The organism is Sphingomonas sp. NFX23 (assembly GCF_049887795.1).
In the GTDB taxonomy this organism is placed as follows: Bacteria; Pseudomonadota; Alphaproteobacteria; order Sphingomonadales; family Sphingomonadaceae; genus Sphingomonas.
The window spans coordinates 226,363-282,603 of the sequence record NZ_JAGEKH010000001.1 but is presented as its reverse complement, the minus strand read 5'-3'; the positions used below and the strand labels follow the sequence as shown (position 1 = coordinate 282,603).

Annotated in this window: 54 protein-coding genes and 1 tRNA gene (1 of these 55 only partly in view); 22 read left to right on the top strand and 33 right to left on the bottom strand. The window is 65.6% G+C overall.

The features are described from left to right. Positions 1-134: 134 nt before the first annotated feature. The 3 genes from J4O76_RS01315 to J4O76_RS01305 form a co-directional block, all read right to left on the bottom strand. Positions 135-1,331, bottom strand: a complete 1,197-nt coding sequence (locus tag J4O76_RS01315; protein WP_426279842.1) for a thiolase family protein — start codon at positions 1,329-1,331, stop codon at positions 135-137. 65 nt (positions 1,332-1,396) lie between these two features. Beyond that, complete coding sequence (locus J4O76_RS01310; protein ID WP_426279841.1) at positions 1,397-2,845, bottom strand: glucoamylase family protein; 1,449 nt, start codon at positions 2,843-2,845, stop codon at positions 1,397-1,399. Between the two features lie 75 nt (positions 2,846-2,920). After that, on the bottom strand, positions 2,921-5,917 hold the full coding sequence (locus J4O76_RS01305; protein WP_426279840.1) for a TonB-dependent receptor: 2,997 nt from the start codon (positions 5,915-5,917) through the stop codon (positions 2,921-2,923). A 324-nt stretch (positions 5,918-6,241) separates the two neighbouring features. On the opposite strand from J4O76_RS01305, the gene J4O76_RS01300 reads away from it, so the two are divergent. Then, the gene (locus J4O76_RS01300) at positions 6,242-7,033 is read left to right on the top strand and encodes an enoyl-CoA hydratase/isomerase family protein (RefSeq protein ID WP_426279839.1); all 792 of its coding nucleotides are present in this window, start codon (positions 6,242-6,244) and stop codon (positions 7,031-7,033) included. 77 nt (positions 7,034-7,110) lie between these two features. Here the strand turns inward: J4O76_RS01300 and gorA are convergent, their stop codons facing one another. From gorA to pgi, 3 genes are all read right to left on the bottom strand, one after another. Then, complete coding sequence (gene gorA, locus J4O76_RS01295; protein ID WP_426279838.1) at positions 7,111-8,466, bottom strand: glutathione-disulfide reductase; 1,356 nt, start codon at positions 8,464-8,466, stop codon at positions 7,111-7,113. Between the two features lie 124 nt (positions 8,467-8,590). Then, a complete protein-coding gene (locus tag J4O76_RS01290) occupies positions 8,591-8,968 on the bottom strand; it encodes a DUF4174 domain-containing protein (RefSeq protein WP_426279837.1) in 378 nt (125 codons plus the stop codon). A gap of 144 nt (positions 8,969-9,112) precedes the next feature. Next, complete coding sequence (gene pgi, locus J4O76_RS01285) at positions 9,113-10,603, bottom strand: glucose-6-phosphate isomerase (protein WP_426279836.1); 1,491 nt, start codon at positions 10,601-10,603, stop codon at positions 9,113-9,115. A 125-nt stretch (positions 10,604-10,728) separates the two neighbouring features. On the opposite strand from pgi, the gene lepB reads away from it, so the two are divergent. The 3 genes from lepB (at position 10,729) to era (ending at position 13,402) form a co-directional block, all read left to right on the top strand. Further along, positions 10,729-11,538: a signal peptidase I gene (gene lepB / locus J4O76_RS01280; RefSeq protein ID WP_426280388.1), complete on the top strand. Its 810-nt coding sequence runs from the start codon at positions 10,729-10,731 to the stop codon at positions 11,536-11,538. Continuing rightward, positions 11,535-12,197 carry a ribonuclease III gene (gene rnc, locus J4O76_RS01275; RefSeq protein ID WP_056065532.1) on the top strand — a complete coding sequence of 221 codons (663 nt, stop codon included), beginning with the start codon at positions 11,535-11,537 and terminating at the stop codon, positions 12,195-12,197. Before lepB ends, rnc begins: the two co-directional genes overlap by 4 nt. A 281-nt stretch (positions 12,198-12,478) precedes the next feature. Further along, positions 12,479-13,402 carry a GTPase Era gene (gene era / locus J4O76_RS01270; protein WP_426279835.1) on the top strand — a complete coding sequence of 308 codons (924 nt, stop codon included), beginning with the start codon at positions 12,479-12,481 and terminating at the stop codon, positions 13,400-13,402. Between the two features lie 179 nt (positions 13,403-13,581). Here the strand turns inward: era and J4O76_RS01265 are convergent, their stop codons facing one another. Beyond that, positions 13,582-14,340 (bottom strand): NAD-dependent deacylase, encoded by a 759-nt coding sequence (locus J4O76_RS01265; RefSeq protein WP_426279834.1) that lies wholly within the window; start codon positions 14,338-14,340, stop codon positions 13,582-13,584. A 355-nt stretch (positions 14,341-14,695) separates the two neighbouring features. On the opposite strand from J4O76_RS01265, the gene J4O76_RS01260 reads away from it, so the two are divergent. From J4O76_RS01260 to J4O76_RS01240, 5 genes are all read left to right on the top strand, one after another. Further along, a complete protein-coding gene (locus J4O76_RS01260) occupies positions 14,696-14,926 on the top strand; it encodes a hypothetical protein (RefSeq protein WP_426279833.1) in 231 nt (76 codons plus the stop codon). Between the two features lie 248 nt (positions 14,927-15,174). Continuing rightward, positions 15,175-15,963: a hypothetical protein gene (locus J4O76_RS01255; protein WP_107954642.1), complete on the top strand. Its 789-nt coding sequence runs from the start codon at positions 15,175-15,177 to the stop codon at positions 15,961-15,963. Between the two features lie 217 nt (positions 15,964-16,180). Next, on the top strand, positions 16,181-17,698 hold the full coding sequence (locus tag J4O76_RS01250; protein WP_426279832.1) for a fumarate hydratase: 1,518 nt from the start codon (positions 16,181-16,183) through the stop codon (positions 17,696-17,698). Between the two features lie 44 nt (positions 17,699-17,742). Beyond that, positions 17,743-18,369, top strand: coding sequence for a hypothetical protein (locus J4O76_RS01245; protein WP_426279831.1), 627 nt, complete (start codon positions 17,743-17,745; stop codon positions 18,367-18,369). Positions 18,370-18,438: 69 nt separating this feature from the next. After that, positions 18,439-18,933 (top strand): DUF2501 domain-containing protein, encoded by a 495-nt coding sequence (locus J4O76_RS01240; protein ID WP_426279830.1) that lies wholly within the window; start codon positions 18,439-18,441, stop codon positions 18,931-18,933. Positions 18,934-19,744: 811 nt separating this feature from the next. Here the strand turns inward: J4O76_RS01240 and J4O76_RS01235 are convergent. Further along, positions 19,745-20,329: a hypothetical protein gene (locus tag J4O76_RS01235; RefSeq protein ID WP_426279829.1), complete on the bottom strand. Its 585-nt coding sequence runs from the start codon at positions 20,327-20,329 to the stop codon at positions 19,745-19,747. Positions 20,330-20,441: 112 nt separating this feature from the next. On the opposite strand from J4O76_RS01235, the gene J4O76_RS01230 reads away from it, so the two are divergent. Next, the gene (locus J4O76_RS01230) at positions 20,442-20,819 is read left to right on the top strand and encodes a PRC-barrel domain-containing protein (RefSeq protein ID WP_056065550.1); all 378 of its coding nucleotides are present in this window, start codon (positions 20,442-20,444) and stop codon (positions 20,817-20,819) included. Between the two features lie 51 nt (positions 20,820-20,870). Here J4O76_RS01230 and uvrB read toward each other — a convergent pair whose 3' ends face one another. Then, positions 20,871-23,069: an excinuclease ABC subunit UvrB gene (gene uvrB, locus J4O76_RS01225; protein ID WP_426279828.1), complete on the bottom strand. Its 2,199-nt coding sequence runs from the start codon at positions 23,067-23,069 to the stop codon at positions 20,871-20,873. Between the two features lie 166 nt (positions 23,070-23,235). Between uvrB and J4O76_RS01220 the strand changes: the two genes are divergently transcribed. Then, positions 23,236-24,066: a ferredoxin--NADP reductase gene (locus J4O76_RS01220; RefSeq protein WP_426279827.1), complete on the top strand. Its 831-nt coding sequence runs from the start codon at positions 23,236-23,238 to the stop codon at positions 24,064-24,066. Between the two features lie 172 nt (positions 24,067-24,238). Continuing rightward, entirely contained in the window at positions 24,239-24,625 is a 387-nt protein-coding gene (locus J4O76_RS01215; protein ID WP_426279826.1) for a VOC family protein, read from the top strand. Between the two features lie 272 nt (positions 24,626-24,897). Here the strand turns inward: J4O76_RS01215 and J4O76_RS01210 are convergent, their stop codons facing one another. The 7 genes from J4O76_RS01210 to J4O76_RS01180 form a co-directional block, all read right to left on the bottom strand. Continuing rightward, positions 24,898-26,076 (bottom strand): MBL fold metallo-hydrolase, encoded by a 1,179-nt coding sequence (locus J4O76_RS01210; RefSeq protein ID WP_426279825.1) that lies wholly within the window; start codon positions 26,074-26,076, stop codon positions 24,898-24,900. A gap of 65 nt (positions 26,077-26,141) precedes the next feature. Then, on the bottom strand, positions 26,142-26,552 hold the full coding sequence (locus J4O76_RS01205) for a DUF4345 domain-containing protein (RefSeq protein ID WP_426279824.1): 411 nt from the start codon (positions 26,550-26,552) through the stop codon (positions 26,142-26,144). Then, positions 26,549-27,007: a DUF2721 domain-containing protein gene (locus J4O76_RS01200; protein WP_056065567.1), complete on the bottom strand. Its 459-nt coding sequence runs from the start codon at positions 27,005-27,007 to the stop codon at positions 26,549-26,551. The genes J4O76_RS01205 and J4O76_RS01200 overlap by 4 nt, the downstream gene beginning before the upstream one ends. Positions 27,008-27,141: 134 nt before the next feature. Beyond that, the gene (locus J4O76_RS01195) at positions 27,142-29,475 is read right to left on the bottom strand and encodes a TonB-dependent receptor domain-containing protein (protein WP_426279823.1); all 2,334 of its coding nucleotides are present in this window, start codon (positions 29,473-29,475) and stop codon (positions 27,142-27,144) included. A gap of 86 nt (positions 29,476-29,561) precedes the next feature. Continuing rightward, positions 29,562-30,809, bottom strand: coding sequence for an MFS transporter (locus J4O76_RS01190; RefSeq protein WP_426279822.1), 1,248 nt, complete (start codon positions 30,807-30,809; stop codon positions 29,562-29,564). A gap of 341 nt (positions 30,810-31,150) precedes the next feature. Further along, positions 31,151-32,218: an LLM class flavin-dependent oxidoreductase gene (locus tag J4O76_RS01185; protein ID WP_426279821.1), complete on the bottom strand. Its 1,068-nt coding sequence runs from the start codon at positions 32,216-32,218 to the stop codon at positions 31,151-31,153. After that, on the bottom strand, positions 32,215-33,108 hold the full coding sequence (locus J4O76_RS01180; protein WP_426279820.1) for an aldo/keto reductase: 894 nt from the start codon (positions 33,106-33,108) through the stop codon (positions 32,215-32,217). Before J4O76_RS01180 ends, J4O76_RS01185 begins: the two co-directional genes overlap by 4 nt. A 42-nt stretch (positions 33,109-33,150) precedes the next feature. Here J4O76_RS01180 and J4O76_RS01175 point away from each other — a divergent pair, with 42 nt between their 5' ends. Continuing rightward, the gene (locus J4O76_RS01175; RefSeq protein ID WP_426280387.1) at positions 33,151-34,239 is read left to right on the top strand and encodes a Gfo/Idh/MocA family protein; all 1,089 of its coding nucleotides are present in this window, start codon (positions 33,151-33,153) and stop codon (positions 34,237-34,239) included. Between the two features lie 87 nt (positions 34,240-34,326). Here J4O76_RS01175 and J4O76_RS01170 read toward each other — a convergent pair. Beyond that, positions 34,327-34,401: transfer RNA gene (locus J4O76_RS01170), tRNA-Thr, on the bottom strand. An 89-nt stretch (positions 34,402-34,490) separates the two neighbouring features. Here J4O76_RS01170 and J4O76_RS01165 point away from each other — a divergent pair. After that, entirely contained in the window at positions 34,491-34,628 is a 138-nt protein-coding gene (locus J4O76_RS01165) for a hypothetical protein (RefSeq protein ID WP_165895508.1), read from the top strand. Positions 34,629-34,634: 6 nt separating this feature from the next. Here the strand turns inward: J4O76_RS01165 and J4O76_RS01160 are convergent, their stop codons facing one another. After that, entirely contained in the window at positions 34,635-36,434 is a 1,800-nt protein-coding gene (locus tag J4O76_RS01160) for an aminopeptidase P family protein (protein ID WP_426279819.1), read from the bottom strand. Between the two features lie 466 nt (positions 36,435-36,900). Between J4O76_RS01160 and J4O76_RS01155 the strand changes: the two genes are divergently transcribed. Then, a complete protein-coding gene (locus tag J4O76_RS01155; RefSeq protein WP_426279818.1) occupies positions 36,901-38,955 on the top strand; it encodes a S9 family peptidase in 2,055 nt (684 codons plus the stop codon). Further along, positions 38,952-39,344 carry an acyl-CoA thioesterase gene (locus tag J4O76_RS01150; RefSeq protein ID WP_200924201.1) on the top strand — a complete coding sequence of 131 codons (393 nt, stop codon included), beginning with the start codon at positions 38,952-38,954 and terminating at the stop codon, positions 39,342-39,344. Before J4O76_RS01155 ends, J4O76_RS01150 begins: the two co-directional genes overlap by 4 nt. 114 nt (positions 39,345-39,458) lie before the next feature. Here J4O76_RS01150 and ppc read toward each other — a convergent pair whose 3' ends face one another. From ppc to J4O76_RS01135, 3 genes are all read right to left on the bottom strand, one after another. Continuing rightward, entirely contained in the window at positions 39,459-42,134 is a 2,676-nt protein-coding gene (gene ppc, locus J4O76_RS01145; protein ID WP_426279817.1) for a phosphoenolpyruvate carboxylase, read from the bottom strand. 105 nt (positions 42,135-42,239) lie between these two features. Continuing rightward, the gene (locus J4O76_RS01140) at positions 42,240-42,614 is read right to left on the bottom strand and encodes a hypothetical protein (RefSeq protein ID WP_426279816.1); all 375 of its coding nucleotides are present in this window, start codon (positions 42,612-42,614) and stop codon (positions 42,240-42,242) included. 25 nt (positions 42,615-42,639) lie between these two features. Further along, positions 42,640-43,206 (bottom strand): HNH endonuclease, encoded by a 567-nt coding sequence (locus tag J4O76_RS01135; RefSeq protein WP_056052248.1) that lies wholly within the window; start codon positions 43,204-43,206, stop codon positions 42,640-42,642. A 92-nt stretch (positions 43,207-43,298) separates the two neighbouring features. Between J4O76_RS01135 and gluQRS the strand changes: the two genes are divergently transcribed. Next, complete coding sequence (gene gluQRS, locus J4O76_RS01130) at positions 43,299-44,129, top strand: tRNA glutamyl-Q(34) synthetase GluQRS (protein WP_426279815.1); 831 nt, start codon at positions 43,299-43,301, stop codon at positions 44,127-44,129. 319 nt (positions 44,130-44,448) lie between these two features. On the opposite strand, the gene J4O76_RS01125 is transcribed toward gluQRS, so the two are convergent. Continuing rightward, positions 44,449-44,799, bottom strand: a complete 351-nt coding sequence (locus J4O76_RS01125) for a DUF3147 family protein (protein ID WP_426279814.1) — start codon at positions 44,797-44,799, stop codon at positions 44,449-44,451. Positions 44,800-44,882: 83 nt separating this feature from the next. On the opposite strand from J4O76_RS01125, the gene J4O76_RS01120 reads away from it, so the two are divergent. The 4 genes from J4O76_RS01120 (at position 44,883) to egtD (ending at position 48,140) form a co-directional block, all read left to right on the top strand. Next, positions 44,883-45,113, top strand: coding sequence for a twin transmembrane helix small protein (locus J4O76_RS01120; protein WP_056052241.1), 231 nt, complete (start codon positions 44,883-44,885; stop codon positions 45,111-45,113). Positions 45,114-45,261: 148 nt separating this feature from the next. Continuing rightward, on the top strand, positions 45,262-45,846 hold the full coding sequence (locus J4O76_RS01115) for a cob(I)yrinic acid a,c-diamide adenosyltransferase (protein ID WP_426279813.1): 585 nt from the start codon (positions 45,262-45,264) through the stop codon (positions 45,844-45,846). A 48-nt stretch (positions 45,847-45,894) separates the two neighbouring features. Then, positions 45,895-47,163, top strand: a complete 1,269-nt coding sequence (gene egtB, locus J4O76_RS01110) for an ergothioneine biosynthesis protein EgtB (protein ID WP_426279812.1) — start codon at positions 45,895-45,897, stop codon at positions 47,161-47,163. Beyond that, positions 47,163-48,140 carry an L-histidine N(alpha)-methyltransferase gene (gene egtD / locus J4O76_RS01105; RefSeq protein ID WP_426279811.1) on the top strand — a complete coding sequence of 326 codons (978 nt, stop codon included), beginning with the start codon at positions 47,163-47,165 and terminating at the stop codon, positions 48,138-48,140. The genes egtB and egtD overlap by 1 nt, the downstream gene beginning before the upstream one ends. Before the next feature lie 39 nt (positions 48,141-48,179). On the opposite strand, the gene J4O76_RS01100 is transcribed toward egtD, so the two are convergent. The 4 genes from J4O76_RS01100 to J4O76_RS01085 form a co-directional block, all read right to left on the bottom strand. Beyond that, positions 48,180-48,401, bottom strand: coding sequence for a hypothetical protein (locus J4O76_RS01100; protein WP_136188474.1), 222 nt, complete (start codon positions 48,399-48,401; stop codon positions 48,180-48,182). Positions 48,402-48,483: 82 nt separating this feature from the next. After that, positions 48,484-48,780, bottom strand: a complete 297-nt coding sequence (locus J4O76_RS01095) for a hypothetical protein (RefSeq protein ID WP_426279810.1) — start codon at positions 48,778-48,780, stop codon at positions 48,484-48,486. Between the two features lie 152 nt (positions 48,781-48,932). Beyond that, positions 48,933-49,304 (bottom strand): hypothetical protein, encoded by a 372-nt coding sequence (locus J4O76_RS01090; RefSeq protein WP_136188472.1) that lies wholly within the window; start codon positions 49,302-49,304, stop codon positions 48,933-48,935. After that, positions 49,301-49,990, bottom strand: a complete 690-nt coding sequence (locus J4O76_RS01085) for an EI24 domain-containing protein (RefSeq protein WP_426279809.1) — start codon at positions 49,988-49,990, stop codon at positions 49,301-49,303. Before J4O76_RS01085 ends, J4O76_RS01090 begins: the two co-directional genes overlap by 4 nt. A 503-nt stretch (positions 49,991-50,493) precedes the next feature. On the opposite strand from J4O76_RS01085, the gene J4O76_RS01080 reads away from it, so the two are divergent. Then, complete coding sequence (locus J4O76_RS01080) at positions 50,494-51,492, top strand: adenosine kinase (RefSeq protein WP_426279808.1); 999 nt, start codon at positions 50,494-50,496, stop codon at positions 51,490-51,492. A gap of 126 nt (positions 51,493-51,618) precedes the next feature. Here the strand turns inward: J4O76_RS01080 and J4O76_RS01075 are convergent, their stop codons facing one another. The 7 genes from J4O76_RS01075 to hisH all read right to left on the bottom strand — a co-directional run. Next, positions 51,619-53,229, bottom strand: a complete 1,611-nt coding sequence (locus J4O76_RS01075; protein ID WP_426279807.1) for an amino acid permease — start codon at positions 53,227-53,229, stop codon at positions 51,619-51,621. 111 nt (positions 53,230-53,340) lie between these two features. After that, positions 53,341-53,718 carry a histidine triad nucleotide-binding protein gene (locus tag J4O76_RS01070; RefSeq protein ID WP_426279806.1) on the bottom strand — a complete coding sequence of 126 codons (378 nt, stop codon included), beginning with the start codon at positions 53,716-53,718 and terminating at the stop codon, positions 53,341-53,343. A 115-nt stretch (positions 53,719-53,833) separates the two neighbouring features. Continuing rightward, positions 53,834-54,151, bottom strand: coding sequence for a phosphoribosyl-ATP diphosphatase (locus J4O76_RS01065; protein ID WP_426279804.1), 318 nt, complete (start codon positions 54,149-54,151; stop codon positions 53,834-53,836). A 32-nt stretch (positions 54,152-54,183) separates the two neighbouring features. Next, positions 54,184-54,360, bottom strand: coding sequence for a hypothetical protein (locus J4O76_RS01060; RefSeq protein ID WP_426279802.1), 177 nt, complete (start codon positions 54,358-54,360; stop codon positions 54,184-54,186). A 4-nt stretch (positions 54,361-54,364) separates the two neighbouring features. Continuing rightward, positions 54,365-55,138, bottom strand: coding sequence for an imidazole glycerol phosphate synthase subunit HisF (gene hisF, locus J4O76_RS01055; protein WP_426279801.1), 774 nt, complete (start codon positions 55,136-55,138; stop codon positions 54,365-54,367). Between the two features lie 220 nt (positions 55,139-55,358). Beyond that, complete coding sequence (gene hisA, locus J4O76_RS01050; protein WP_120301399.1) at positions 55,359-56,093, bottom strand: 1-(5-phosphoribosyl)-5-[(5-phosphoribosylamino)methylideneamino]imidazole-4-carboxamide isomerase; 735 nt, start codon at positions 56,091-56,093, stop codon at positions 55,359-55,361. After that, positions 56,090-56,241, bottom strand: partial view of an imidazole glycerol phosphate synthase subunit HisH gene (gene hisH, locus J4O76_RS01045; protein ID WP_426279798.1) — the end only. Its footprint extends 454 nt past the window's final position; the window shows 152 of its 606 coding nt (coding positions 455-606); its start codon lies off the right edge, out of view; the stop codon is at positions 56,090-56,092. The genes hisA and hisH overlap by 4 nt, the downstream gene beginning before the upstream one ends.

Sequence of the window (56,241 nt, the reverse complement as noted above, 5' to 3'; positions counted from 1 at the left end):
CCTATCTAAGGAGCCGCGAACCTGCGCCGCCGCCGATGTCTTGGCAACAGCACCCTCTCGCATCAGGGAGAGGGAAGGGGCCCGCGGCGCCTTCGCCGTGGGAAGGGTGAGGGCACGCATTCACCGGGCCTGCATCAAACGATCTCGAACAACCCCGCCGCGCCCATGCCCCCCGCGGTGCACATCGACACCACCACATAGCGCACCCCGCGCTTGCGCCCCTCGATCAGCGCATGCCCGACCAGCCGCGACCCCGTCATCCCGAACGGGTGCCCGACTGCGATCGCGCCGCCGTTGACGTTGTACTTCTCCGGATCGATCCCGAGGAAATCGCGACAGTACAGGCACTGCGACGCGAACGCCTCATTCAGCTCCCACAGCCCGATGTCTCCAACCGACAACCCCGCCCGCTCAAGCAGTTTCGGTATCGAGAAGATCGGCCCGATCCCCATTTCCGCCGGGCTGCACCCCGCCGCCTGGAACCCGCGATAGATGCCCAGGATATCCTTGCCCTCGGCCTCGGCCGTCTTGCGGTCCATCAGCAACTGCGCCGACGCGCCATCGGAAAGCTGGCTAGCATTGCCCGCAGTCACGCTCGATCCCGGCCCCGAGAACTCGCCGCCCGGCCACACCGTCTTCAGCCCGCGCAGCCCCTCCAGCGTGGTGCCCGCGCGAATGCCCTCGTCCTGCGACAGGGTGACGCTCTCGATCCCGGCATGCGCGCCCTGCTTGTCGTACAGCGCCTTTTCCACCGTGATCGGCACGATCTCCTCGGCAAACGCTCCGCTCGCCAATCCGGCGGCAGCACGCTGCTGGCTCATCGCGGCGTATTCGTCCTGGGCCTCGCGACTGATCCCGTATTTCTCCGCGACGATCTCCGCGGTCTCGATCATCGGGATATACGCCGCCGGCTCCTTCGCCACGACGCTCGCGTTGACGAAGCGCGGCGCGTCCTTCGTCACGGTATAGCTGATCGACTCCATCCCGCCCGCCAGCGCGACATCCGCCTCGTCGCACATGATCGTCCGCGCCGCGAGCGCCACCGCGGTCAGCCCCGACCCGCACTTCCGATCGAGCGTGAACGCCGGCACCGACTCCGGCAGCCCGCCCGCGAAGATCGCCATCCGCCCGGCATTGCCGCCCTGCGTACCCCATTGATTGCCGACGCCCCAGAACACCTCGTCGATCCGCGTCGGATCTACCCCTGCGCGCTCGACCACCGCGTTCATCACATGCCCCGCCAGCACCGGCGCCTCGGTCGCATTGAACGCACCCCGATACGCCTTGCCGATAGCGGTACGGGCGGTCGAGACGATGGCGGCTTCACGCATGCTGGAACCTTTCGAGGATCGGGTATGCACTCGACCTAGGCTTTCCGGCGCGGCGGCGAAACCCCTTAAGGAACGCGCGCGAGCCATCCCCCGGTAAATCCGGCACGGTCCAGCCCGCGTCGGATATGCGGGTTCCGGCGCATCGTGTTCCATACCATGCCGGTCCGCCAGTTCTCGATCATCGCGACGATCGGCCCCTGGTCGATACCGAGATAGTCGACGTCGACCCAGCCTACGCCGGGCACGATCCGGCCATGCTTCAGCGGCTCGCCCATCTCGGTCAACGTCGGGTTGAAGGCGTCGAAGAACCCGTATTTGCCGTAGATCCCCTTGCCGTATCGATCGTCCATCGCGGTGATCGTGGGGATGACGAGATCCGGCGCAAACACGATCGATCCGACCGCCGCAGTCGGCGCGAGCGTACCGTCGTCGCGCGCGCCGGGCCCGCGTTCGGAGTAACTGAAGAACTCCCGCGCCCGCCCGCCGATCGTCGCCTTGAAATCGCCGGGACCGTCGCACGCGGTCAGTCCCCAGATGTCGGGGCCATAGCCCGCAAACCCGCCCGCATTGGCGATCGCATAGTCGCGCTGTGCGATCGTTGCGCGCTTGCTGTTCTCGAAATAATCGATGCCCTTGGTCGCGATATACGCGTCGCGGATGCCGCGGAAATCGACCCAGACATGGCTGTACTGGTGCACGAACATCGGCGGATAATGGAGATGATCGCCGCGCCACGACGGTTCGAACTTTTCGGTCAGCGCCCCCCAGGTCGATGGCGGCAGCGGATGCGTCGGCGAGCCCAGCGCGAGCAGATACATCAGCATCCCCTCGTTGTAGATATTCCAGTCGCTCGGGATGAAGCCGCTCTCGGGATGCCAGCCCATCGACAGGAACGGCGCACGCGGCGTGATCCACGTCCAGTCGACCGCGCCGTAGATCTGATCGGCGAGCGCGCGGATCCGCTGTTCCTCGGGATGATCGCCGTCGAACCAGCTCTGCGCGAACAGCATCCCGCCAAGCAGCAGCGCGGTATCGATCGTCGACAGTTCCGCGCGCGCGAACCGCTGGCCCTTGGTGATGCCGAGAAAGTGGTAGAAGAATCCCTTGTACCCGCTGTTGCCGGTCGGCTCGGGGCCCATCGGTGCGATCGCGAAGAACTCCATCGTCGCCAGCGTCCGCTTGCGCGCCTGTTCGCGCGTGATCCAGCCGTTGACGACGCCGATCGGATAGGCGGTCAGCGCGAAGCCGACCGCGGCGATCGACGAGAAGGACGGCGTCGGCCAGCGATCGAGCGCGAGCCCGGTGACCGGATCGGTCGTGTCCCAGAAATACAGGAACGCACGCTCCTGCAGATTGTCGATCAGCGGGTTGGCGGACGGCGGCGGTGCAGGCGGCGCCGTGCCTGTAACGCTCTCGATCGCCTTGACCAGCGGCCGCCCAACCGATGTGCATCCCGCGGTAAGTCCACCGAGCGAGATCGCCCCGGTGCCGAGAAACTGCCGTCGATCGAGCATCCGAACTCCTGATCAGGGTACGCCACGACCATGAGGTCGGGCGGGCGACTGGAAGGGTCGCCCGTCCTTAACGCATCAGAATCTGTAACCAACCCTGAACTGGATCCGCCGCGGGAGGGTCAGCGTGCTCGTGCCGATCCGTGCAGGCTCGAGCGGATCGGTCGCCTGACCGGTCGCGGGATCGATCGTGTTGTTGAACGAGGCGTCGAACCCTTCGAAGTTCTTGTTGTTGAACGCGTTGAGCAGATCGACCGCCGCCTCGAACTGATCCTCCTTGCCGAGCACGCTGAAGCGCTTGGCAAGCGTCAGGTTGACCTCGCAATAGGCGAACACGCCCTTGATGCAGTTCTTCCGCGGATAGCGCGCGGTGAAGCGGTTGAAGCCCGAATCCGCGCCGTTGGTGGCGTCGGTGACCTGGAACGCCTGGCCGCTGCCCAGCGTGTTCAGCATCGAGAACTGGAAGCCGAGCGGCAGGTCGACCATGCCCGAGATCACCACCCGGTGACGTTCGTCGCCGGCACGCGGGCGCCAGCCATAGGCGTCCGGCGTGATCGCATCGAGGCTGAACAGGTCGCCGCCGTTCTGCTCGCCCTTCGAGAAGGTGTAGGCGACGTTCAGGCCCCAGCCCGACGACTTGGTGTAGTTCTTGTCGAGCGTGAAGTAGATCGCCTTGTACCGCGTATCGAGTCCGTCGAGGCCGACGATCGCGTTCGCATAGCCGAACGGTTGCAGCGGCGCGGTGTTGCAGCAGCCACCGAGCCCGTTCAGGGTCCGCGTCGCGAAGATGTTGGTATAGCCGTTGCGCCCGCGAATGTAGGAGGCGGTCAACGCGGCCTGGAAGATCCCGACCTTCTGGCGAATGCCGATGCTCGCCTGGTCGTTGACCGGCGGGCGCGCGTCGTTCTTTACGGCGAACAGTTCCGGCAGCCCTTGCGTCGAGGTGGCAGCGAGCTGCAACAGCCCGTCGCGCGTCAGATAGGCGGGATTCCACTGGACGGTCGGCAGGCCCTCGCGCGGCGCGCCGTTTGGCGAAAAGCGGAACACGCCGATCGGGTTGATCGTGCGGCTGAGCTCGTCGACCGTGTTGTTGAAGTTGTTGCGATCGTAATAGCGCCCGATCCCGCCGAAGATGACCGTGGTCTGGTCGTCCTTCAGATCGTACGAAAACCCGAAGCGGGGGGCGATCGCGCCAGCGAACGGACTGCGGTTGCTGCCGTCGGTGATGTAGTTTTCCGGATCGAAATACGACGTCGTGGGCAGCGCGCGCAGCGCGGCGGCGGCGTTGGCGGGCGTACGATATTCGTTGTTGAAGCCGTTCGTTTCGTAATCCCAGCGGACGCCGACGTTGAGCTGGAGCTTGCTCGTCACGTCCCAGTCGTCCTGTACGTACAGGCCGATCTGCGTGTTCGAAGCGAGGATCTTGCCGCTGCCGAGGCCCAGTCGTGCTTCGGCCGGCGACGCGAAGGTCAGCCCATTTTGCGGCTCGCGCCGATAGGTATAGCGCGGCTGGATGAACGACTGGTTGTCGAACTCGATATCGGTGATCTCGACGCGGGCGCCCGCCTTGAACGAGTGGTTCTGAAGGCCGGTATAGGTGACGTCGTCGCGCAGCGTGTAGCCCTGCTGGACCTCGCGACGGGTTGAATCCTTGCCGCCGAATATGATCACGCCGTCATAGTCGTAGGTCGGGAGATCGGGGTTGAGCGACGTCGGATTGAACGTGTAGCTCAGGTAATTGGCGTTGAACTCGTTGATGAAGTCGCTGCCGGTATAGGTCCATTTGTACAGATACGTGTCGACGACGTTGATCTTGTTCTCGGCGTTTTCATACGAGACGTTGCCGCCGAAATTCTGGATGTCGGTTTCCTGGCGACGGCTGAACGACAGGTCCATCACCTGGTTGCTGTCGGGGGTCAGCGTCAGCTTGCCGAAGTAGAAATCGCCACGGAACGGGCTGACGAACGCGCCTTCGAAGTCGCTAAGGCGACGCCCCGAATTGGCCTCGAAATCGGCGACCGCCGCAGTCGAACCGGTGCTGTCGACGTTGAACGCGCGATCTTGGTCGTTGCCTTCGTAAGTCGCGAAGAAGAACAGCTTGTCCTTGATGATCGGGCCGCCGAGCGACACGCCGTATTGCTTGCGCTTGAAGGCGGGTTCGGGGCGGTTGTTGGCCTTGTCGAGGTAGGATTTCTCGCTGAGGCTCTTGTCGGTATACTGGCCGAACGCCTCGCCGTGGAACTCGTTGGTGCCCGACTTGGTGACCGCAGTGATGATCGCGGCGCCGGCCTGCTCGTACTCGGCCTTGTAGTTCTGCGTCAGGACGCGGAATTCCTGCACCGCCAGCTGGCCGAACGGGTTGCCACGGCTGTTCTGCTGGCCGGCGACGCCGCCCTCGCGCAGCTTGTTCTTCAGGCTGACGCCATCGATGAAAACGTTGACCTGGCTGGCGGTCGACGCGCCCGACTGGAACCCCTTGTTGGTCTCGCTGTCGTTGTATTTCACGCCCGGCGCGAGTGCTGCGAACGACAGGAAATTGCGATCGGTCTGCGGCAGGTTGCGAATCTGCTGCTGGCTGACGTTGGTCGCGACTTCGCTGGTCCTGGTCTCGACCAGTCGCCCGCCGGTAACCACGATCTCCTGGCCATCGCCGGTGGCCGGAGCCGAGCCGCCGGTCGTGGCGCCTGTTGCGTCGGTGTTCGCAGCCGAAGCCGCCGCCGCCGGTGCGAGCACTGCGTCGAGCGTCGCGGACTGGCCGATCGAGACGATGATGCGCTGTACCGATACGTCGCCGTTCGTACCCGTGACGGTGATCGTGTACTGCGCCGGCCGCAGCCCGTTGAGGATGTAACTCCCGTTCGCTGCCGTCACCGTGCGGAAGCTCTGGTTGGTCCCCCCGTTTACCGCCACGACCGTCGCGCCCGCCACCGCCGCGCCCGCCGAATCACGCACCTGTCCGCGGATCGCGGCGGTCGTCGTCTGCGCGGTCGCGGTGGTCGGCAGGGCGACTGCCGAACCGAGGATCGTCGTCGTCACCAGCGCAGCGCGCAGCGCCGCGACCATCATGGTCTTCATGTCGAATAGTCCCCTGTGTTGGACGGGATCGGCAAATGGCTGGGCACAATCGGGGCTGTCCTGCCGATGGCAGTGCCGAATGCTGCTGCTCGCGACGGTCGCGACCCCATGCCCTGGACCTCTCCGGTTGCCGCTCCCGATGAAGACGGCCCCGGCGCCATGATCTTTGTCGCGCTGCCGGGATCGAGGCTCTACGCTCGCTTCTCGAACTCTGCCAATGGGTGGAAGACGTCGGGCGTGGATTCGGCGACGGTCCGTGTCATAATCGCCACAATCCATGTTTGCGGCCCATATTAGCCGCGTTCGACAGTAATGAGGCTGAAGATGACCAATGATCCCTCGGGTTTTTCCGGCGTCGACGTCATCCGAGACGGGCATGTCGCGATCGTCACGTTCGCGCGGCCGCCGCACAACTTTGCCGATCTCGCGCTGATCGAGGCGATCGGCGCCGCGTTCGCCGCCGCGGATGCCGACCGCGACGCGCGCGCGATCGTCCTGCAATCCGAGGGCAAGGTGTTCTGCGCGGGGGCGGACCTCGTCAACGCCAATCCGGTCGCCGCGGACCGGACGGAAGGCGAGCGCAACCCGTTCTACGTCGCCGCCGCCAGGCTGTTCGCGGTCGAGACGCCGGTCGTCGCCGCGATCCAGGGCGCAGCGGTCGGGGCAGGGCTTGGCCTCGCACTGGTCGCCGATTTCCGCGTGGCCTCGCCCGAGGCAAAGTTCGTCGCCAACTTCGTCCAGATCGGCTTCCACCCCGGCTTCGGGATCTCCGCGGTGCTGGAACGCGTGATCGATCGCCAGCGCGCGCTGCTGATGACCCTGACAGGGCGCCGCATCCGGGCGGAGCAGGCGGAGTCCTGGGGGCTGGCGGACGCGGTGGTACCTGCGGACCAGTTGCGTGCTGAAGCGCTGTCGCTCGCAAGGGAGATAGCGGCCGGCGCGCCGCTCGCGGTCGGCTCGACGCGAAAGACGATGCGCGGAGACCTGTTCGCGCTGGTCCAGTCACAGACCGATCACGAACTCGCCGAACAAGCCTGGTTGCAGAAGACCAACGACTTCGCCGAAGGTGTCCGCGCCGTCAGCGAACGCCGTCCCGGCAATTTCACCGCCACCTGATTGTTCCCCCGCGAAGGCGGGGGCCCAGACTGGGCTACCGCCTTCGCGGTAGAACAAGCTTGAAGCGGGGCCGCCCCTCACTTCATCAAGACAAGCTCTTCCGCCATCGTCGGATGCAGCGCGACGGTTGCATCGAAATCGGCCTTGGTAAGCCCGGCTTTCACCGCCACCGCGGCCGATTGCAGGATTTCGGGGCAGTCGGGCCCGATCATGTGGATGCCGACGACCCGATCGGTCTCGCCGTCGCAGATCATCTTGTATAGCGAGCGCTCGTTGCGGCCCGCCAGCACGTTCTTCATCGGCCGGAAGTCGGACGTGTAGACCTTCACCGAACCCAGCGCCTGCTTGGCCTGCGATTCGGTCATGCCGACGCCGGCCATCGGTGGGTGGCTGAACACGGCTGCGGGAACGTTGGCGTAATCGACGCGGGTTGGCTTACCGCCGAAGAACGTGTCGGCAAACGCCTGCCCCTCGCGGATCGCGACCGGGGTCAGCTGGATGCGGTTGGTGACGTCACCGACCGCGAAGATCGAGTCAGAGCTCGACTTGTTGTCCTCATCGACGATCACCGCGCCCGCCGCGTCCATCTCGACGCCAGCGCTCTCGAGCCCGAGCCCCTTGGTATTGGGCAAACGGCCGGTAGCGAACATCACGAGGTCGACGACGATCGGCTCGTGGCCGCTCATCTTGACCGTCAGGCACCCGTCCGAATCCTTCTCGATGCTCTCGAACGCAGCGTTGAACCGAAAATCGATGCCCTTGCTCATCGATATCTGGAGCAGGCGATCGCGGATCGATTCGTCATAGCCGCGCAGGATCACGTCGGTCCGGTTGACCAACGTCACATGCGATCCGAACTGGTGGAAGATCCCGGCGAACTCGTTGGCGATATAGCCCGCGCCAGCGATCAGAACGCGCTTCGGCACGTCGTCGAGGTGGAACACCTCGTTCGAGGTGATGCCGTGTTCGGCGCCGGGGAACTCCGGGGTCAAGGGATGCGCACCGACCGCGATCAGGATCTTCGCGGCGGTCTTCGTGGTGCCATCGGCGAGCGTGACTTCGTTCGGCCCGGAAACGACCGCACGCTGGTGGATGATGTCGACATGGTTGTTCTGCAGCGTGGTCGTGTAGGCGCCGTTGATCCGGTCGACCTCCTCCATCACGTTGTCGCGCAGCGTCGGCCAACTGAACGCGCAATTGTCGGGCACCTGCCAGCCGAAGCGCTTTGCATCCTTCAGATCCTCGGCGAAATGCGCGCCGTAGATCAGCAGCTTCTTCGGCACGCAGCCACGGATGACGCAAGTCCCGCCGACCCGGTATTCCTCGGCTACCGCGACGCGCGCACCGTGCGCGGCGGCAACGCGCGACGCACGCGTGCCACCCGAGCCTGCGCCGATGACGAAGAGGTCATAGTCGAATTGGGTGTCGGTCACGGATGTGGTCTCGGTCACGGGCAGTCCTCGTAGGTCGCGTGCCGCGGGGCGGCTTTGCATGCCATCTGGGGCAGGGGGCGCGAAGCGGCAACCCCGGCGCGGCGATCACGCTGATCGGCTCAGCCTATCGCTGCCCCGCCTTGCGCATCGGCATCGCGTCGATCGTCGCCTCCAGCGCGGCGGCGGGGAAGGGCTTGGCACTACGCAGTTTCTCACCGCCATCCTTGCCGATCAGGATCGCGGTAAAGGTGGCGGGGAGGCGATATTTGCGGCGGAGCGCTGCGGCCGAGTCGCCAACACCGCGGACCGTGTCGCCGACGACCTCGACGATGGTAAGATCGCGGGCGGCGGCGTTAGTCTTCCAAGCGGCCAGAATACGACGTTGCTCGGTGAGCGCGGGGTCTTCAGCGGTCGAGGCAGAGACGATCAACACGCGCCGCTCCCACTTCATCTGCGCGACGGTGGGGGAGGCTGCGAGCGCGATGGCAAGGAGTAGAGGCATGAGGATGTAACGCCTCAGCCTCTCCAGTTCTCCAGCGCCCTCTAGTTCTCCTGCGAAAGCGGGAGCCCAGGGTTACAAGCGCTACGCGTGGTATCCTGGGCCCCCGCCTTCGCGGGGGAACACGAAATAGGTTTCCTCTCGGAATTACCCGAACGCGCGCTTGATCAGGTCGTCCGTCGAAGGATCGAACGTCTGCCCGCCCTTCTCCGCAGCCTTCGCCATTTCCTTCCCCAGCTCGACCCCGAACTGGTCGAACGAATTGATCCCCAACAGCACCCCGTTCACGAACACCCGGTGCTCATAAAACGCGATCAGCGCGCCGAGCGTCCGCGCATCCAGATCATCCAGCAGCAACGTCGACGAAGGCCGATCGCCCGAATAGCTCCGCGCCGGATCCTCGACCTGCTTGCCCGCCATCAACGCAGCCCCCTGCGCAAACGCGTTCAGCAACAGCGCACGATGATGCTCCTCGGGCAACGTATCGCCCGGCTCGATCACCGCGATGAACTCGACCGGCACGAGATGCGTGCCCTGGTGCAGCAACTGGAACACCGCATGCTGCGCTTCGGTGCCAACCCCACCCCAGGTGATCGCCGCCGAAGGACGCCCGAGCGGCTGACCGTCGACCGTCACCGACTTGCCGTTCGACTCCATCTCGAGCTGCTGGAGATAGCTCGGCAGCAACCGCAACCGCTCGTCATACGCGAACGGCGCGCGCGTCTCCGCATGACGGATCTGCGTGTAATACAGGTCGGCAAAAGCCGCGAGCGCCGGCGCATTCTCGTGGAGCGCCGAAAGTCGGAAATGCCGATCCATCTCGGCCGCACCCTCGAGCAGTTCCTCGAACCGGTCCCACCCCAGCGCGATCGCCGCCGGAAAACCGATCGTCGACCACAGCGAATACCGCCCACCGACGCTTTCTGCGAACGGCAGGATACGCGTCTCGTCGACACCCCATTCCATCGCCTTCTCGGGCGACGCGGTCAGCGCGATCACGCGGCCATACGGGTCCTCGACATTATGCTCGGTCATCCACTGCAGCACGCTTTCGGCGTTCATCAGGGTCTCGGTTGTGGTGAACGTCTTCGACGCAACCACGAGCAGCGTCGCCGCCGGATCGAACTTCGCGAACACGTCCTCCAGCGCGACGCCGTCGACATTGGCGACGATCGCGACGTCGTAGCGCTTGTCGTCACGCCCCAGCGCATCGACCAGCAACTGCGGCCCCAGCGCCGACCCACCGATCCCGACGTGCAGGATATGCCGCACCGGGCCGAGCGCTTCCGCCTCGATAGCATCGATCAGCGTCCGCATCCGCTGGTGACTCGCCTGCGCGATCGCGACGCTCTCGGGCTTGCCCTCGCCGCGCTCGGCGGTGTGCTCGACCGCGCGGCCCTCGGTGACGTTGACGACCTCGCCCGAGAACAGTGCTTGGCGCTTGCCCGATAGGTCCTGTGCCTTCGCCATCTCCTCGAACGCCGTCACCATGTCCGTCGTCAGGTGAGTCTTCGACCAGTCGAAGTGGATCCCCGCGACATCGAGGCTCAGCTTCGAGAGGCGCTCCGAGTCCGCTGCGAACAGGTCGGTCAGCTTGGTGACGGGCAGGGCTTCGATCTTGGACCAGTCGGCGGTCATGCTGCTTCTCCGAATAGACGTGCGCGCCGGTCATGCTGCAAGCGCGAGACCGCGACAACGCTCTTTCGGTGACACGTATCCCGCACACGCTTGACGATAGGCGCAGGTTGAGCAAACCCGCGCACATGGCAAATGACGTGAAGACCAAACCCAAGCGCTCCGAAACGAGCGAGACGTTCCGCTTCCTGCTGAAGCTGGCGGTGGTCGTGCTGATCCTGCGCAGCTTCATCTTCGCGCCGTTCAGCATCCCGTCCGAATCGATGCTGCCTAGGCTGCTGATCGGCGACTATCTCTTCGTCTCGAAGTGGAACTATGGCTACTCCCGCTGGTCGCTCCCCGCCGGCGTGCCCCTGATCCCCGGCCGCATCTTCGGCAGCACGCCGACCCGCGGCGACGTCGTCGTCTTCCGCGCACCCGAAGTGCTCGATCACGACGTCATCAAGCGCGTCATCGGCCTCCCCGGCGAGACCGTCCAGATGCGGCAGGGCACCGTCTACCTCAACGGCAAGGCAATCCCGAAGCTCCGCATCGCCGATTTCACGATCCCGCTGACCGAGAACTTCAACGCCGAGAAATGCGGCGCGCCGTACGTCGACGTCGTCGCGAACGTCCAGATCTGCCGCTACCCCCGCTTCCGCGAAACGCTCCCCGGCGGCCGCAGCTACGAAGTCCTGGATCAGGCCGAACTCCCCGACCGCGACGACACCGGGCTCTACACGATCCCCGCCGGCCACATCTTCGTGATGGGCGACAACCGCGACGACAGCGGCGACAGCCGCTTCCCCGCGCCGCAGGGCATGGGCTACGTCCCGCTCGAGAACGTCGAGGGCAAGGCGGTCGTCAACTTCTTCTCGACCGACGGCGATGCCGAATGGCTGAAGCCCTGGACCTGGGTCAGTGCCGCGCGCTGGAGCCGTATCGGGGAAGGCTTTTGAGCGACCTCGCCGGCTGGCTGAAGACGCTCTTCGGCCGCGCACCGACCAACCTCGCCCCCTATGAGCGCGCGCTGACGCACGGCAGCCAGGCCGCGGCGAACTACGAGCGACTCGAGTTCCTCGGCGACCGCGTGCTCGGCCTGATCATCGCCGAGTGGCTCTACGAACTGTTCGCGACCGATCCCGAGGGTTCGCTGTCGAAACGCCTCAACGCACTCGTCACCGGCCCGGTCTGCGCCGACGTCGCCCGAGAACTCGGCGTCCGCGCGCACCTCAAACTCGGCAAGCAGGCCCGCGACGACGGCGCCAGCGACAGCGACAACGTGCTCGGCGACGTGATGGAAGCGCTGATCGGCGCGTGGTACCAGGAAGCCGGCCTAGACGCCGCGCGCAAGTTCGTCCGCGGCGCCTGGGGCGATCGCGTCCAGGCCGGCGCAAAAGCCCCGCAACACCCCAAGTCCGCGCTCCAGGAATGGGCCGCCGCGCACAACCGCAAGCCCCCCGAATACACCATCGTCGAACGCACCGGCCCCGGCCACGCCCCCAAATTCACGATGCTCGTATCGGTCGGCAAGCTAGCCGAAGCGACCGCGACGGGCTCTAGCAAGCAGGAAGCCGAAACGGCCGCGGCCAAGGCGCTGCTCGAGAAGCTCGGCTGAGAAGAATGGATCACGCGGAGACGCGGAGCCGCGGAGGCGGTGCGTTTGGAACTCCGGCCTTGCCCCGAACGCCTCCGAGATAATCGGCGGCGCATGATCGCAGACGGCGCGAGCCCCATCCACACCATCTCCGCGGCTTCGCGCCTCCGCGTGAACCAACTTCTCTTTCCTAAACAGTGAACCGCGCGACCACGGGCAGGGCCGCAGTTCGGCGGGAATGACGCGAGGGCGTTTTATCTGTATGACCGTCCCCGAATATCCCGATGCCGAAAAGAGCCTAAGTGACCGAACCTACCACGCCTGAAATCTCCACCCCCAAGCATTGCGGCCTCGTCGCCATCGTCGGCGCGCCGAACGCGGGCAAGTCGACGCTCGTCAACGCGCTCGTCGGCCAGAAGGTCGCGATCGTCAGCCCCAAGGCGCAAACGACGCGCGCGAAGCTGATGGGCGTCGCCATTGAGGGCGACACGCAGATCCTGCTCGTCGACACCCCCGGCATCTTCGAGCCCAAGCGCCGCTTCGACCGCGCAATGGTTGCCGCCGCCTGGGGTGGCGCGGAAGGCTCCGACATCATCGCGCTGGTGGTCGACGCGAAGGGCGGGATCGGCGGCAAGGTCACGACGATCGTCGAGTCGCTGGTCGGACGCACCGAACCGATCTGGCTGATCCTCAACAAGGTCGATCTCGCCGACAAGACCAAGCTGCTGATCCACGCCGAGAAACTGAACGCACTGCTCCCCTTCGCCGAGACGTTCTTCATCAGCGCCGGCACCGGCGACGGCCTCGCCCACTTCAAGGCCGAGCTTGCTAAGGCGATGCCAGAAGGCCCGTGGCACTATCCCGAAGACCAGGTCTCCGACTCGACCGAGCGCGCGCTGGCGTCCGAGGTCACGCGCGAGCAGCTCTATCTCCAGCTCCACGCCGAACTGCCCTATGCGAGCACGATCGAGACCGAGCAGTATATCGAACGCCAGGACGGCTCGTTGGAGATTCACCAGCAGATCCTGGTCGAACGCCCGACGCAGCGTGCGATCGTCCTCGGCAAGGGCGGCGTCCGCATTAAGGAGATCGGCGCCCGCTCCCGCATCGAACTCGCCTCGATAACCGGCAAGCCCGTCCACCTGTACCTGCACGTAAAGGTAAAGCCGGGCTGGGACGAAGACCGCGAAGTCTACCGCGACATGGGCCTCGACTGGGTCGACTGACCTCCACCCAAGAGACTGTTCCCCCGCGAAGGCGGGGGCCCAGACTGGACTCCCGCCTTCGCGGGAGAACAATCTTTCCTACATCGGTCAGCACCAACCCGCGCCCACCCCACAACCAGCCCGGCGAAGGCCGGGGACCAGTTGGGGGACGGTCGTCACGACGGACGGCGCTCCGTTACTCAGGCCTTCCCAACTGGGCCAGGTAACGAGCCGAGCATCTCGTCCACCCAAGCCGGCACCAACACCCCAGCCGCACCGATCCGCGTCTGCTCGAAGAACACGCTCCCCATCGAAGGATCGAGGTTCAGCTCCAGCGTCCGCGCCCCATGATACGCCGCGGTCTGCACGAACCCCGCCGCCGGATACACCGCCCCAGAAGTCCCGATCGACACGAACAGATCGGCCTTCGCCAACGCCGCCTCGATCCGCTCCATCTGGTACGGCATCTCGCCAAAGAACACGATATCCGGCCGCAACGCCGCGGATCCGCACGCGCCGCACACCGACCCCTCCGGCAACACCCCCGTCCAAGGCTCACGCGCCCCACACACGGCACACAGCGCCGACAACAACTCCCCATGCATATGCAGCATCCGCGTCGCCCCCGCGCGCTCATGCAGGTCATCCACATTCTGCGTAACGATCAGCAACTCGCCGTCCCAACCCGCATCCAGCCGCGCCAGCGCATGGTGCGCGGTGTTAGGCACGACCGTCGCCAGAGCCGCGCGTCGCAGATCATAGAACCGGTGCACCCGTTCCGGATCCCCCGCGAGCGCCTCGGGGGTGCACACGTCTTCGACCCTATAGCTTTTTGGAGCCAGATCGTTTTCGTAAACATCCCAATAGGTTACGGCGCCCTTAGAGCGAAATGTCGGGACGCCGGACTCGGCGGAAACGCCGGCTCCGGTCAAGATCACAATGTTCTGGATATCGCGCATGGCGACAGAATACGCGAGTGACGGAATGTCGGAAAGTGGTGGAAAGCAGGCTTTCCGCTTTGGAGCAGGGGAATACCAAGTCTCGCCAACTCGGCGGCGGCAATAGCCAAGTATTGTCGATAGCTCGCAATCAGGATAAGCTGAAAGTATAAAATGTTTAGGGGAGGAAGAAATGCGTAGATTCCTACTTGGTATGATTGTCTCAATCATCGCATCGGCGGCTGGAGTACAGGCTCAACAAGGGGGCGCGGGAGCGGGGCCGAACAACAGCGGTCCTGGAGACCTAAACCGTCAGCGGACTTTCGAAGAGTTCCAAGTAGGCGTTGCCGACTCCAATCGATTGACGAGGCGGCCTGTGCCGACGCTGCCGGGAGAAATTAGGCAGGGGCTGGACGTTCACGATTCAAAGGGATTGGTGATCGGCAAAGTCGAGTCCGTCGGTAAAAGCTTTGCGACGGTGTCGAGCGCGATCGGTAGCGTCGAGGTAGACTTCACTTCCTTTGCAAAAAACAAGAACGGGCTTTTGATCAATCTTCCCAAGAGCAAGATCGACGTTCTGATGGCGCGGGGGCATCCGGCATCGTGAGGGGCTGATAGGCTCAGCCCCGGCCGTCGCCTCTTCACAGGGCCGAGTGTCCCCCGCCGCGCTGCGCCCCGCCGACGTCCGACTCGAAAAAGCGGACGGGCCGCAATCGCGTGATCCGATCGGACCGATGCGTCCGGTTTCCCCCGTCGGACGTTGAGCAGCATCGACCACGCCACCGTGGCCGTCCGCGACCCGTTCGCAGGTACCATGTCGGCGTCTAGGCCGGCAGAACTGAAGGATCCGATGCGATGTTGACGAAAAAGCTGATGCTGCTGAGCGGCGTGGTCGCGGTCCTTGGCGGCTGTGGTCAGACGACTTCAACAGACTCGAACACCTCGACCGCGAACATCGCCATGGGCAACACCACCGCGAGCGCGACCCCGGCGGTCAACCGTGTCCGCGGCGTCATCACCGCGATCGGCACCGACGCGCTGACCGTCCAGACCTATGACGGCAAGTCGGCCACCGTACCGCTCGACGCCAACACCAAGTTCGCCTGGGTGGTGAAGTCCGACCTGTCGACGCTCAAGGACGGCGACTTCATCGGCACCGCGACGACCGGTCCCGACAACGCGCTGCGCGCGGTCGAACTCGTGATCTTCCCCGAGGCGATGCGCGGCACCGGCGAGGGGCATTATCCCTGGGATGTCCCCGGCGCGGTCGCGGCTGCAGGCGGCGGTACGAGCGGCTCCAGTGCAATGACCAACGGCACCGTCGACGGGCAGAGCGCGATGACCAACGGCACCGTCGATGGCCAGAGCGCGATGACGAACGGCACGGTCGCGCAACAGAGCGGCATGACCAACGGCACCGTTACCGGCGGCGCAGGCAAGCCCGGCGAGACCAAGCTGAGCATCTCGTACAAGGGCGGCAAGGCCCAGGTCGTCGTTCCCGTCGGCACGCCGATCGTCCGGTTCGAGCCGGCCGAGCGCACGGTCCTCGCCAAGGGCCAGAAGCTGTTCGCGATCGTTGCGACCGACTCCAAGGGCGCCAAGTCGGTCGCCGTTGGCAAGGACGGCCTGACGCCACCGATGTAATCGCACTTACGCTTTGAGATAACTAGAAAAGGTCGGGGTGGCGTCAACGCCATCCCGGCCTTTTCCGTTTGGGGGCATCGGATACGCGAGGGCACGTTGGTGTGACCTTATCGTAACCTTCAGCCGTTTGCAGCCCGATCACCGGCACGGCCCCGTCTTCAAAAATCGCACGATCGCCGCTAAGACGCCTGCAAACCTGTATCCGTAAAGGCGCTGCATGACCGTCATCACCGAAGCCGACCTGATCGAAAGCGTCGCCGACGCGCTCCAGTTCATCAGCTACTACCACCCGATGGATTACATTCGCGCGCTGGGCGTCGCGTACGAGGCCGAGCAATCGCCCGCCGCCAAGGATGCGATCGCGCAGATCCTGACCAACAGCCGGATGTGCGCCGAGGGTCATCGCCCGATCTGCCAGGACACCGGGATCGTCACGATCTTCGTCAAATGGGGCCAGGATTGCCGCCTTGAGTCGACCCGCTCGCTACAGGAAGTGATCGATGAGGGCGTTCGGAAGGCGTATCTCAACCCCGAGAACAAGCTGCGTGCGTCAATCCTCGCCGACCCCGCCTTCACCCGCCGCAACACCAAGGACAACACGCCGAGCGTGATGCATGTCGAGATGGTGCCCGGCAACACCGTCTCGATCGACGTCGCGGCGAAGGGCGGCGGTAGCGAGAACAAGTCGAAGTTCAAGATGATGAACCCGTCCGACTCGATCGTCGACTGGGTACTCGAGATGATCCCGCAGATGGGCGCCGGCTGGTGCCCGCCCGGCATGCTCGGGATCGGCATCGGTGGCACCGCCGAGAAGTCGATGATCCTCGCCAAGCAGTCGCTCATGGGCGCGATCGACATGGCGCAACTGAAGGCGCGCGGGCCGAAGAACGACATCGAGGCGCTGCGGATCGAGATCTACGACAAGGTCAACGCGCTCGGCATCGGCGCGCAGGGGCTGGGCGGACTTTCGACTATTCTTGACGTGAAGATCTTCGACTGGCCGACGCACGCCGCGTCGAAGCCGGTGGCGATGATCCCCAACTGCGCCGCCACGCGCCACGCGCATTTCGTGCTCGACGGCTCGGGCCCGGTGTATCTGGAAGCGCCGAAGCTGGAGGAATGGCCCGATGTCAACTGGACGCCCGACAAGGCCGCGATCCGGGTCGATCTCGACACGCTGACGCCCGACGTCGTGCAGACGTGGAAGCATGGCGACCGCCTGCTGCTCAACGGCAAGATGCTGACCGGGCGCGATGCGGCGCACAAGCGGATCAAGGACATGCTCGATGCGGGCGAGCCGCTGCCGGTCGATTTCAAGGGTCGCGTGATCTATTACGTAGGCCCGGTCGATCCGGTCGGCGAGGAAGTCGTCGGACCTGCCGGTCCCACCACCGCCACGCGAATGGACAAGTTCACGCGGATGATGCTCGACCAGGGCCTGCTGGCGATGGTCGGCAAGGCGGAGCGCGGGGGCGATGCGACCAAGGCGATCGCGGAGGCCAAGTCCGCGTATCTGATGGCGGTCGGCGGGGCTGCGTATCTGGTCGCACGTGCGATCAAGGGATCGAAGGTCGTCGGTTTCGCGGATCTCGGCATGGAAGCGATCTACGAATTCGAGGTCAGCGACTTCCCGGTGACAGTTGCAGTCGATTCCGCCGGCGAGAACGTCCACCAGCTCGCGCCTTTGGTGTGGCGCGAGAAGATCGCGCGTGAGGGATTGCTCACACCGGCATGACGACCCGCGCACGCAGAAGGGGGCAGGGCCCCGTCCGGTGGATCGTGGGCTTCCTCCTTCTGCTTGCCGTCGCGGTCGTCTACGCGCCGCAGTTGCTAGCGTTTCCGTATGAGCAGCGGATCGGCACCGTCACCGTCTATGCCGAGCGTCCGATCGACCCTCGGATCAGCAGCGAACTCGCGCGTGCCGAGGGCTTGTTGCGCACCAGTCCGATCTACACCGGCCCGCTCGATCGGTCGCTGTTCCTGACGGACGGTGGCTGGCGGTGGCGGCTTCTAGCGATCCAGTCGCCGGGCGCCTTTGCATTCCGCCGGCCCTTCAGTTCGGCGATCGTTTTCAACCGCAGCGACGTCGCTGCCGACCGCGTGACGAACGGTCGTGCGATCAGTGGTACCCGGACGCTGTCCGGCGTGATCGCACACGAGACGACGCACATCATGGTCGCCAACCATCTTGGCGAAGTGCGCAGTGCGATGCTCCCGACCTGGCAGCAGGAGGGGTATGCGGATCATGTCGCGCGCGAGAGCAGCCTGACGGACGCGAAGGCCGCCAGCCTTCGACAGATCGATCCGGCGGCGCCGGCGCTGGTATATTACGATGCTCGCCGACGGGTGGCGGCGGCGTTGGGCGCTAAGCGCGGATCGGTCGACGCGTTCTTCGCGGGCGGCTGAACGAAGCGGAGCCCGGAACGCACCCCGGCCAGTCCTGTTGGTAACACGACCTTATCGGAGCTCCGTATCATGCCCAAGACCGCAATCGCCCTCGTCGCAGCCTTCGCCCTCGCGACCTCCGCATCGGCCCAAACCAGCGCACCCGAGTCGGCGTCGACGCAAAACGGTCTTGGCGGTCTGGGTGGACTTGGCGGTCTCGGTGGCCTGCTCGGTGGTGCGTTGCCGAGCGTCGGATCGATCGGTGCCGGGAACGCGGCTGGCCTGCTCGGGTATTGCCTGAAGAACAATCTGCTCGGGCAGGGCGGCGCGCTTGGCGCGCTGACCGGTGGGCGGAATGCACCGCGAGCGGGCAGCACCACGAGAGCCCCGACGACCGGCGCGCAATCGATCCTCCAGCGACTGACGGGACGACAGGGTGTGCAGACGTCGCCGGGCTATGCCGCCGGACAAGACGGCGAAGTGCAGGCGCCGAACGGGCAGGCGTTTTCGCTCGACGACCTCGGCGGGCAGGTGAAGACGCGGATGTGCAGCATCGTCCTCAATCGGGCGAAGTCGTTCCTGTAGGGGTAGTTACAGACCAAGGGCGCGGCGCGCGCACGCGTAGCAGGTCGAGCTGCCTGCATCAGCAGCCCACTCGGTCCTGCCTATTTCCCGTCATCCTGACGAAAATCAGGCTCCAGAGTAACCGAATGCAGCCCTTCGCGACCCTGGATCCTGACTTTCGTCAGGATGACGGCGGGAGCGGGGCATGAACTTGCGGACGCTTCGGCTGCTTCAGCGTTGGCCTGATTCACGTTTAATTGCCTAATCCTCGACCATAAAGCAGGACACATGAGATGACCTGTGGGGAGAGGAAGCGAGCACCCACTCGCCCGCGCCTGCAATCCCGCGCCCGCCAATATCGTCAGCTAGACGCAGCGAGGGTGGGTTAGACGACGCCGGACATCGTTAGCTCACGCATGTCGCAAACTGCACCTGGATCGACCACCACCGCCAACCCGACACCCCACAAACGAAAAGAGGCTGCCGGATCGTCTCCCGACGACCCGACAACCTCCTGACATGGTCAGCGGCCGGAGAGCTCCAGCCCGGAGGACCATGCGTACCGCCTATCCTATGGACCACGTGTTGACTGGGAGAGGATACTCCCCACGCGGACCGGCGGACTTAGCGGTGCGTCCCCCGAACGAACCGAACCGAACTCACTGCTGAACCATGAGACATCGGATCACCTCCTTTCGCTTGTTGAAACAACGCGGCCAAGCCTGACCGCAACGCCAATGTGTGCCGACCGCGCCTGCGATACAAGCCTTGTTTTACGGAAGTTTTCGGGCAATCCTGTGCGACTGCCGGCTAGCCGGTGACTCTATGGAAATCAGCCGCGGCAATCTTCGGTGACGCGCTCGATCTCGGCCCAGGCGGGCACGACGAGCGGCGGCAGGCCGGGCTGCTGGACGACGAACCGCCCGCGACTGAACCCCATCGCCTCCAGCAACGAATCGTTCGGCATCAGCGCGGCCGCGACATAGGGCGGCGTGCCTCCGGTCGGCTGGACCGACACCGCGCGCGTCACGCTCGACGTGCGGATCGTCAGCGGCGTCGCCGTGCTCCCCGCGCGCGACAGGTAAACCTGGCGCGCAGCCGTATCGCAGCGCAACGTCAGCGACGCATCGGCATTGGCCGGCCCGAACAGTGCGATCGAACCGCGCGCATCGCGGCGATACACCCACGTTCCCGGCGAATACGGCCAGTCGCGCCAGTCGGCGGCGATCGGTACCGGCCGCGGCGCCGGCGCGGGGGGCCGCGTCACCGTGCGCGGCGGGGGCGGCGGTGCTTCGGCCCGCGGCGGCGGGACGCAGCCGGCGATCGACGCGAGCGCCGCCAGACCGGCAAGACGCGCTAGGACGCGGGGGCTGGCAAGCGATCGCAAGCCGACGAGGGAAGGGGACGGGGTGCGCATCGCATCGCTATGCGGCACGCCCGGCGGTCGCTCAAGTACGACGAAGCGCGCTAGCCGGGAACCGCCGCACGGTGATACCGGTTCAGCGACCGAAGAAATCAGGAGAACGTCCATGTCCGATACCGCCGCCCAGACGCCCACCCAGCTGCTCGTCCAGTCGAACATCTCCGGCACGATGAAGGTCGAGAGCCGCGATGGCGACAATGTCGGCTCGGTCCACGCGTTCATGGTCCACAAGGGCACCGGCCGCGTCACCCACGCCGTACTCAGCCTCGGCGGCTTCCTCGGCATGGGCAAGAGCTTCTACCCGCTGCCGTTTGCGCTCCTCCAGTTCGACGCCGTCCGCGACCTCTACGTCGTCACGATCGACAAGCGCGTCCTCGAAGGCGGCCCGAGTTGGGCAAACAACGCACCCGTCTTCGACCAGGCTTATGCCGACCGTGTGGCGAGCTATTACGGGTCGAGCAGCGAAGATCTGGTCGTCGGCTAAGCGACATTTCGACCGGTGCGGGTGAGTTGCCCGCACCGGTGACGTCCGCGATCACCGCGACCGCGATCCCCCCATGCGCATCTTCTGGCTCTTGCCGTACCGCGTCTTTCGCGTGCCCGGCTTGCCCTCGTTCGAACGCCCCATGACCGGCGCTTTCTGCTGGTCGACCGGCAGACCCAGTTCCTCGTTCTCCAACTGACGGATCTCGTCGCGCAGGCGCCCGGCGGTCTCGAACTCGAGATCGCTCGCAGCCTTGCGCATCTGCTTCTCGAGATCCTCGATATACGCGCGCAGGTTGTGGCCGACCATGTGCGGGCGGTCCTCGTCGATCGGGATCGTCACCTGATCCTGGCTCGCCACGTGCGCGATGATGTCGCCGATGTTGCGGCGGATCGTCGTCGGGGAGATGCCGTGTTCGGTGTTGTACGCGACCTGCTTCTCGCGGCGACGCGACGTCTCGTTCATCGCGCGCTCCATCGATCCGGTGACGCGGTCGGCGTACAGGATCACACGGCCGTCGACGTTGCGCGCCGCCCGACCGATCGTCTGGATCAGCGATGTCTCGGAGCGCAGGAAGCCCTCCTTGTCCGCATCGAGAATCGCGACGAGCCCGCACTCGGGAATGTCCAATCCCTCGCGCAGCAGGTTGATGCCGATCAGCACGTCGTACACGCCGAGCCGCAGGTCGCGGATCAGCTCGATACGTTCCAGCGTCTCGACGTCGCTGTGCATGTAGCGGACCTTGATCCCCGCCTCGTGCATATACTCGGTCAGGTCCTCCGCCATCCGCTTGGTCAGCGTGGTGACGAGCGTGCGGTACCCTAGCGCCGTGGTCTTGCCGACCTCGACGATCAGGTCCTGGACCTGTTCCTCGACCGGCTTGATCTCGACCGGCGGATCGATCAGCCCGGTCGGGCGGATGACCTGTTCGGCGAACACGCCACCGGTCTGTTCCATCTCCCAGCTGCCCGGCGTCGCCGAGACATAGGTCGTCGGCGGCCGCATCGCGTCCCATTCGTTGAAGCGCAGCGGGCGGTTGTCGATCGCGCTCGGCAGGCGGAAGCCATACTCCGCGAGCGTCAGTTTGCGACGGTGATCGCCGCGCGACATGCCGTTGATCTGGCCGATCGTGACATGGCTCTCGTCGACGAACAGCAGCGCGTTGTCGGGGAGATATTCGAACAGCGTGGGCGGCGGCTCGCCTGGCATGCGGCCGGTGAGGAAGCGCGAGTAATTCTCGATCCCCGCGCAGGATCCGGTCGCGGCGATCATCTCCAGATCAAAGTTCGTCCGCTGCTCAAGCCGCTGTGCTTCCAGCAGCTTGCCCTCCAGCACCAATTCCTTCAGCCGCTCCGCCAACTCGTGCTTGATCGCCTCGCCCGCCTGCTTGAGCGTCGGGCCGGGTGTCACGTAATGCGAGTTCGCGTACACGCGCACCGAGTTCAGCGACGCGACCTTCTTGCCGGTCAGCGGATCGAACTCGATGATCTCCTCGATATCGTCGCCGAAGAACGAGATGCGCCACGCGCTGTCCTCGTAATGCGACGGGAAGATCTCGAGCGTATCGCCCTTCACGCGGAAATTGCCGCGCTGGAACGCCGCGTCGTTGCGCTTGTATTGGAGCGCGACGAGTTTCCGCACGATCTCGCGCTGATCGACCGTCGTACCCTTCTTGAGGTCGAAGATCATCGCCGAATAGGTCTCGACCGAGCCGATGCCGTACAGACACGACACCGACGCGACGATGATGACGTCGTCGCGTTCGAGCAGCGCGCGGGTGGCCGAATGCCGCATCCGGTCGATCGACTCGTTGGTCGACGACTCCTTCTCGATGTACGTGTCGGAGCGCGCGACATACGCCTCGGGCTGGTAATAATCGTAATAGCTGACGAAATATTCGACCGCGTTGTCGGGGAAGAACGACTTCATCTCGCCGTAGAGCTGTGCGGCCAGGATCTTGTTCGGCGCGAGGATCAGCGCGGGGCGCTGGACGCGGTTGATGACGCTGGCCATCGTGAAGGTCTTGCCCGAGCCGGTCACGCCGAGCAGCACCTGGTCCTTCTCGCCGTCGCCGATCGCCGAGACGAGTTCGGCGATCGCGGTGGGCTGGTCGCCCGCGGGTTCGTACTCGCTGACGAGGTTGAACCGCTTGCCGCCCTCGACTTTGTCGGGGCGCGCGGTCGGGCGGTGCGGGACGAAGCTTTCGCCGGTTTCGGGCTCGGCGAGGCTGGTGCGAATCTGAATGGCCATCGAGGGGGAATATGGGGAACATACGGTGAGTCGGCAACGGCCACGGGACCTGTTTGGGCGATGCCAAGTTTAGCTGTTGTTGACCCGTCCGGCTCGCGCCCATAATGCGACCGTTTCGCAAGCCATCGATCCGCCAGCGCCCGCGCGTAGGCCAAGGAATAGACGCATGACCGCCCCGACCGTCGAAGCAACCCGCGCGCCTGCGCTGATCCCCGAGACCCCTTCGTTCCTCAACGCCAAGGTGCTGTGGGTGCGTCACTGGAACGAACATCTGTTCAGCTTCGCGATCGAGCGGCCCTCGACTTTCCGCTTCCGCTCGGGCGAGTTCGTGATGATCGGTCTTCCGCAGGAAGGCGGCAAGCCGATCATGCGCGCCTATTCGATCGCGTCCCCGCATTATTCGGAAGAGCTCGAGTTCCTGTCGATCAAGGTCGAGGACGGCCCGCTGACCTCGAAGCTCCAGCTGATCCAGCCTGGCGACGAAGTGTATCTCGGCAAGAAGCCGACCGGCACGCTGGTGCTCGACGCGTTGCTGCCGGGGAAGCGCCTGTTCATGTTCTCGACCGGCACCGGCCTCGCGCCGTTCCTCAGCCTGATGCGCGATCCAGACGTCTATGCCGCGTATGAGCAGGTGATCGTCGTGCACAGCGTGCGCCGCGTGAGCGATCTTGCCTATCACGACGAGATGGTCGGGCTGCTCGCGGAGGACCCGCTGATCGCCGACGAGGCGCAGACGCAGTTCCACTACATCCCGACCGTGACGCGCGAGCCGTTCCGCACCACGCGGCGGATCGGTGCGCTGATCGAGGATGCGTCGCTGTTCGGCCACCCTGTCCGCGGCGAGCAGAAGCTTAACCCCGAGACCGACCGCGCGATGTTGTGCGGCTCGACCGAGATGATCAAGGAATTCGCGGTGATGCTTGAGGCGCAGGGCTTCGAGGAGGGCGCGAATTCGAAGCCGGGCACGTTCGTGATCGAGCGCGCCTTCGTCGGCTGACGCCCCGTCATCCTGACGAAAGTCAGGATCCAGAGCCCCATGCGGTTTCGATCGTGGCTCTGGATCCTGGATCAAGTCCAGGATGACGGTTTGGGCGGATGGCAGCATGCGGATGGATTGTCTCCACCGCGCAACCCGTCGATAGGCCTCTCCACCAAAATAGGAGAGACCCATGATCGGTTACGCGACGCTCGGCACCAACGACATTGATACCGCGCTGACCTTCTACGACGCGCTGTTCGCAACGGTCGGCGGCAAGCGTCTCATGCAGATGCCCGATGCCCGCCAGTTGACCTTCTACGGCGCGGGCCCCGACAAGCCGATGCTCGTGATCGGCAAGCCCTATGACGGCGCGGCCGCGACCGCGGGCAACGGCACGATGGTCGCGTTGGCGGCGGATTCGCGCGAGCAAGTCGATCAGGTCTACGCCAAGGCGATCGAACTGGGTGCAGCGGACGAAGGCGCTGCCGGCACGCGCGGGCCTGAGGAGATGGGCTTCTACGGCGCATATTTCCGCGATCCGGACGGCAACAAGCTCTGCGTGTTCAAGATGGGGTGAGGTGCGGGCGCGATTGAGGGAAATACCACCCCGGCGAAGGCCGGGGCCAATTGGAAAGGTGGCAGTAACGAGGGGCTGTCCACCGTTAGCAGCCTTCCCCAATTGGGCCCCGGCCTTCGCCGGGGTGGTTGGATGTGAAGCCGGCGTTACGCTTCTCTCTCGTTGTTCTCCCGTGAAGGCGGGAGCCCAGTCTGGGTCCCCGCCTTCGCGGGGAAACAGGTTTACTCGGTCAAAGGGGATAGCCGCCGAACTTCTCCGGAGTGACGGACAATTTAGCGCAATGCGCGAACCTGCGGCGTATCGAGGCACCGCAACAACGCCTCCCGCGGCATCGCCTTAACCGCCGCCGGCTTCACATACCTAGCAATCTCCGTTGGCCGCCCGATCGCCACGGGCTCGAATCCCGTCTCCCCTGTACACCGCATCGCCGCCGCCAGCAGTTTCGGCGGCGTATCATACCCCTCGAACGACAGCCGGAACGTCCCCCAGTGGATCGGGATCGCGTGCGCCGCGCTCAGACGACGATAGACCTCGACCGCATCGACCGGCCCGATATGGCTTCCCGACTCCATCTGCCCATCGACGAACCGGAACGCACCAATCGGGATCAGCGCCAACCGGATCGGCCCGAGGGCAGCGGCCTCGACCGGCCACCGCCCGTCGCCCATCCCGGTATCGCCCGCAAAGAACACATTCCCACCCGGCAGCGTCACGACGAAGCTCGACCACAAAGCGCGGTTGCGATCGGTGAACCAGCGGCTGCCCCAATGATGGTTGCGGGTCACGGTGACCGCGACGCCCGGCTTGATCGCCAGCCGCTGTCCCCAGTCGAGCGCGGTCGCTGCCGCGCCGGTCTGGCCGATCACGCTGTCGTTGCCCAAGCTGGTGACGATCCGCGGCCGATCGCGCTCCCAAAGTCGTTTCAGCGTCGCCTTGTCGAGATGATCGTAGTGATTGTGGCTGACCAGCACGAGGTCGATCCTCGGCAGCGCATCGAACGCGATCCCCGGCTCGGCGACACGGCGCGGCCCCGTCCCCAGCGGCCCCGCCTTCTCCGCCCAGACCGGATCGGTGAGGATGTTAAGACCCTGCGTCTGGATCAGTACGCTGGCATGGCCGACCCACGTCACGACCATCCGCTCGCCCTCGACGCGGGCAGGCGGCGCGACCCGGTTCACCGCGACCGACTTCGGCCACGCAGGCCGGCCATCGCTGCCGGTGAAATACTTCCAGAAGAAGCTCGCCCGGCCACCGCCGCTGCCCTTGGGCTGGATCTGCTTGGTATCCGCGTCACCGTCGGGATTGAAGAACCGCGCACCGTCGAAATGGCGCGACACGGACCCGCGATAATAGATCCGGTCGAGGAATTGCGGCACGATCGTCACGATCAGCGCACCGATCACGGCCAGCAACAGGATCGCACCGCCGACGATCTTCAATAATCTCGTCACGGCGTTCCTGTCTGCATGAGCTTACGTGTCGGGCCCCAAACGCACGCTGGCGATCATCGTTCAGATCAAGCGTGAGATGCGGCGGTCCGCCTTGCGAAATTCCATTGCCACAGCATCAGCAACGGCACGACGATCGTCTCCATGCCCAGCCCGAGCACATGACCCTGCGACGGCACGCCGACCGCGATCAGCGATATCAGCCGCGACACGCCCCCGACGAAGATCAGCCCACCGAGCAGCCGGAACCGCGGCCCCTTGCGCTCGATATTCGGAATGCAACTCACGAACCCGAGCCCGGTCGCGAAGAATATCCCCGAGATATACCGGAAATGGCTGTCGAGATCCCTCGGCACGTCGGCCAGATGCCCGAAGGGCGCAGGGCCGTGCAGGATACCCTGGCCGCCGACGATCAGCGGCAACAGGCACGCCACCGCAATCACGGCCTGCAACAGGCGCTTCTCGATCGAGCCGGTCATGGCAAGGGCCTCAGCAATTCGGGGCGGATACGAAATGCGCGGAGCGAAATCCGCACCTCGAAGATGAACGAGATCAGCGCCGCGATCAGCAGGATCATCGCCAGGATGAAGCACACCGCGACGTAGGTCCCGAAGTGCAGCTTGGCGAGTTCGGCGATGAACAGCAACGCGATCAGGATACACGTCATGATCGCGCTGGAGACCGCGAGGAACAGCGCGGCGTTGATGATCGTCATCCGACGGTCGAGCAGGCGCAGTTCCCAGACGAAACGGACATGCTCCGGCCCGGTGCTGCTCGCGTGAAGATGCTCCAGCTTGCGCGCGCGGTCGATCACTCGCGACAGGCGGCCGGCCAGCACGTTCAGCAACTGGCCGATACCCGCCAGCATGAACACGGGCGCTAGCGAAAGCTGGATCGTCTGGGCGATCGTCGAGACGGCGGGTATCGTCGGCATGCAGGCACCATGTGGTAAAACGCGTTCGATAGGAAGAACGCGCGTACCGCATGGCGCCGCAATTACAGCGGCTTGTCTACTGAAGGGGGCGATCCAGCCTCAACGCATCAGCAGGGGGGAGAATCGAGGCTCGGTCAGAAGTCCTTGCGGAGCAACAACCCGGCATAGCGCTTGTCGTCGCGCGGCACGAACCGCACCGTGCCCGCAAACGTGCCCGCGGTGAGGAACGACGAATAGGACGTGTTCGTCAGGTTCTTCACATACGCGCGCAGCTGCCAGCCGGACGTATCGCTCAGCACCGCGACGCTCGCGTTCCAGATCGCGTAGGACGGCTGGATCGTGCTCGGCGTCTCTGCGAGCGAATATTGCACCTTGCTGCTGAACGTGACGTCGGTCTGGAGTTCCAGCGCCAGCGTATCGGTCAGCCCGAACTTATACGCTGCATTCTCGTACAACTTGATCTTCGGCGCATAGGGGAGCGGCTGGCCGTTGATGTTGCAGCTCGTCGGCGCGCCGGTCGGGCACAGGAAATTGCGCACCGTCGCGTCGGTATAGGCGGCGGAGATATCGAGCGTCAGGCCCTTGGTCGGGCGCAGCGTCACGTCCGCCTCGACCCCCCGCGAACGCACTGATCCGGCGTTGATCAGCCGGCTGACCTGCGCGCCCGCGACGACGTCGTTGAAGCTCGCCTGATAGCCGTCGAAATTGGTCGTGAACGCGGCGAGGCTATAGCTTAGCGCACGGTTCGCTGTGCTGCCCTTCAGCCCGACCTCGTACGAATTGGACGTCTCCGGGCGCAGCGGCACTTCGTCGAGCGGTGTCGTCGCGTTGAGCGAGCGCATGTTGAAATACACGTTGTACGCCGGGCCCTTATAGCCGTGCGAATAGGTGAAATAGGTCTGCGCGTGCTCGCCAAGATCATATTGCAGCCCGAGGCGATAGCTGTCGCCGCGCTTGTCGATCCCGCCGGTCGCGTTGTGATAGGCGCGAACGCCGGGCCGATCGAGCGCCGCCGCGCCGGTGTTGAGCGGATCCGCGGTCGAGGTGCGGACGTGATAGAAATCCAGGCTGTCCCACGTCGAGCGATAGCCGGCGATACCGCGGAATTTCGGCGTGAAATTGACGTTGGCCTCACCGAACAGCGCGTAATTGTCGTTGGTGATGCCGTAGTTTGCAACGCCCGTGGTCGTCGTTTGCGCGCCGCCGGCCGCGAGCGACGTCAGCGTGCGCTGATACTGCTCGTCGGTCGTCGCGTGCAGGTAATAGGCGCCGACGACGTAATCGATCAGCCCGCCCTTGGGCGACGTCAGCCGCAGTTCCTCGGAGAATTGCTTGGTATTGACGCTACCTGCATCCTGCCCCGACGGGAACGCGGTCGAGAGCGCGGCGACGCTGTCGTAATCCTGGCGCTGGTTGTTGAGCCATTGCCGCCAGCCGGTGATCGAGGTGATGTGGTAGTCGCCAAGCGCGAGTTCGCCGGTGAACGACCCGCCGTAATTCTCGTCCTTCACGTCGGTGATCGAATTGTTGTTGGTCCGGCGATTGCTCGGTCCGGCGACGATCCCGCTTGCCCCCAGCGCGGCGGCGAGGTCGGGCGAATTGGTGACGACACCGGTCGGATGCGCGGTGCGGCTGGTCGCCGCATAGACGCTGGTCGGCGTCGTATCGTGCGAGTTGAGATAGTCGCCGATGATCGTGAACTTCAGGTCGTCCGACGGCGTGACGACCAGCTTGCCGCGTGCGCCATAGCGCCGGTAGCCATTGACGTCTTTCCCTTGCGCGACGTTGCGGACGTTGCCCTTATAGTCGTCGTACAGCCCGCCGATCAGGGCTTGCACCTTGCCGGGGACGAGCGCGCCAGAGATGCCGGCCTTGATCCGGTATTCCTCGTCGGAGGTGATGCCGGCCTCGCCGAACGCGCGGAACTCGTCGGTCGGGTTGCGGGTGACGATGTTGACCACGCCCGCCGAGGCGTTCTTGCCGAACAACGTGCCCTGCGGCCCGCGCAACACCTCGATCCGCTCGACCTCACCGAGGTCGAGCGTCGACTGGCCGGGGCGGGTGAGGACGACGCCGTCGAGCACGGTCGACACCGATGGCTCGACGCCGGGCGAGGTCGTGATCGTGCCGACGCCGCGGATGAAGATCGTGCGATCCTTGTTCGATGCGCCGCTGCGGAAGCCGACCGAGGGGATCGTCGCGGCGATGTTCTCGACCGTGTTCAACTGGCGCTCGGCGAGCGACTGACCGCTGACTGCGGTGATCGCGATCGGCACCGATTGGAGCGTCTCGTTGCGGTAGCGCGCGGTGACGATCACCTCGTCGCTCTGCGCAACCGGGGCGGGGGTGGGGACGGGTGCGAGCGTAGCGGGTGCGGGCGCTTCCTGCGCAAAGGCCGGCATGGCGAGTGCGGCCATGGCGGTGCCGGCGAGTAGCGCGAGACTGCGCTGGGTGCGTGGATAGAGCATGGTTTCCCTCCCGAAATGATAGCGTCTTTTAATTCCCATTCTGACGATGGGTATAAAGAACGGCATTGCGCCGCTTCGTGTCAGCTTTAGCGATGCTCGACTGGCCGCAGCACCGGCAGCAGCAGTTGAATCCAGCCGACCGCGAGCAGGTACGAGACGCTCGCGAAGACGAACAGCGAGAGATAGCCGAGGCCCGCGGTGAGCACGAGCCCCGCGACCTTGGCGATCACCATCCCCCCGACATTGCCGCTGAACGATCCGAACGCGGTCACGCGACCGAGCTTGTCCTGTGGCACGACGTCCGCGATCAGCGCGAAGAGATTGGTCGAGAATGCCTGATGTGCGGCGAGCGTCAGTGCCATGAGCCCGATCGTGACCGCGTAGTTGCCCGCGTAGAGCACCAGCGGGATCGGCAGCACGCAGAGCGCGGCGACCAGCAATATGCCTTTCCGAACCGCGTTGATGCTGTAGCCGAGGCTCAGCAACCGCGTCGAAATCCCGCCGCCAAGCAGCGACCCGACCGCCGCGCCACCATAGGCAATCGCGAGCGGGACGCCGAGCGCGACGCCGGTCAGGCCGTATTGCCGGTGGAAGAAGTCGGGGAGCCAGAACAACAGCAGCCACCAGGTTGCGTCGGACAGGATTTTCGCACCGGCAACCGCCCAGGTCTGGCGGTTGCGGAGGATCGGTCCGTAATCGGTCGGAGGCGCGGCGTCTGTCTCGACCGGACTTGGCGGGGAGAAGGTCACGCGGCGCGTCGCGATCAGCCATACCGCGGCCCAGACAAGCCCGAGCGCGCCCGCCGCGACGAACGTCCCGCGCCACCCGACCAGCAGCGCGACGCCGGGGATTGCCAGCGGCGCCAGGATCGCGCCGATGCTGTTGGCGGCGTTGGTCGCGCCGAACCCGCTCGATCGCCAGTTCTTGGGCAGCACGGACGCGATCGTCTTGATCCCGGTCGGCGTCCCCATCGCCTCGGTCGCGCCGAGGCTGACGCGGATCATCACGAACTCGGTCATCGACCGTGCCCAGCCATGCGCCATCGCCGCAATGCTCCACGCCGCAACGCCGATCGGGTTCGCCCATTTGACGCCGAGCTTGTCGACGATCCACCCGGTGAACAGGAATGCGAACGCCGCGCCGCCCTGGAACCATGCGGCGAGCGTCCCGTAATCATCGTCGCTCCAGCCGAGGTCAGTGGCGATGATCGGCTTCAGGACGGAGATGATCTGGCGGTCGACGAGGTTGAGGATACCCGCGGTGACGACGAGCGCGAACAGCAGCGCGCGGGCGCGGGCGCCGAGTTGCGCGACGGTCTTGGTAGGCTTTGTCATACGAGCCTAGCATGGACGAGAGGCACGCGGTGGCCAGCCAGTTTCTCTTCGCTGAGCCGGTTATTTGGTTGCAGGGGGAGGGGCTCACTCCGGATTGGCTTGGCGGCCATCTCCTTCGAGCATGCTTGTTTCCCCGCGAAGGCGGGGACCCAGACTGGGCTCCCGCCTTCGCGGGAGAACAAGGAGGGGAGGGGGAGGGCCGTCGCCGACCCCACACCACCCCGGCGAAGGCCGGGGCCCAATTGGGGGACGGTGCCAACTGGGCGCAGTCCTTCGTTACTGCGACCTTTCCAACTGGGCCCCGGCCTCCGCCGGGGTGGTGCCTGAAGTTGAGTGAGGCGTTAAATAACCAAAGGCCCATGCGCGATCCGCGGCAACACATGCCGCGCAAACAAATCTGCCTCGGCCGCATGCGGATACCCGGAGAGAATGAACGCATCGATCCCTTCCGCCCGATACGCGTTCAGCTTAGCCAAAACCTGGTCCGGATCGCCAACGATCGCCGCCCCGCATCCAGACCGAGCCCGCCCGATGCCCGTCCACAGGTTCGCCTCCGCATAGCCGTCGTCCGATCCTTCACGCAGCTCGGCCTGACGCCGCACGCCCGCCGATTGCGAATCCAAAGACCGCTCTCGGATAGCCCGCCCCTCGGCATCATCGAGCTTCGACAACAGCCGGTCGGCGGCGGCGCGTGCTTCGGCCTCGGTCTCGCGCACCACGACGTGGACGCGGTAGCCGAACCGCAACGTCCGCCCGTAATTTGCCGCCCGCGACCGCAAATCCGCAACAATCGCCCGCACGGCGTCCATCGTATCCGGCCACATCAGGTACACGTCGGCATTGGTCGCCGCCGCATCACGCGCCGCCTCCGAAAGCCCCCCGAAATACAGCGCCGGACACGCCCCCGACACCGTCGTCACGCGCGGCGGATCGACCTTCAGCTTCCAGAACTCGCCGTCATGATCGAGCGGCTTGCCGTCGAGCAACGTCCGCAGGATGTGCATCGCCTCGACGGTGCGCGCATACCGCGGCGCGCTCTCCAGCTTCTCGCCCGGCAGGTCGCTCGAGATGATGTTGATCGCCAGGCGCCCGCCGAGCATCCGGTCGATCGTCGCGATCTGGCGCGCGAGCTGCGGCGGCCAGCTCTCGCCGATCCGCACCGCCATCAGCAGCCGCAACCGCTTGAGCATCGGCGCGATCCCCGCGGCGAACGCGGTCGTGTCGATCCCCAGCGCATAGCCCGACGGCAGCAGGATGTTGTCGTAGCCCGCGGTCTCGGCCTGCATCACGATGTCGCGGCAATGCTCCCAGCTCGACTTCAGAGCCTCGTCGGGCACGCCGAGAAACTCGTAATCGTCGTCACACAGCGCGGAGAACCAGCTGATCTCGCAAGGAGGCAAATCCGTCATGGCAAATTCTCGCCCATCCCGGCCTGCAGCACTGCATACCATTCGGCCCGCGTCCACTCGACCTTGTACGCGTCCGCCGACGAGGCGATCCGCGCCGGAGTCTGCGACCCGACGATCGGAATGATCCGCGCCGGATGCGCCATGATCCACGCCAGCGTCGCGGTTGCCGCATCGACGCCGTAGCGCGCGCCATGCTCGGCCAGCAGCTTGGCCGCCGGATGATCGCCCTGTGCCAGCCGCCCGCCGCCGAGCGGCGACCACGCCATCACTGCGACATCGAGCCGCATCGCCTGGTCGAGCGTCCCGTCGAACAGCGGCGCGGTCTGCAGCGGGGAGAACTCAGGCTGCGTGCTGACGATCGGCTGGCTTAGGAAAGCCTGCAACGCGTCGAACTCGTCCACGCTGTAGTTCGACACGCCGATGCTGCGGATCTTGCCCGCCTCGACCATCCGGGTCAGCGTCTCGCCCACCTCCTGCGGATGCGTCAGGAAGTCGCGGCGGTGGATCTGGTACAGGTCGACCTGTTCGACGCCGATCCGCGTCAGCGACGCGTCGAGCGCCTCGGCAAGATACGTCGCGCTCGAATTATACGGGATGCCGGGACGGATGCCCGCCTTGGTCGCGATCACCATCTTCGCACGCAATGACCGGTCTTCGGCCAGCGCACGCCCGAAGAGTTCCTCCGCCGAGCCGAACCCGGCGGGCACGTCGCAGCCATAGATGTCGGCGGTGTCGAAGAAGTTGATCCCCGCCGCCAAGGCTGCCTCGATCATGGCGTGGACCGGGGCGATCTCTCCGGCCAGCCGCCACATGCCCCAGGCTATCGGCGAAACAAGGATTTCGCTCTTGCCGAGCGGGCGGAGGTCGTTGGAAAGGCGGATCGTCGTCATGCAGGCGGCCATGGCATAGGGAATGACCGCTTGGTAGCCACGATCAGATACGGCGTCGTCGGAACGGGCATGATGGGCGTCGAACACCTTCGCAACTTGGCGATCCTGCCGGGCGCCGAGATCGTCGCGATCGCCGATCCGGTCGCGACTTCGATCGACTGGGCCACAGATGCACTGGGCGATGAGCTCGGCGACCGTGCCGCCAATGTCGCGCGGTTCGACTCGGTCGAGGCGTTCGCGAAGGGTGCCGATGTCGACGCGATCGTCATCGCCTCGCCCAACAACACGCACCGCGACGTGCTCGAACGACTGTTCGCCATGGACGCCGCGATCCTCTGCGAGAAGCCGTTGGCGACGACGATCGAGGACGCGCGCTGGATCGTCGAGCGCGCTGCTGCTCATGCGAAGCCGTTCTGGACCGGCATGGAATACCGCTTCATGCCCCCCGCCGCCGCGTTCATCGAACAGGTGCGCGCAGGCCGCGTCGGCCGGCTCCAGATGCTCTCGATCCGCGAACACCGCTTCCCGTTCCTCCCCAAGGTCGGCGACTGGAACCGCTTCTCCGCCAACACCGGCGGCACGATGGTCGAGAAATGCTGCCATTTCTTCGACCTGATGCGATTGATCGTCGGCTCGGAAGCGGTCCGCGTGTATTGCTCGGGCGCGATGGACGTGAACCATCTCGACGAACGCTATGACGGCCAGCGGCCCGACATCATCGACAACAGTTTCACGACCGTCGACTTCGCCAACGGCGTGCGCGCAATGCTCGACCTCAGCATGTTCGCCGACGGTGCCGAGAACCAGGAGGAAATGTCCGCCACCGGCGACGCCGCCCGCCTCGACGTGCTGATCCCCGCGGGCGAACTGGTCTATTCCCCGCGTGTCGGCTTCCTCAATCCGAAGCAGGTCGAGCGTGCCCACGTCGCCGTCGATCCCGCCGCCAAGGCCGCCGGCTCGCACGAAGGCGCGACCTACTACCAGCACGCTGCGTTCGCCGCAGCGGTCCGCGGGGAGGGGCCGGTCCAGGTCACTGCGGAAGATGGCCTGCGTGCCGTCGCGATCGGCACCGCCGCCGAGATCAGCGCCCGTGAACACCGCGTTGTGACGATGGCCGAACTCGGGCTCTAGAACGTTCGCGGAAGCGTCAATACGGACCCCGACGGAAGTCGGTGTCCCCGCAGGGGATGGTCGTCACGGTGACATACAGGAAGAAAATGGTGCTGCCGGTGAGGATTGAACTCACGACCTCAGCCTTACCAAGGATGCGCTCTACCACTGAGCTACGGCAGCACTCGTCGGCATCGCTGCCGGCGGAGTGGGGCTAAGAGACGAGGGCGGGATGATTGTCAAGGCACCGCGCCGCAATGTAGGGCATATTTATGGATGATCGGGATCGAAAGGCGGCGGAGAAGGCCGAGCGCATGGCCGCCGCGCTGCGCGAGAACCTGCGGCGCAGGAAGGCGCAGGCGCGCGCCGTCGGGGCTGCGCCTGCGACCAAGGATGATTCCTCTAGCTGACCGCCCTTAAGACAATGGTGCGCATTTGGCGGTGAGCCAGGCGCGATCCGCCGCGTCGGTCATTTCCGGGGTCAGGACGGCCAGCACCTGTGCATGATAGTCGTCGACCCATTGGCGCTCTTCGGTTGTCAGCAACGCCGGCTCGATCAGCGTGCGCTCGATCGGGCAGAAGGTGAGCGTCTCGAAGCCCAGCATCTCGCGGTCGGCGCCTGGGATGGCACGCGGCTCGATCAGGATCAGGTTCTCGATCCGGATGCCGTATTCGCCCGCCTTGTAATAGCCGGGCTCGTTCGACAGCATCATGCCGGCGCGCAGGGGCTCCATCGCCGCGCCGCCGGGATAATTAGGCGAGGCGATCCGCTGTGGACCCTCGTGCACCGCCAAATAGGCGCCGATCCCATGGCCGGTGCCGTGCGCGAAATCGAGGCCGGCTTCCCACAGCGGACGGCGTGCGAACGCATCGATCTGGCCGCCCATCGTGCCGTCGGGGAAGACCGCAGTGGCGATGCCGATATGGCCCTTGAGGACACGCGTGAAGCGGTCGCGCATCTCTTCGGTCGGTTCGCCGATCGGCATCACGCGCGTCACGTCGGTGGTGCCGTCCGCATATTGGCCGCCGGAGTCGATCAAATAGAGTTGGCCGGGTTCGATCGGTGCGCTCGACTCCTCGGTGACGTGGTAATGCGGACTCGCGCCATGCGGGCCGGTCGCCGAAATGGTGTCGAACGAGGTGTCCTTCAGCAGGCCGGTCTGTTCGCGGAAGGCGAGCAGCTTGGCGGCGGCGCTGAGTTCGGTTTGGCCGCCCTTCACGCACTCGCTCTCGACCCAGCGCAGGAAGCGCGCGAGCGCAGCACCGTCGCGGGCCGAGGCAGCCCGGTGGCCGCTTATCTCGACCGGGTTCTTGATCGCCTTGGCGAGCACGACGGGATCGCGCAGCGGCAGGATCTTCGCGCCACCGGCCTGGAGCGCTTGCGTAATTGCCGCGACCGCGCGTTCTGGGTCGGCAGCGACGCGCTTGCCGGCATAGGTGCCCAGCGCAGCGGCGAACGCGGTGCGATCATGAAGGCGGACCGCGTTGCCTAAATGCTGGCGGACCGCGTCGTCGAGCTTGTCGGGCGCGACGAACAGGTCGGTCGTGCCGTCCGCGCCGACGATCGCGTAGGAGAGCGCCACGGGCGTGTGATCGACATCGCCGCCGCGGACGTTGAGCGCCCAAGCGATCGAATCAAGCGCGGACAGGATGACTGCATCGGCACCCTGCTCGGACAGCCAGTCGGCGATCTTCGCGCGCTTCTCGGCGGACGAGGCACCGGTGAACTCGTCTGGCTGTACGGTCAGCTTGGCAGGTGAGGGGACGGGGCGATCGGTCCAGATCGCATCGATCGGGTTGACGTCGACCGCAACCAGCGTCGCGCCACGGTCTGCAAGGGCGGTGGTGGCGTCGGCGACCCAGGTGCCGGTGTGCAGCCATGGGTCGTAACCGATCCGACCGCCTTCGGGAGCGTATTTGCCAAGCCACGCGGCGGGGCTGGTCTGCGGCACGGGCTCATAGTCCCACTGCGCACCATCGACCTGCTCGCGGACCTGGATCGTGTAGCGCCCGTCGGTAAAGATCGCGGCACGGTCGGCCAGCACGACCGCCGTGCCCGCTGATCCGCCGAACCCGGTGAGCCAGCCGAGGCGCTGTGCATAGCCGCCGACATATTCACTCATGTGCTCGTCGGTGAGAGGGATGACGAAGCCGTCGAGGTTTTGCGCGGCGAGTTGGGTGCGGAGGGCGGTGAGGCGGTCGGTCAGCGGGGGCATGTCTTGGGTCTCTCGTTGGGGCCGAAGTTCACAAAGTTCACAGTCTGGCGAGGTTGCGATGCGCGTCCCGTTGGTATTGCAGCGGGGTTTGCCGGGTCATGCCGGGCGTTGTGGCAGAAACGCGGTTTGTAGGACAGCGGCGAGGGGCGACACCTCGCCGGACGCACATTCGCTAGACTAGCAAATCGATTTCACCGCCCCCCTTGTTCTCCCGCGAAGGCGGGAGCCCAGTCTGCGTCCCCGCCTTTGCGGGGAAGCAAGCTTGGTGCAGGTTCGCAGGACCAGCCGCCCCCCGGCGAAGGCCGGGGCCCAATTGGGGGACGATGGTAACGAGGGATTGCGCGCCGTTACTGCGACCTTTTCAATTGGGCCCCGGCCTTCGCCGGGGTGGTGGTTGCGGCGGGGATCGGTTCTTGCCAATACCACAGCGTTTGGCATCCTCCCCCCGCACGGCTAACACACCGGCATGACCACGCCCCCCATCGCCGAACAGCGGCCGCACAGCTTCACCACGCATGGCGTGACGATCGAGGATCCCTATGCGTGGCTGAAGGATCCGAACTATCCGGAAGTCGATGACGCCGACGTCCTCGCGTATCTCGCCGCCGAGAACGCGTATTTCGAAGAGCAGATGGCGCCGCATACCGCGCTGGTCGACACGATCTACGAAGAGATGAAGGCGCGCATCAAGGAGGACGAATCCTCGGTGCCGCAGAAGGATGGCGACTGGTTCTACTGGACCGCGTACGAGACCGGCGGGCAGTACAAGAAATGGTGGCGGAAGCCCGTTGCGGGCGGTGACGACGAGCTGTTGCTCGACGAGCCGGCGCTGGCGGAGGGGCACGAGTATTTCCGGCTCGGCGCGTTCTCGGTCAGCAATGACGGGCGCTATCTCGCCTATGCGATCGACGACAATGGGAGCGAGCGGTTCGAGGTTCGGGTCAAGGATCTGGATACCGGCGAGCACCTGCCCGACGTGATCCCGGGGATGCTCAGCGAGATCGTCTGGACCGCGGACGATGCGGGCTTCCTGTACGGGCTGGCGAACGAGCAGTGGCGGACGGACAATGCGCGGTTCCACCGGCTGGGGACGCCGATCTCCGAGGACGTCGTGCTGTTCCACGAGGAGGACGAGGGCTTTCGCGTCGGCGTCGGCGAGACGAGCTCGCGCAAGTGGATCGTGATTGCGACCAGCGACCATGTGACGAGCGAGCTGTACCTGCTGCCTGCGCACGAGCCTCTGGCGGTGCCGATCCTCGTTTCGGCGCGGAAGGTGGGCCGCGAATATGATGTGGACGAGCATGACGGGACGCTGTTCATCCATACCAACGACGTCGATCCGAATTTCCGGCTTTGCACCGCGCTGGTCGAGGAGCCGGATGCGTGGAGCGAGCTGATTCCGGCGAGCCCGACGTTCTACATGACCGGGGTGGAGTGCTATCAGGACTTCTTCGTCGTCGACGGGCGCGAGGACGGGCTCGATCAGATCACGATCCACCGGTACGAGACGCCGACCGAGGGCAAGCGGATCGACTTTCCCGAGGCGAGCTATGTCGCAGGGCTGGGGGACAATCCCGAGTACGACATGACGGTGCTGCGGCTCGGGTATGAGTCGATGGTCACGCCTGGCACTGTGTATGATTACGACGTCGATACCGGTGAGCGGACGATGCTCAAGGTGCAGGAAATCCCGAGCGGCTATGACGCGGCGAAATACGCGACCGAGCGGCTGAAGATCGTTGCGCGGGACGGGACGGAGATCCCGGTTTCGATCGTGTATCCGGCGGGGTTCGTGCGCGATGGGTCGGCGCCGTTGTTCCTCTATGCGTATGGCGCGTACGGCTATGCGATCCCGCCGGGCTTCTCGACGGGCCGCATGAGCCTGCTCGATCGCGGGTTCGCCTATGCGATTGCGCATATCCGCGGCGGCGATGATCTGGGCCAGCAATGGTATCTGGACGGCAAGCTCGAGAAGCGCGCGAACACGTTCAACGATTTCGTCGATGTCGCGAGGGCGCTGGTCGACGCGCAGTGGACGTCGGCGGGGAAGATCGCGATCGCGGGGCGGTCTGCTGGCGGCGAGCTGATGGGGGCGGTGGTCAATTCGGATCCCGAGCTGTGGGGCGCGGTGATCGCGGACGTGCCGTTCGTCGACGTGCTGAACACGATGCTCGACGAGAGCCTGCCGCTGACGCCGGGCGAGTGGCCGGAGTGGGGTAATCCGATCGAGGACGAGGCTGCGTTCGAGCTGATCCGGTCGTATTCGCCGTACGACAACGTGAAGGCGCAGGCTTATCCGCCGATGTTCATCAGCGGGGGGCTCAACGATCCTCGGGTGACCTATTGGGAGCCGGCGAAGTGGGCGGCCAAGCTGCGGCTGATGAAGACCGACGACAATGTGCTGCTGCTCAAGACCAACATGGGCGCGGGGCATGGCGGCAAGTCGGGGCGGTTCGAATCGCTGCGTGAGGGCGCGGAGGAGCATGCGTTCGTGCTGTGGCAGCTTGGCGTCGCGGGGTGAGCCGGTTCACGCTCTCGATCACGGCGCAGGACGCGGATATCGACGAGCTTGGGCATGTGAACAATGCGGTCTGGGTGCAGTGGATCCAGGCTATTGCGACCGCGCATTGGGAGGCTGTGGCGCCGGCGGAGCACAAGCTGGCGTATGTGTGGGTCGTGACGCGGCATGAGATCGATTACCGCGGGAGTGTCGTTGCGGGGGAGACCGTCGTTGGTGAGACTTGGGTCGAGGGGGCTCCTAAGGGGGCTCGGTTCGATCGGCATGTGCGGTTCGTCGGGGATGATGGGAAGGTGAAGCTGCAGGCGGTGACCACTTGGGCTTTGCTCGACCGCGCGACTGGGCGGTTGATGCGGGTGCGCGAGGATGTCGCTGCGCCGTTTTACTCGTAATCCCCCTTCCGCTTGCGGGAGGGGTTAGGGGAGGGCGCGACGTACGTACTGGCGTCCGGTTGGTGGGGCACACCCCCTCCCCCGACCCCTCCCGCAAGCGGGAAGGGAGTAGTTTTAGCCGCTGTTGCGCAGGGCAGTGGCGATGGCGTTGATGGATAGGAGGATGCCTTCGCCTATCCGCGGGTCGTCCTCGCCTGCTCGGCGGCGTTTGATCAGTTCGATCTGGAGGAGGTTGAGCGGCTCGATATACGGCAGGCGGAGGCGGATTGAAGCGTCCAGTGCGGGGTGCTTTTCGAGCAGGCGCGACTGGCCGGTGACTTGCAGAAGCCCGTCGTGGGTCTGGTGCCAGCCGTCGCGGATCGTGGTGAAGATCTCGCGGAGCTTGCCGTCCTCGACCAGCCCGGCATAGCGTTCGGCGATGCCGATGTCGGACTTGGCGAGCACCATCTCCAGGTTCGCCAGCGCGGAGGCGAAGAGCGGCCAGCCTTGCGCCATGTCCTTCAACAGCGCCTTGTCCTCGAAATCGGCGATCGCACGGCCTACCCCGTACCAGCCGGGGAGCATGACGCGCGCCTGCGCCCAGCTGAACACCCAGGGGATCGCGCGGAGGTCTTCGATGCGGTCGGACTTGGTGCGGCTGGCGGGGCGGCTGCCGATCTTGAGGCCGGCGATTTCGGCGATCGGGGTCATCTGGCGGAAGAAGGTGCGGAAGCCCTCCGTACCGTAGACCAGGTCGCGGTAGCTGTGGAACGCGGTGTCGCTGAGCGTGTCCATTGCGGCCGAGAAGCTGGCGTTGTCGGCATTGGAGAGGCGTTCGGGTTCGAGGCTGGCGAGCAACGTGGCCGACGCGATCGCTTCGAGATTGGTCATTGCGGCGTCGCGCGTGCCGTATTTGGCGGCGATGACTTCGCCCTGCTCGGTGATGCGGATGCGGCCCTGGACGGTGCCCGACGGCTGCGCGCGGATCGCGCGGAACGCCGAGCCGCCGCCGCGCCCGACTGCGCCGCCGCGGCCGTGGAACAGCTGCATGCCGACGCCGGCGGCTGCGAAGACGGGTTTGAGCGCGGTCGAGGCTTTCGAGAGCTCCCAGGTGGAGGTGAGGTAGCCGCCGTCCTTGTTGCTGTCGGAATAGCCGATCATCACTTCCTGATGGCCGCGCGCCTTCGAGATGGTGGAGATCTCGGGGAGCGCGAACCAGGCGGTCATGACGGCGGGGGCGGCTTCGAGATCGCCGATCGTCTCGAACAGGGGCACGGCCATGATCGCCGCGGTCGGGGTTTCGCCGGGGCGGTAGAGGCCGACTTCCTTGAGCAGCAGGTTCACTTCGAGCAGGTCGCTGACCGACTGCGCCATCGACACGATGTAGTTGGTGATACACGCGGGACCATACGCTGCGTGCGCGTCGGCGGCGGCCTGGACGATCGCGAGTTCGCCGGCGGTTTCCTGCGAATATTCGGCGAAGCGCGAGGTGAGCGGGCGGGCGTTTGCGAGTTCGCGGCGGAGCAGCGCGACGCGGGCTTCTTCGTCGAGCGCGAGGTACTCGTCCTCGACGCCGGCGACTTTCAGCAGTTCGGCGACGACGCGTTCGTGGACGGCGCTGTTCTGGCGCAGGTCCAAGGTGGCGAGGTGGAAGCCGAACGTCTCGACGCCGCGGATCAGCCGGCCGAGCGCGCCGCCGGTCTTCAGCGCGATGCCGAGCCCGTGCGCGAGCGTGACGAGGTCGGCGCGGAAGTCGGCGGGGTTCGCATAGGGCTCGCCGACGAGGCGGCCGGGGCGGGGGGCGTGCTTGCCAGTCAGCGCGTCGTGCGTCGCGGACAGCCGGGCGTAGATGCCGGAGAGCGCGCGGCGATACGGCTCGTCGCTGCGGCTCGCGGCATCGTCGCCGCTGGCGTCGGCCAGCGCCTGCACGGCGGCTTCGGCGGGGGCGTGCTCGGTCGAGATCGAGAGTTCGGCGCCGAGCGCGTGCACTGCGTCGCAGTAGTAGCCGAGCACGGCTTCGCTCGCCTTCGACAGCGCGGTCTTGAGCGAATCCGCGGTGACGTACGGGTTGCCGTCGCGGTCGCCGCCGATCCAGCTGCCGGGGCGCAGGAAACTAGGCGTGCGTTCGCCGAGGGCGCGGTCCCAGCGCTGGTAAAGCGCGGGGAGCGCGGGGAGGAACACGTCGCGGAGGTAGCTGAGCGCGGTGTCGACCTCGTCGGTGACGTAGAGGCGGTCGCGGCGGAGGACGCGGGTTTGCCAGAGGAGCGCGATCTGGCGGAGGATCGCGTCGTCGACGCTGTCGCCATCCGGCGTGGTGTCGCGGCCGAGATCGCGCAACGCCATCAGCTCGGCGATGCGGTTGCGGTGGTCGATCATGCTTTTGCGGCGGACTTCGGTCGGGTGCGCGGTGAGCACGGGGGCGATCAGCGCGTGGTCGAGCAGCGTGCGGATCTGGGCGCGGTCGATGCCTTCGGATTCGAGCTGGGCGATTGCGGAGGCGAGGTCGGCGCCGTCTTCCGCGGCGATGCCCTGGCGGTCCTCGGCGAGGTTGGCGAGCATCGAGAACAGCATGAAGCCGCGGACGAAATCGAGCGTCTCGTCGAGGCTCAGTTTTTCGAGGCTGAGATCGACCGCGCGATCGTCGCCGGGCTTGCCTTCGGAGGCGTCGCGGTGGCGCTCGACCGACGCCTTGCGGATCGTCTCGGTTGCCGCGAACAGCCGCTCGCCGCCATAGGCGCGGATGACGTCGCCGAGCAGTTTGCCGAGGAAGCGGATGTCGGAATTGTTCGCGATTGCGGGGAGGCTTGCCATGATTCCCTGCTGCGCTGCGGCAGGGATCAGGTCAACCGTGAACGCTAGGCGACACGCTTAAATAGTCGCTTCGACGGACCTCCGAGCGACAGATTGTTGCACCGATCAGCGCTTCCGCGACTCCGCGCGCTCTTCCGACGTCACCGTGCCGTCGTGGTTCAGGTCCATCCTGTCGAACCAGGCGAGCGTGCCTTCGCTCCACTCGATCGCGGTGATGACGCCGTCCTTGTTGCGGTCGAACGCCTTGATGCGCGCGTTGGGCGAGGGGAGTTCGTCCTTGGTAACCCGATCGTCGCCGTTGCGGTCGAGCGTGCGGAAGCGGCGCTCCATGCTGGCGCCGAAATCGAGCCGCGACGTCACCGAAGGCGGCACGAAGCCGACCGCGTTGGCGTCGGCCTGCGCGCGCTGGGCGTCCTTGTCGCCGCACGCGGACACCAGAATTCCCGTCGCGGCGAGCGCCGTTACCAGTTTCACCTGCATAGAATCTCCCGTCGTATCGATGCCGTCAGGCTTCGAGTTCGATGTCCCAATAGAGCCAGTCGTGCCACGTGTCGTGCAGGTAGTTGGGCGGGAAGCTGCGGCCGTGTTCCTGGAGGTGCCAGTTGGTCGGGCGGATCGCCTCGATGTGCAGCGGCATCGCCGCCTGTTTTGGCGTGCGCCCGCCTTTCTTGAGGTTGCAGGGCGAGCACGCGGTGACGACGTTCTCCCAGGTGGTACGACCGCCTTGCGCGCGGGGGACGACATGGTCGAAGGTAAGATCGCGCAGCTTGCCGCAATATTGGCAGGTGAACTTGTCGCGCAGGAACAGGTTGAAACGAGTGAAGGCGGGAAATTGCGACGGTCGGACGAACTGCTTGAGCGCGATCACCGAGGGCAGCTTCAGCGCGAAATTGGCGCTGCGGACTTCGCGTTCGTAAGTGGCGACGATGTCGACACGGTCGAGGAACACCGCCTTGACCGCGGTTTGCCACGGCCAGACACTGAGCGGATAGTAGGAAAGCGGCGTGTAGTCGGCATTCAGCACGAGCGCCGGACAACCATCCGGATGACGCATCAGATCGGGGTGAAACACGGCTCCTCCCACTCAGGCTTCGCAGAGCGCCCTATGGACGACAGCGATGACACCGGCATGACAGCACGCCGCGTGGCGGTCGGTCAAGCGTGGTGAGCGACGGACCGGTCGTAACGCGGTTCGCGCCGAGCCCTACGGGGCGGTTGCACCTGGGCCACGTGGTGTCGGCGATACGCGCGCACGATCACGCACGTGAGCGGGGTGGGCGGTTCCTGCTGCGGATCGAGGACATCGATGGAACGCGGAGCCGGCCGGAGTTCGTGACGGGGATCTTGGAGGACCTGGCCTGGCTCGGGTTACGGTGGGATTCGCTGGTGTTCCAGTCGGAACGGCTGGCGACGTATGATGTTGCGCTGGAGCAGTTGAAGGCGCGCGGGCTGGTCTACCCGTGTTTCTGTACGCGGGCGGAGATCGCGGCGAGCGCGTCGGCGCCGCAGGGGGATGTCGGGCCGGTCTACCCGGGGACGTGTCGGGGCCTGACCGCGGACGAGGCCGCTGCACGGGGGGATCTGGCGCATTGCTGGCGGCTCGACATGGCGAAGGCTGTGGCGGTTACCGGCGTGCTCGCGTGGCACGATGCGACTGCGGGGACGGTTGTCGCCGATCCGTTGGCGCAGGGGGACGTCGTGCTGGCGCGGAAGGATGCGCCTGCTAGCTATCATCTGGCGGTGACTCTGGATGATGCGGCGCAGGGCGTGACGGACGTGGTGCGTGGGGTGGACCTGTTCGCGGCGACCGACGTGCACCGGGTTTTGCAGGCTTTGCTGGGGTTGGGGGTGCCGCGCTATCATCATCATCCGTTGGTGGTGGATGCGACGGGGCGGCGGTTGGCCAAGCGGGACGGGGCTTTGTCGCTGGCTGAGATGCGGGCTGCGGGGGAGGATGGGGTGGTACTGGCGGCTCGGGTGCGGGGTGGGGGTTAATAGGTTTCCAGCGGTCAGCGCGGGGATCAATCGGTGCTTGCAACTTTCGGCGGCGATGCGGTCGTAAAAGGTCGCAGTCTGCACTTCCTTGTTCTCCCGCGAAGGCGGGAGCCCAGTCTGGGTCCCCGCCTTCGCGGGGAAACAATGAGGAGAGTGGGACGTCAGTAATCTCGCACCACCCCGGCGGAGGCCGGGGCCCAGTTGGGGGACGTTGTCGACTGAACGCTGCGCTTCGTTACTGCGACCTTTCCAACTGGGCCCCGGCCTTCGCCGGGGTGTTGCTTCTTTTTTGGGGGGGGCTTTTGCTTGTATGGGTGCGCTACAGCTCGATCCCCAGCCTTGGCGCGGCCCAAGTCATCGCAGCATACAGCGCGATCGTCAGTACGCACCCGGCCACCAGCGATGCCCAGAACGGCGCGCCATGTCGCAGCATCGCCGGGATCAGCAGGAACATCGGCAGCGACGGCAGCACGTACCAGAAGGTCGCGCCGGCGTGTGCGGCCATCGTCCGTGGGTCGGGCTTGTCGCGCCAGAGCCAGATCATGCCGAGCACCGACACCAGCGGCAGCGACGCCACGAGCGCGCCGAAGCCGGGATAGCGCTTGGCGATCTCCGAGGCGGCGGCGATAAGAATGCCGGAAATCAAGGCTTTCAGCGTCAAGTATAACATGCAGCATTTGCGCGCATCACAAGCGTGTCCGCAACACTATCCTTGCCATTGCTAGCGTCGGCGCGCGCGCTTACATTCAGTCCATGAACACATTCCTCGTCATCCTCCTGATCGCGGCGATGATCGCGACCGTCGTGGCCCTAGTGCGGGGCGTCGTGTCGTTCCTGCAGGAGGGGACTGCGCAGGTTCGCGACGGCAACGGCCCGAGCGCGGCGTCGCTCAAATCGAATCGGATGATGCAGCAGCGGATTTTCTTCCAGGCGCTGGCGATCCTGATCGTCGTCGTGATCCTGTTCGCGGCGGGGCGGAACTAGGGTCTAACGCGCTTTCCTAACCACCGTCATCCCAGCGCAAGCTGGGATCTCAACGTTAGGCGGATGTCGCGAGCCACGAGGGATACCCCAGCTTTCGCTGGGGTGACGGACTTGTGGCACAGCATGGTCGGACAGAAGGAATCGACCGATGGTCAAGCTCAACAAGATCTACACGCGAACCGGTGACGACGGCACGACGGGGCTGGTCGACGGGTCGCGGGTGTCGAAGGCGAGTGCGCTGATGCAGGCGATCGGCGATGTCGACGAGGCGAACTCCGCCATTGGCGTGGCAGTGGTGGCGCTCGGCGACGATCCGCTCGCCACTGCGCTGGAGCGCATCCAGAACGACCTGTTCGATCTTGGTGCCGACCTTGCGACTCCCGCCGGTAACGACGGATTCGAGCCTTCCGAGATGGTACTGCGGATCGTGCCGGCGCAGGTCGAGCGACTCGAGCGAGAGATCGATGCGATGAACGTGCACCTCGCGCCGTTGCGGAGCTTCATCCTGCCGGGCGGATCGCCACAGGCTGCAGCGCTGCATCTGGCGCGAGCGATTTCGCGTCGCGCGGAGCGATCCGCGGTCGCGGCGACGCACGATTTGCCGCTGAATCCGGCGGCATTAGCGTATGTTAACCGGCTATCCGATTTCCTGTTCGTGGCGTCGCGGGCGGTGAACCAAAACGGGGCCGGCGACGTTCTATGGCGACCGGGGGCTACGCGCGCGCAGGCGTGATCGGCTTTCGCGCGTTGCGGTACTGGGCGACGCATTGAAGGATAACCGATGCCTCAGCCGATTCGTCCCGAACTCACCCCCGCTCCTTCGTCGGATTTGAGCGAGCGCTTCTCGACTGTACGCGCGTTGTCGCTTGCTCTGGCCGCGCCGCTGTCGGATGCGGATGCGACGGTGCAGTCGATGGACGACGCGTCACCGACCAAGTGGCATCTGGCGCATACGACGTGGTTCTTCGAGACCTTCGTGCTGCGCGATCATGTCGCCGGCTATGCGCTGCACGACGAGCGGTTTCCGTTTTTGTTCAACAGCTATTACGAGGCCGAAGGGCGGCGCCATGCACGCGATCGCCGCGGGATGGTGACGCGGCCGTCGCTCGACGAGGTGCGGGCGTACCGCGCGCATGTCGACGCGGCACTGCTCGACGCGCTGCCTAGGCTGTCGGCGGATGCGCAGACGCTGATCGCACTTGGGTGTCATCATGAAGAGCAGCACCAGGAATTGCTGGTGACCGACATTCTTCACATGTTTTCGGAGAACCCGCTCGAGCCGGCGATGTGGCCGGCGCCGCGGAAAGTGCCGGTCGAGATGCCGGGGCCGATCGGCTGGATTGCGCGCGAGAGCGGGATCGTCGAGGTTGGGCATGACGGCGACGGGTTCGCGTTCGATTGCGAGGGACCGCGTCACGCCGCCTTGCTGGTGCCGCATGCGATCGCCGACCGGACCGTGACGAACGGCGAATGGGCGGCGTTCATTGCCGATGGCGGCTACACCGAAGCGCGGCATTGGCTGGCGGACGGCTGGGCGTGGGTGAAGGCCGAGGGTATCGTCGCGCCGCTGTATTGGGAGCAGGGCGAGGCGGGCTGGACGCGGTTCGGTCTCGACGGCCGACGCGCGATCGATCCAGCGGCGCCGGTGACGCATGTGAGCTTCTTCGAGGCGGATGCGTATGCGAGCTGGGCCGGCGCACGGTTGCCGACCGAGTTCGAATGGGAGGCGGCGGCGGCCTCGCACGACGCGAACGGTGGCAATCAGATGGACGTGGCGGGGCCGGTCGAGCCTCGGCCGGCGGCGAATGGCCCGGCATTTTTCGGCGATGTCTGGGAATGGACCGGCAGCGCGTACCGCCCGTATCCCGGTTTCGTGACCGCGGCCGGCGCCGTCGGCGAATACAACGGCAAGTTCATGAGCTCGCAGTTCATCCTGCGTGGTGGCAGTTGTGCCACGCCGCGTGGTCATGCCCGGCCGAGCTACCGCAATTTCTTCTATCCGCACCAACGGTGGCAGTTCACCGGCGTGCGTCTCGCGAAAGATATTTGATGTTGAAGCCTGAGATCGAGGACGGCCAGCAGACGCTCGCCGATCCGCAATTCCGCGCGGACGTGCTGGACGGGCTCGCGCGGCGGCCGCGGGCGATCCCGGCACGGTGGTTCTACGACCGGCGCGGCTCGGAGCTGTTCGAGAAGATCACCGATCTGCCTGAATATTATCCGACGCGGACCGAGCGCTCGATCCTTGAGACCGCGTGCCCCGAAGTCGCGACGCTTGCTGGCGCAGGGCGTGCCGTCGTCGAGTTCGGCTCGGGATCGTCGACCAAGACGCCGATCCTGCTCGATGCCGTTGCGCCGTCGGTATACGTGCCGATCGACATCTCGGGCGATTTCCTCCGGGAGTCGTCGAAGGTACTGGGCGATCAGTTCCCCGACCTGCTGGTGCTACCGTTCGAGGCGGACTTCATGCGGCCGTTGAGCTTGCCGAAGACGATCGCGGATACGCCGAAGCTCGGCTTTTTTCCGGGATCGACGATCGGCAACATGATCCCGCTGATGGCGGTCGATCTGTTGCGCGCGATGCGGTCGTCGCTCGGCGTGGGCGCGATGCTGTTGATCGGGATGGACCGGATCAAAAGCGAGGACGTGCTGGTGCCGGCGTATGACGATGCGCAGGGCGTGACGGCTGCATTCAACCTGAACCTGCTAGAACGGATCAACCGCGAACTGGACGGCGACATCCCGGTCGACGCGTTCCGGCACAAAGCCGTGTGGAACGACGATCGCGCTCGGATCGAGATGCACCTCGAGGCGGTGCGCGACGTCGCGTTCACCGTTGACGGGCAATCGTTCGAGATGACCGCGGGTGAGACGATCCACACCGAGAACAGCCACAAATATGGCGCACGGGATGCGCGGATCCTCCTGCGGTCGGGCGGATGGACGCCGGTGGCGGCATGGACCGATCCCGAAGGTCTGTTCGGCGTGTATCTGGCCGAGGCTCAGGTGGAGCGGCCAGCGCCCTGAAGCAGGGCCTGTTCCGGACGAGTTGCCCGCCGCCTAGGCTCAGCCGGGAATGCCCCAGTTCGCCTCATCGTCAGCCGATGCGGCCGTGCGGACAAGATGCTCGACATAATGCTGGAAAATCGGAACCGTGAAGGTAACCAGCGTCGGCTCGCCCCCCGGTTCCTTGAACGTGAGCACGACGAAGCGCTGGCCGTCTTCGTCGAGAATCAGGCCGGCTTCCATCGCGCCGGGGCCGCTCGGGGTAATTACGGTCGTTGCCATGATCGTCTTTCGCTGTCGGGTCTCCAGGCGCCCATAACGTTCCGCCGCACCAAGTCCATGACCAGCGGGGTGTCGACGCGTGTCAGTCTCCCGCGGTCTTGGCCTCGATACGTCGCAGGTCCCGGATTTCGTCCCAGGTGATCGGTCGGTCGCGGCCCGCGCACTGGATGATCAAGTCCGCTGCTTCGGCGTCGTCATACCCGTCGAATGCCCGAACCATCTCTTGCAAAGATCCGCTGGCGACGGACTTGCCGATGTCCTCTTCGTTCGCCGCATGCTCGCGCACTACCTTTGCGGGCATATTCCACATGGTCTTCAACACGATCACTGACTCCGGCCCCCCGGGTGGATCGCCGTCGTGAGGCGTGATGGAGCGCACGTCCATAGTGTCGGCAGGTCGTATGCGATCGCCTTACGCGACGGCACGGTGAACCGATCTCGCACTCCCGTTGCTCATCGACGAAGCCGGCGCGGTTAATCCTTATCGGATGCGTTGAAGGCGGAAACCTTGGCCTACCGCACGACCGTGCGTTACTTTCCGCCTTCCCGTCGTGTCAGCGCCGCGACGCAACTCGCACGGTCGATCGTGCTGCCGTCGGGTTCGCGTGCGTCGAGATACGTCACGCGGGGGGCATCGGATCCCTTGGGATACAGATACGCGTCGAGCACGCAGATCCCGCTCTGGAACTGAAGCTTCCGTGCGCTGCCCTCGCGCACGTCGGCGTCGGGTTGACCGAACAGCTTGGTCAGGCCGGCGGCATCCTGGCCGAGCACGCGCTCTAGCCCGACGCTCGTATAGGGGATGGCCGGACGTCCGACTGCGGGCTTGGCTACCGGAGCGGCGCAACCGGCCAAGCCGCCGCCGAGGGCCAGCGCGATGGCTATAGTGGTCAATCGCGTCATGGTCGGCCTTTGCGAGAATACTGGCTGTGGAAGTAATGCGTCGCCATCGCGGCCCCCAGCACGGGCGCGGCGATGTTGAGGACCGGAACCACGAACAGCCCGGTGTTCGCAAGCCCCAGCACGAACCGGCTCCCCTTGGTCGTCGCACGCCAGCCCCGCATCGCCGCCGCATCCATGTGGCGCGCCGCGACCATATCCCCCAGATCGCGCCCGAGCAGCCAGCCATTGACGATGAAGAACGCGGCGGCAGTGCCGACACCGGTGACGAGCAGCGCGATGTAGATGGGCAGCATCACGAGGTTGACGAGCACGACGCGACCGGCCAAGCGGAGTCCCATTGCGAGGCTCCGGGCGAACGGCACCGGCCGGGCGGTGCGCAGCGCGTCGGGATAATGCCGCGCCTCGACCGCTTCGACGACCTCGTCCGCGAAAATCCCGACCACGGCGATCGCGACGGCACGGAACAGCAGCCACAGCGCCAGGATCGTGACGAACAATGCGAACGCAGCGGCGAGTCCGTCGGAATGCCAGTCGAGCCACGCGGCGAGCGCAGCCTGCGTGCCCCACCACGTGCCCACGCCGAGCAGCGCGAAGACGAGCAGCGTGACGACCATCGACTTGACGAACACCCGGAGCACGGGCGGATCGGTAAGCTGACCAAGCGAGAGGGCGAGGGCGCGGAGCATTGGCTCGGGATGGCGCGGGGGCAGGCGAAGGTCAACGCGACTCTTAGCGGTCACGGGTCGGCCCGTCTGCGGATACCGCTCCTCACCGTTCCCCCGCGGACGCGGGGGCCCAGCTAAACCAAGGCTACCGCATGAGACCCTGGACCCCCGCGTCCGCGGGGGAACAGGAAAGGACGGTGCGGTTGAAAAAATGTAGGTATTTGTGCCGCGACGACCGTCAGAACCGCGCGAGCCGCTGTAACTGTCCGAACAGTTGTAACCGCTGCCCCCCCAACCAAAGCCACCACCCCGGCGAAGGCCGGGGCCCAGTTGGGGAACGACGGTAATAACGGATCACGTTTCATTACGACCACCTTTCTGGGCCCCGGCCTCCGCCGGGGGGGTACTGCCATCGCATAGCCTGCCGCCTAACAGCGGGAGCGCATCCCTCGACCCCCACACCAGTTGCACCAATCCCCCCCGCGATTTACGGCAGGGCTTTCCCGCACCCCCGGAGTTTCCCCTTGAGCACACCCACTTACGACGTCGTCGCGATCGGCAACGCCATCGTCGACATCCTCGCCACCGCCGACGACGCGTTCATCGCCGAGATCGGCGTCGCCAAGGGCTCGATGCAGCTCATGTTCTCGTCGGAAGAAGCCGACGCGCTCTACGCCAAGATGGGCCCGGGCATGGAAATCTCCGGCGGGTCGGCCGCCAACACCGTCGCCGGCATCGCCGCGCTCGGCGGCAAATGCGGGTTCATTGGCCAGGTCGCCGACGACCAGCTCGGCCAGGTCTTCGCGCACGACGTCCGCAGCATCGGCATCGAGTTCGCCACCCCCGTCCGCGCCGGCGACCCGACCACCGGCCGCTGCTTGATCTTCGTCACCCCCGACGGCCAGCGCACGATGAACACCTTCCTCGGCGCAGGGCAATTCCTCCCCGCCGCCGCGATCGACACCGCGATGATCGCCGACAGCGCGATCCTGTATCTCGAAGGCTATCTCTGGGATCCCGAAGAGCCGCGCGCCGCGATGCGCGCCGCGATCGACTGCGCACGCGGGGCAGGCCGAAAAGTTGCCTTCACGCTCAGCGACGTGTTCTGCATTTCGCGCCACGGCGGCGATTTCCGCCAGCTGCTGTCGGACGGCCTGATCGACATCCTGTTCGCCAACGAGAGCGAACTCGCCGCGCTCGCCGAGACCGACGACTTCGGCGCAGCCGTCGCCAAGATCTCGGCACAGGTCCCGACCCTGGTCGTCACCCGCGGCGAGCACGGCGCCTGCGCGATCCAGAACGGCGCGCGTGCAGAGGTCAAGGCCGAGCCGATCGCCAAGGTCGTCGACACCACCGGCGCGGGCGACCTGTTCGCGGCGGGTTTCCTCCACGGTCAGGCACAGGGCTACGACCTGCACGCATCGCTGAAGCTCGGCGCGGTCTGCGCAGCCGAGATCATCAGCCATGTCGGTGCCCGTCCCATGGTCGACATGAAGGCGCTCGCCACCAAGCATACTGGCTGACGGAGACTGTTTCCCCGCGAAGGCGGGGATCCAGACTGGGCTCCCGCCTTCGCGGGAGAACAAGCTTTCATGCAGATAAAAAAGGGCCGCGGGAGTTTCCTCCCGCGGCCCTTTTCGCGTCCAGTCTCAGAGCGTACCCGGAGGCGCCCGATCGTCCTCGGCCGCACCATCGTCGAGGCCAAGCCCGACATGGCTGCGCGAGCGGCTGTACAGGAAGTAGATCGCCAGCCCGATCGCGCCCCAGCCCGGCAGGACCAGCTTGGCCGTCAGCGGCAGCGACAAATACAGCCCGACGCAACCGATGATCGCGAGCGGCGCGACGATGTACACCGCCGGCGTGCGGAACGGACGCTTGCGTGCCGGATCGGTCTTGCGCAGCACCATCACCGAGATCGCGACCATCATGAACGCGAACAGCGTCCCCGCGTTCGAATAATCGGCGAGCTTGCCGACCGGCAGTACCGCCGCCGCGATCGCCGCGGCGATACCCGTCACGACCGTGACGACGTGTGGCGTACGGAACTTCGGGTGGATCGACGCGAGCTTGGCGGGCAACAAACCGTCGCGCGCCATCGTGAAGAACACGCGGGTCTGGCCGAACATCATCATCAGCACGACCGACGGCAGCGCGAGCACCGCCGCAAGCCCGACCAGCCGACCCATGATCGGCCAGTTGATGACCTGAAGCACGTGAACGAGTGCTTCCTTCGAGCACACCAAAGGCTCCATCGCCCCGCCTGCGACGATCGCCGCGCAACGCCCGGCCATCTCCGCCGAACCCGGTGCCAGGATGCCGCCCTCGGCTGTCGTCACCGGGTTCGCACCGATCGCACCGATCGCGCCCGATGCGACCAGCAGGTAGAACAACGTACAGATGCCGAGACTTGCGATCAGCCCGATCGGCACGTTGCGTTGCGGATTCTTGGTCTCCTCCGCCGCCGTCGAGACCGCATCGAAGCCGACATAGGCGAAGAAGATCGACGCCGCCGCACCCAGCACGCCGACACCCGACGAACTCAGCGGATTGCCGACGCCGTAGGGCAGGAACGGATGGAAATTGTCGGCCTTGAGCACCGGGATCGTCAGCGCGATGAACGCGGTCAGCGCGGCGATCTTGATCAGCACCAGCACCGCGTTGACGCGTGCGCTCTCGGTCGTGCCGACCACCAGCAGCCACGTGACGAGCGCGATGACGATCACTGCGGGCAGGTTCATGAAGCCGCCAACGGTCATCGCGGTCTGCAGATCTGCGTTGGGCGTCGCGCCGAACGCGACCTGGACGTTCGCCATCAGCGCGTCCGCGTTGCGCAACCCGTTGGGAATATGGAAGCCGATCCCGTCGAGTAGCCCGGCCAGATGGTTCGACCACCCGACCGCGACCGCGCTAGCGCCGACCGCATATTCGAGGATCAACGCCCAGCCGACCATCCAGGCGAGCAACTCGCCCGTGACCGCATAGGTGTAAGTGTAGGCCGAGCCCGACACCGGCACCATCGACGCAAGCTCGGAATAGCAGAGCGCCGCGACCGCGCAGACGAAGCCCGCGACGACGAAGCTCAGCAACATGCCCGGCCCGGCTTTCTGCGCGGCTTCGGAGGTCAGCACGAAGATACCCGTGCCGATCACCGCACCGACGCCCAGCAGCGTCAGCTGGAAGGCGCTGAGCGTTCGCGCCAGACCCTTTTTCTCTGCCGTCGCCAGAATGGCATCCAGCGATTTTACGCGACCAAAAATCAACGCGGTGTCCCCCGGGGATAGCGAGGGCCGGGTCAAATGGCCCCCTTGCTCAATCCCGCGAGCCTAATGGCAATTTTATTACGCGCAATCCTTTAGTGCGGTGAAGCTGGCCTATCGCGCCAGCATCGGCCCGAGCGGGCGCCCGCCGAAGACATGAACATGCAGATGCGGCACCTCCTGGTGTCCGTCCTGGCCGACATTCGCGAGCAGGCGATAGCCCGGTTCGACGAGGCCAGCGGCGCGCGCGACGGTGCCGACCGCGCGGATGAAGCCTGCGATCTCGGCGTCTGGTGCGCGCGCGGAAAAGTCGTCCCACGAGACGTAGGCGCCCTTGGGGATTACGAGCAGGTGCGTCGGCGCCTGCGGATTGATGTCATGAAAGGCGATTGCGAAATCGTCGTCATAGACCCGCTGCGACGGGATCTCGCCGCGCAGGATCTTCGCGAAGATGTTCTGGTCGTCATAAGGCTGGGTGGCGTCGATCGGCATATATTCCCCTCCCGCTTGCGGGAGGGGTTAGGGGAGGGGCTGGCCATCCCGATCCCGGCGGAGCATGTGCGTCATGCCCTCCCCCGACCCCTCCCGCAAGCGGAAGGGGAGCAGGTCACCCCGTCCGCCCGGCCTTCTCGACCAAACCGCCAACACCCTCGCGCCGCTCCAACTCCGCGCGCACGTCGTCCAAACTCAACCCTGCATCCGCCAGCAACACGGCCAGATGGAACATCAGGTCCGCCGCTTCCGGCACGATGCTCGCCTCGTCGCCCGAGCACGCCGCGATCACGGTCTCGACGGCTTCCTCGCCGAGCTTCTGCGCGATCTTGGGCCGACCCTTCGCGAACAGGCTCGTGGTGTAGCTGGTGTCGGCGGGCGCATCGCGACGCGCGCGGATGGTCGCCTCGAGGCGGTCGAATACGGGGTCCATGCGCGGCGTGCTGGAGCAGGCGCGCAGGCGGGTCAATCCTCCGCGGGCGGTTTGGTCTTCGCGAACCGCTTGCGCAACGCCCGTCGCACCAGCCACACGCCGATCGCCGCAAACGCAAACAGCGCGATGTCAGACAGTTCGGGGCCAGTGCGGGGATGGACGATGCCGCTATGCCCCGACTGCACCGCAAGGAGAGGCAGGGCGATCATCGGATCAGGCTGACCGAACCGGCGAGCGCACGGGAATCCCCGCTGCCGCCAGCGCGGCATGCGCGTCGCCGATCGACGCCTGCCCGAAATGAAAGATCGACGCCGCCAGCACCGCGCTGGCATGCCCGTCGCGGATGCCCGCCACCAGATCGTCGAGCCCGCCGACCCCGCCGCTAGCGACTACCGGTACGCTTACCCTATCAGAAATCGCGCGGATCAGGTCGAGGTCGTAACCACTGCGCGTCCCGTCACGGTCCATCGACGTGACAAGCAACTCGCCAGCCCCGAGTTCGGCGAGCTTCAAGGCATGCGCAATCGCATCGATCCCCGTCGCGCGGCGGCCGCCATGCGTGAACACCTCCCAGCCTTCACCCGACCGCCGCGCATCGACGCTGGCGACGCAGCACTGGCTGCCGAACCGCTCGGCGATATCCGCTACCAGTTCGGGCCGCTCGACCGCCGCGGAGTTCACGGCCACCTTGTCAGCCCCCGCCAGCAACAATGCACGCGCGTCATCCGCCGTCCGCACGCCGCCACCGACCGTCAACGGCATGAAGCACACCGCCGCCGTCCGCCGCACGACGTCGAGGATCGTCCCCCGACCCTCATGGGAGGCACCGATATCGAGAAAACACAGTTCGTCCGCCCCAGCCGCGTCATACGCTCGCGCCTGCTCGACCGGATCGCCCGCATCGCGCAGTTCGACGAAGTTCACACCCTTCACCACGCGCCCATCGGCAACGTCGAGACACGGAATGACGCGCGCGCGAACTGTCATGCGCTGTGCCGTAGGTTTTGTTCACGCGGAGAAGCGGAGACGCGGAGACGCGGCAGAGCCGCTGAGAAGAATATTTCGCGCAGAGGCGCAGAGGCGCTGAGAGCGAGGAAGGGAGCAAGGCCTGACTTCTTGCTCTCCGCGCCTCTGCGCCTCTGCGCGAACAAGTTTCTGCCTGCGGCGCTCAACTTCTCTCCGCGTCTCCGCGTCTCCGCGTGAACCATCATGCAGCCTTCGCCACACTCAACGCCGCAGCGAGATCGAGCCGCCCATCATACAACGCCCGCCCGGTGATCACGCCCTCGACCCCGTCCCGCACATGCAAAGCCAGCACGTGGATCTCGGCAATCCCCTTCACCCCGCCACTGGCGATCACCGGAATGTCCACCGACCGCGCCAGGTCGACCGTCGCGTCGACGTTGCACCCCTTCAGCATCCCGTCGCGCCCGACATCAGTGAACAGCAACGACGCCACCCCCGCATCCTCGAACCGCCGCGCCAGATCGACCGCGCTCGTGGTCGACACATCCGCCCAGCCCTTGGTCGCGACCATCCCGTCCTTCGCGTCGACCGCGACGACGATCCCGCCGGGGAAATCCTTCGCCACGCCGCGCACGAACTCGGGGTCCTCCAGCGCCGCCGTGCCGATCACGACGCGAGATACGCCCAGGTCGAACCAGCCCTCGACGCTCGCCCGAGTCCGGATCCCGCCGCCAAGCTGCACATGCCCCGGAAACTGCGCGACGATCGATCGCACCGCATCGCCGTTGACCGAAGCCCCCGCAAACGCGCCGTCGAGATCGACCACGTGCAGATGCTCCGCACCCGCCTCGGCGAACAGCATCGCCTGCGCCGCGGGATCGTCGCCATAGACGGTCGCGCGGTCCATATCGCCCTCGGCGAGACGCACCACCTGACCCGCCTTGAGGTCGATCGCAGGAAAAATGATAAGGCTCACGGCCGCCACTCCAGGAAACGTTCGAGCAAGGCCAGACCGTAGCGCTGGCTCTTCTCAGGATGAAACTGCACACCGATCATCGTATCGCGACCGATCGCCGCGGTGACCGGGCCGGCATGCTCGGTAGTCGCAAGCACGTCGGAACCCT

What these genes read in the sequence shown, in the direction of transcription:
- J4O76_RS01315 (WP_426279842.1), bottom strand. Translation starts at nt 1,331, where the DNA reads ATGCGTGAAGCCGCCATCGTCTCGACCGCCCGTACCGCTATCGGCAAG.
- J4O76_RS01310 (WP_426279841.1), bottom strand. Translation starts at nt 2,845, where the DNA reads ATGCTCGATCGACGGCAGTTTCTCGGCACCGGGGCGATCTCGCTCGGT.
- J4O76_RS01305 (WP_426279840.1), bottom strand. Translation starts at nt 5,917, where the DNA reads ATGAAGACCATGATGGTCGCGGCGCTGCGCGCTGCGCTGGTGACGACG.
- J4O76_RS01300 (WP_426279839.1), top strand. Translation starts at nt 6,242, where the DNA reads ATGACCAATGATCCCTCGGGTTTTTCCGGCGTCGACGTCATCCGAGAC.
- J4O76_RS01290 (WP_426279837.1), bottom strand. Translation starts at nt 8,968, where the DNA reads ATGCCTCTACTCCTTGCCATCGCGCTCGCAGCCTCCCCCACCGTCGCG.
- pgi (WP_426279836.1), bottom strand. Translation starts at nt 10,603, where the DNA reads ATGACCGCCGACTGGTCCAAGATCGAAGCCCTGCCCGTCACCAAGCTG.
- lepB (WP_426280388.1), top strand. Translation starts at nt 10,729, where the DNA reads ATGGCAAATGACGTGAAGACCAAACCCAAGCGCTCCGAAACGAGCGAG.
- J4O76_RS01265 (WP_426279834.1), bottom strand. Translation starts at nt 14,340, where the DNA reads ATGCGCGATATCCAGAACATTGTGATCTTGACCGGAGCCGGCGTTTCC.
- J4O76_RS01255 (WP_107954642.1), top strand. Translation starts at nt 15,175, where the DNA reads ATGTTGACGAAAAAGCTGATGCTGCTGAGCGGCGTGGTCGCGGTCCTT.
- J4O76_RS01250 (WP_426279832.1), top strand. Translation starts at nt 16,181, where the DNA reads ATGACCGTCATCACCGAAGCCGACCTGATCGAAAGCGTCGCCGACGCG.
- J4O76_RS01240 (WP_426279830.1), top strand. Translation starts at nt 18,439, where the DNA reads ATGCCCAAGACCGCAATCGCCCTCGTCGCAGCCTTCGCCCTCGCGACC.
- J4O76_RS01235 (WP_426279829.1), bottom strand. Translation starts at nt 20,329, where the DNA reads ATGCGCACCCCGTCCCCTTCCCTCGTCGGCTTGCGATCGCTTGCCAGC.
- J4O76_RS01230 (WP_056065550.1), top strand. Translation starts at nt 20,442, where the DNA reads ATGTCCGATACCGCCGCCCAGACGCCCACCCAGCTGCTCGTCCAGTCG.
- uvrB (WP_426279828.1), bottom strand. Translation starts at nt 23,069, where the DNA reads ATGGCCATTCAGATTCGCACCAGCCTCGCCGAGCCCGAAACCGGCGAA.
- J4O76_RS01220 (WP_426279827.1), top strand. Translation starts at nt 23,236, where the DNA reads ATGACCGCCCCGACCGTCGAAGCAACCCGCGCGCCTGCGCTGATCCCC.
- J4O76_RS01215 (WP_426279826.1), top strand. Translation starts at nt 24,239, where the DNA reads ATGATCGGTTACGCGACGCTCGGCACCAACGACATTGATACCGCGCTG.
- J4O76_RS01205 (WP_426279824.1), bottom strand. Translation starts at nt 26,552, where the DNA reads ATGACCGGCTCGATCGAGAAGCGCCTGTTGCAGGCCGTGATTGCGGTG.
- J4O76_RS01200 (WP_056065567.1), bottom strand. Translation starts at nt 27,007, where the DNA reads ATGCCGACGATACCCGCCGTCTCGACGATCGCCCAGACGATCCAGCTT.
- J4O76_RS01195 (WP_426279823.1), bottom strand. Translation starts at nt 29,475, where the DNA reads ATGCTCTATCCACGCACCCAGCGCAGTCTCGCGCTACTCGCCGGCACC.
- J4O76_RS01190 (WP_426279822.1), bottom strand. Translation starts at nt 30,809, where the DNA reads ATGACAAAGCCTACCAAGACCGTCGCGCAACTCGGCGCCCGCGCCCGC.
- J4O76_RS01185 (WP_426279821.1), bottom strand. Translation starts at nt 32,218, where the DNA reads ATGACGGATTTGCCTCCTTGCGAGATCAGCTGGTTCTCCGCGCTGTGT.
- J4O76_RS01180 (WP_426279820.1), bottom strand. Translation starts at nt 33,108, where the DNA reads ATGACGACGATCCGCCTTTCCAACGACCTCCGCCCGCTCGGCAAGAGC.
- J4O76_RS01165 (WP_165895508.1), top strand. Translation starts at nt 34,491, where the DNA reads ATGGATGATCGGGATCGAAAGGCGGCGGAGAAGGCCGAGCGCATGGCC.
- J4O76_RS01160 (WP_426279819.1), bottom strand. Translation starts at nt 36,434, where the DNA reads ATGCCCCCGCTGACCGACCGCCTCACCGCCCTCCGCACCCAACTCGCC.
- J4O76_RS01155 (WP_426279818.1), top strand. Translation starts at nt 36,901, where the DNA reads ATGACCACGCCCCCCATCGCCGAACAGCGGCCGCACAGCTTCACCACG.
- ppc (WP_426279817.1), bottom strand. Translation starts at nt 42,134, where the DNA reads ATGGCAAGCCTCCCCGCAATCGCGAACAATTCCGACATCCGCTTCCTC.
- J4O76_RS01140 (WP_426279816.1), bottom strand. Translation starts at nt 42,614, where the DNA reads ATGCAGGTGAAACTGGTAACGGCGCTCGCCGCGACGGGAATTCTGGTG.
- J4O76_RS01125 (WP_426279814.1), bottom strand. Translation starts at nt 44,799, where the DNA reads ATGTTATACTTGACGCTGAAAGCCTTGATTTCCGGCATTCTTATCGCC.
- J4O76_RS01120 (WP_056052241.1), top strand. Translation starts at nt 44,883, where the DNA reads ATGAACACATTCCTCGTCATCCTCCTGATCGCGGCGATGATCGCGACC.
- J4O76_RS01115 (WP_426279813.1), top strand. Translation starts at nt 45,262, where the DNA reads ATGGTCAAGCTCAACAAGATCTACACGCGAACCGGTGACGACGGCACG.
- egtB (WP_426279812.1), top strand. Translation starts at nt 45,895, where the DNA reads ATGCCTCAGCCGATTCGTCCCGAACTCACCCCCGCTCCTTCGTCGGAT.
- egtD (WP_426279811.1), top strand. Translation starts at nt 47,163, where the DNA reads ATGTTGAAGCCTGAGATCGAGGACGGCCAGCAGACGCTCGCCGATCCG.
- J4O76_RS01100 (WP_136188474.1), bottom strand. Translation starts at nt 48,401, where the DNA reads ATGGCAACGACCGTAATTACCCCGAGCGGCCCCGGCGCGATGGAAGCC.
- J4O76_RS01090 (WP_136188472.1), bottom strand. Translation starts at nt 49,304, where the DNA reads ATGACGCGATTGACCACTATAGCCATCGCGCTGGCCCTCGGCGGCGGC.
- J4O76_RS01085 (WP_426279809.1), bottom strand. Translation starts at nt 49,990, where the DNA reads ATGCTCCGCGCCCTCGCCCTCTCGCTTGGTCAGCTTACCGATCCGCCC.
- J4O76_RS01070 (WP_426279806.1), bottom strand. Translation starts at nt 53,718, where the DNA reads ATGCCGATCGACGCCACCCAGCCTTATGACGACCAGAACATCTTCGCG.
- J4O76_RS01065 (WP_426279804.1), bottom strand. Translation starts at nt 54,151, where the DNA reads ATGGACCCCGTATTCGACCGCCTCGAGGCGACCATCCGCGCGCGTCGC.
- J4O76_RS01060 (WP_426279802.1), bottom strand. Translation starts at nt 54,360, where the DNA reads ATGATCGCCCTGCCTCTCCTTGCGGTGCAGTCGGGGCATAGCGGCATC.
- hisF (WP_426279801.1), bottom strand. Translation starts at nt 55,138, where the DNA reads ATGACAGTTCGCGCGCGCGTCATTCCGTGTCTCGACGTTGCCGATGGG.